This is a genomic window from Pseudoalteromonas sp. CuT4-3 (assembly GCF_035666335.1).
Lineage (GTDB): Bacteria > Pseudomonadota > Gammaproteobacteria > Enterobacterales > Alteromonadaceae > Pseudoalteromonas > Pseudoalteromonas atlantica.
On record NZ_CP142031.1, the window covers coordinates 288,357 to 346,027 of the forward strand.

At 40.0% G+C, this 57,671-nt stretch carries 53 protein-coding genes (1 of these 53 only partly in view); 29 read left to right on the top strand and 24 right to left on the bottom strand.

Going from position 1 to position 57,671, the window contains the following annotated elements; all coding sequences use genetic code 11:
• Nucleotides 1-404: 404 nt before the first annotated feature.
• Together VOI46_RS18215 and VOI46_RS18220 are read right to left on the bottom strand one after the other, a co-directional pair.
• Nucleotides 405-3,485 (bottom strand): efflux RND transporter permease subunit, encoded by a 3,081-nt coding sequence (locus VOI46_RS18215; RefSeq protein ID WP_004586426.1) that lies wholly within the window; start codon nt 3,483-3,485, stop codon nt 405-407.
• Between the two features lie 2 nt (nt 3,486-3,487).
• The gene (locus VOI46_RS18220) at nt 3,488-4,570 is read right to left on the bottom strand and encodes an efflux RND transporter periplasmic adaptor subunit (protein WP_004586425.1); all 1,083 of its coding nucleotides are present in this window, start codon (nt 4,568-4,570) and stop codon (nt 3,488-3,490) included.
• A gap of 123 nt (nt 4,571-4,693) precedes the next feature.
• Between VOI46_RS18220 and VOI46_RS18225 the strand changes: the two genes are divergently transcribed.
• From VOI46_RS18225 to VOI46_RS18235, 3 genes are all read left to right on the top strand, one after another.
• The gene (locus tag VOI46_RS18225; RefSeq protein ID WP_004586424.1) at nt 4,694-5,590 is read left to right on the top strand and encodes a LysR family transcriptional regulator; all 897 of its coding nucleotides are present in this window, start codon (nt 4,694-4,696) and stop codon (nt 5,588-5,590) included.
• Entirely contained in the window at nt 5,580-5,891 is a 312-nt protein-coding gene (locus VOI46_RS18230; protein ID WP_004586423.1) for an MGMT family protein, read from the top strand. Before VOI46_RS18225 ends, VOI46_RS18230 begins: the two co-directional genes overlap by 11 nt.
• A gap of 537 nt (nt 5,892-6,428) precedes the next feature.
• Complete coding sequence (locus tag VOI46_RS18235) at nt 6,429-6,980, top strand: hypothetical protein (protein WP_004586422.1); 552 nt, start codon at nt 6,429-6,431, stop codon at nt 6,978-6,980.
• A 271-nt stretch (nt 6,981-7,251) separates the two neighbouring features.
• Here VOI46_RS18235 and VOI46_RS18240 read toward each other — a convergent pair whose 3' ends face one another.
• Both VOI46_RS18240 and VOI46_RS18245 read right to left on the bottom strand, forming a co-directional pair.
• Nucleotides 7,252-8,151 (bottom strand): SDR family oxidoreductase, encoded by a 900-nt coding sequence (locus VOI46_RS18240; protein WP_039972156.1) that lies wholly within the window; start codon nt 8,149-8,151, stop codon nt 7,252-7,254.
• Between the two features lie 609 nt (nt 8,152-8,760).
• Nucleotides 8,761-9,390, bottom strand: coding sequence for a hemolysin III family protein (locus tag VOI46_RS18245; protein ID WP_004586420.1), 630 nt, complete (start codon nt 9,388-9,390; stop codon nt 8,761-8,763).
• 166 nt (nt 9,391-9,556) lie between these two features.
• On the opposite strand from VOI46_RS18245, the gene VOI46_RS18250 reads away from it, so the two are divergent.
• The 17 genes from VOI46_RS18250 to ltrA all read left to right on the top strand — a co-directional run bounded on the left by VOI46_RS18250 (nt 9,557) and on the right by ltrA (nt 23,481).
• The gene (locus VOI46_RS18250) at nt 9,557-9,916 is read left to right on the top strand and encodes a hypothetical protein (RefSeq protein ID WP_004586419.1); all 360 of its coding nucleotides are present in this window, start codon (nt 9,557-9,559) and stop codon (nt 9,914-9,916) included.
• A 226-nt stretch (nt 9,917-10,142) separates the two neighbouring features.
• Nucleotides 10,143-10,421 (top strand): hypothetical protein, encoded by a 279-nt coding sequence (locus tag VOI46_RS18255; RefSeq protein WP_324738342.1) that lies wholly within the window; start codon nt 10,143-10,145, stop codon nt 10,419-10,421.
• Nucleotides 10,422-10,644: 223 nt separating this feature from the next.
• Nucleotides 10,645-11,226 carry an LON peptidase substrate-binding domain-containing protein gene (locus VOI46_RS18260; protein WP_004586417.1) on the top strand — a complete coding sequence of 194 codons (582 nt, stop codon included), beginning with the start codon at nt 10,645-10,647 and terminating at the stop codon, nt 11,224-11,226.
• Nucleotides 11,227-11,295: 69 nt separating this feature from the next.
• Nucleotides 11,296-11,919 carry a sigma-70 family RNA polymerase sigma factor gene (locus tag VOI46_RS18265; RefSeq protein ID WP_004586416.1) on the top strand — a complete coding sequence of 208 codons (624 nt, stop codon included), beginning with the start codon at nt 11,296-11,298 and terminating at the stop codon, nt 11,917-11,919.
• A complete protein-coding gene (locus VOI46_RS18270) occupies nt 11,912-12,592 on the top strand; it encodes a ChrR family anti-sigma-E factor (RefSeq protein ID WP_004586415.1) in 681 nt (226 codons plus the stop codon). Before VOI46_RS18265 ends, VOI46_RS18270 begins: the two co-directional genes overlap by 8 nt.
• 8 nt (nt 12,593-12,600) lie before the next feature.
• Nucleotides 12,601-13,554 (top strand): DUF523 and DUF1722 domain-containing protein, encoded by a 954-nt coding sequence (locus VOI46_RS18275; RefSeq protein WP_096042971.1) that lies wholly within the window; start codon nt 12,601-12,603, stop codon nt 13,552-13,554.
• A complete protein-coding gene (gene phrB, locus VOI46_RS18280; protein ID WP_004586413.1) occupies nt 13,554-14,945 on the top strand; it encodes a deoxyribodipyrimidine photo-lyase in 1,392 nt (463 codons plus the stop codon). Before VOI46_RS18275 ends, phrB begins: the two co-directional genes overlap by 1 nt.
• A gap of 1 nt (nt 14,946) precedes the next feature.
• Nucleotides 14,947-15,375, top strand: a complete 429-nt coding sequence (locus VOI46_RS18285; RefSeq protein WP_004586412.1) for a nuclear transport factor 2 family protein — start codon at nt 14,947-14,949, stop codon at nt 15,373-15,375.
• A 2-nt stretch (nt 15,376-15,377) separates the two neighbouring features.
• Nucleotides 15,378-16,088 carry an SDR family NAD(P)-dependent oxidoreductase gene (locus VOI46_RS18290; protein ID WP_004586411.1) on the top strand — a complete coding sequence of 237 codons (711 nt, stop codon included), beginning with the start codon at nt 15,378-15,380 and terminating at the stop codon, nt 16,086-16,088.
• Nucleotides 16,085-17,341: an FAD-dependent oxidoreductase gene (locus VOI46_RS18295; protein ID WP_004586410.1), complete on the top strand. Its 1,257-nt coding sequence runs from the start codon at nt 16,085-16,087 to the stop codon at nt 17,339-17,341. Before VOI46_RS18290 ends, VOI46_RS18295 begins: the two co-directional genes overlap by 4 nt.
• Nucleotides 17,334-18,071: a DUF1365 domain-containing protein gene (locus VOI46_RS18300; RefSeq protein WP_004586409.1), complete on the top strand. Its 738-nt coding sequence runs from the start codon at nt 17,334-17,336 to the stop codon at nt 18,069-18,071. Before VOI46_RS18295 ends, VOI46_RS18300 begins: the two co-directional genes overlap by 8 nt.
• Nucleotides 18,072-18,124: 53 nt before the next feature.
• Nucleotides 18,125-19,387 (top strand): cyclopropane-fatty-acyl-phospholipid synthase family protein, encoded by a 1,263-nt coding sequence (locus VOI46_RS18305; RefSeq protein ID WP_004586408.1) that lies wholly within the window; start codon nt 18,125-18,127, stop codon nt 19,385-19,387.
• Nucleotides 19,362-19,874 carry a DUF2878 domain-containing protein gene (locus VOI46_RS18310; RefSeq protein WP_039972144.1) on the top strand — a complete coding sequence of 171 codons (513 nt, stop codon included), beginning with the start codon at nt 19,362-19,364 and terminating at the stop codon, nt 19,872-19,874. Before VOI46_RS18305 ends, VOI46_RS18310 begins: the two co-directional genes overlap by 26 nt.
• A 50-nt stretch (nt 19,875-19,924) precedes the next feature.
• Nucleotides 19,925-20,398 (top strand): chalcone isomerase family protein, encoded by a 474-nt coding sequence (locus tag VOI46_RS18315; protein WP_039972155.1) that lies wholly within the window; start codon nt 19,925-19,927, stop codon nt 20,396-20,398.
• A gap of 1 nt (nt 20,399) precedes the next feature.
• A complete protein-coding gene (locus VOI46_RS18320) occupies nt 20,400-20,939 on the top strand; it encodes a DUF3833 domain-containing protein (RefSeq protein WP_282337402.1) in 540 nt (179 codons plus the stop codon).
• A 206-nt stretch (nt 20,940-21,145) separates the two neighbouring features.
• Entirely contained in the window at nt 21,146-21,421 is a 276-nt protein-coding gene (locus tag VOI46_RS18325) for an HU family DNA-binding protein (RefSeq protein ID WP_004586404.1), read from the top strand.
• Between the two features lie 785 nt (nt 21,422-22,206).
• Entirely contained in the window at nt 22,207-23,481 is a 1,275-nt protein-coding gene (gene ltrA / locus VOI46_RS18330) for a group II intron reverse transcriptase/maturase (protein WP_324737986.1), read from the top strand.
• Nucleotides 23,482-23,727: 246 nt separating this feature from the next.
• Here the strand turns inward: ltrA and ilvN are convergent, their stop codons facing one another.
• Nucleotides 23,728-24,225: an acetolactate synthase small subunit gene (gene ilvN, locus VOI46_RS18335; RefSeq protein WP_004586403.1), complete on the bottom strand. Its 498-nt coding sequence runs from the start codon at nt 24,223-24,225 to the stop codon at nt 23,728-23,730.
• Nucleotides 24,225-25,949, bottom strand: a complete 1,725-nt coding sequence (locus VOI46_RS18340; protein WP_004586402.1) for an acetolactate synthase 3 large subunit — start codon at nt 25,947-25,949, stop codon at nt 24,225-24,227. Before VOI46_RS18340 ends, ilvN begins: the two co-directional genes overlap by 1 nt.
• A 443-nt stretch (nt 25,950-26,392) precedes the next feature.
• On the opposite strand from VOI46_RS18340, the gene VOI46_RS18345 reads away from it, so the two are divergent.
• Complete coding sequence (locus VOI46_RS18345; RefSeq protein ID WP_004586401.1) at nt 26,393-29,392, top strand: immune inhibitor A domain-containing protein; 3,000 nt, start codon at nt 26,393-26,395, stop codon at nt 29,390-29,392.
• 204 nt (nt 29,393-29,596) lie between these two features.
• On the opposite strand, the gene VOI46_RS18350 is transcribed toward VOI46_RS18345, so the two are convergent.
• The 6 genes from VOI46_RS18350 to VOI46_RS18375 form a co-directional block, all read right to left on the bottom strand.
• On the bottom strand, nt 29,597-30,604 hold the full coding sequence (locus tag VOI46_RS18350; protein WP_004586400.1) for an isocitrate dehydrogenase: 1,008 nt from the start codon (nt 30,602-30,604) through the stop codon (nt 29,597-29,599).
• A 189-nt stretch (nt 30,605-30,793) separates the two neighbouring features.
• Entirely contained in the window at nt 30,794-32,482 is a 1,689-nt protein-coding gene (locus tag VOI46_RS18355) for a hypothetical protein (protein ID WP_282337403.1), read from the bottom strand.
• A 6-nt stretch (nt 32,483-32,488) separates the two neighbouring features.
• The gene (locus tag VOI46_RS18360) at nt 32,489-32,875 is read right to left on the bottom strand and encodes a DUF3192 domain-containing protein (protein WP_004586398.1); all 387 of its coding nucleotides are present in this window, start codon (nt 32,873-32,875) and stop codon (nt 32,489-32,491) included.
• 69 nt (nt 32,876-32,944) lie between these two features.
• A complete protein-coding gene (xni, locus tag VOI46_RS18365) occupies nt 32,945-33,718 on the bottom strand; it encodes a flap endonuclease Xni (RefSeq protein WP_004586397.1) in 774 nt (257 codons plus the stop codon).
• 10 nt (nt 33,719-33,728) lie between these two features.
• The gene (ppnN, locus tag VOI46_RS18370; protein WP_004586396.1) at nt 33,729-35,072 is read right to left on the bottom strand and encodes a nucleotide 5'-monophosphate nucleosidase PpnN; all 1,344 of its coding nucleotides are present in this window, start codon (nt 35,070-35,072) and stop codon (nt 33,729-33,731) included.
• 79 nt (nt 35,073-35,151) lie between these two features.
• The gene (locus VOI46_RS18375; RefSeq protein WP_282337405.1) at nt 35,152-36,687 is read right to left on the bottom strand and encodes a GGDEF domain-containing protein; all 1,536 of its coding nucleotides are present in this window, start codon (nt 36,685-36,687) and stop codon (nt 35,152-35,154) included.
• 203 nt (nt 36,688-36,890) lie between these two features.
• On the opposite strand from VOI46_RS18375, the gene VOI46_RS18380 reads away from it, so the two are divergent.
• The 6 genes from VOI46_RS18380 (at nt 36,891) to gntR (ending at nt 45,955) form a co-directional block, all read left to right on the top strand.
• The gene (locus VOI46_RS18380) at nt 36,891-38,681 is read left to right on the top strand and encodes a PDZ domain-containing protein (RefSeq protein ID WP_039972143.1); all 1,791 of its coding nucleotides are present in this window, start codon (nt 36,891-36,893) and stop codon (nt 38,679-38,681) included.
• A gap of 144 nt (nt 38,682-38,825) precedes the next feature.
• Complete coding sequence (locus VOI46_RS18385; protein WP_004586393.1) at nt 38,826-40,898, top strand: bifunctional diguanylate cyclase/phosphodiesterase; 2,073 nt, start codon at nt 38,826-38,828, stop codon at nt 40,896-40,898.
• A 314-nt stretch (nt 40,899-41,212) separates the two neighbouring features.
• Complete coding sequence (locus VOI46_RS18390) at nt 41,213-42,484, top strand: aminotransferase class I/II-fold pyridoxal phosphate-dependent enzyme (protein WP_004586392.1); 1,272 nt, start codon at nt 41,213-41,215, stop codon at nt 42,482-42,484.
• Nucleotides 42,485-42,741: 257 nt separating this feature from the next.
• Nucleotides 42,742-43,122 (top strand): BlaI/MecI/CopY family transcriptional regulator, encoded by a 381-nt coding sequence (locus tag VOI46_RS18395; RefSeq protein ID WP_004586391.1) that lies wholly within the window; start codon nt 42,742-42,744, stop codon nt 43,120-43,122.
• Nucleotides 43,123-43,133: 11 nt separating this feature from the next.
• Nucleotides 43,134-44,750 (top strand): M56 family metallopeptidase, encoded by a 1,617-nt coding sequence (locus VOI46_RS18400; RefSeq protein ID WP_004586390.1) that lies wholly within the window; start codon nt 43,134-43,136, stop codon nt 44,748-44,750.
• Between the two features lie 194 nt (nt 44,751-44,944).
• Nucleotides 44,945-45,955, top strand: a complete 1,011-nt coding sequence (gntR, locus tag VOI46_RS18405; RefSeq protein ID WP_004586389.1) for a gluconate operon transcriptional repressor GntR — start codon at nt 44,945-44,947, stop codon at nt 45,953-45,955.
• A 95-nt stretch (nt 45,956-46,050) separates the two neighbouring features.
• Here the strand turns inward: gntR and gntU are convergent, their stop codons facing one another.
• A complete protein-coding gene (gntU, locus tag VOI46_RS18410; RefSeq protein ID WP_004586388.1) occupies nt 46,051-47,394 on the bottom strand; it encodes a gluconate transporter in 1,344 nt (447 codons plus the stop codon).
• A gap of 150 nt (nt 47,395-47,544) precedes the next feature.
• On the opposite strand from gntU, the gene VOI46_RS18415 reads away from it, so the two are divergent.
• Complete coding sequence (locus tag VOI46_RS18415) at nt 47,545-48,090, top strand: gluconokinase (RefSeq protein WP_004586387.1); 546 nt, start codon at nt 47,545-47,547, stop codon at nt 48,088-48,090.
• Nucleotides 48,091-48,130: 40 nt separating this feature from the next.
• On the opposite strand, the gene VOI46_RS18420 is transcribed toward VOI46_RS18415, so the two are convergent.
• From VOI46_RS18420 to hisG, 10 genes are all read right to left on the bottom strand, one after another.
• The gene (locus VOI46_RS18420; RefSeq protein WP_002960277.1) at nt 48,131-48,319 is read right to left on the bottom strand and encodes a DUF1289 domain-containing protein; all 189 of its coding nucleotides are present in this window, start codon (nt 48,317-48,319) and stop codon (nt 48,131-48,133) included.
• 2 nt (nt 48,320-48,321) lie between these two features.
• Nucleotides 48,322-48,858, bottom strand: a complete 537-nt coding sequence (locus tag VOI46_RS18425) for a hypothetical protein (protein ID WP_004586386.1) — start codon at nt 48,856-48,858, stop codon at nt 48,322-48,324.
• Nucleotides 48,859-48,966: 108 nt separating this feature from the next.
• On the bottom strand, nt 48,967-49,581 hold the full coding sequence (gene hisIE, locus VOI46_RS18430) for a bifunctional phosphoribosyl-AMP cyclohydrolase/phosphoribosyl-ATP diphosphatase HisIE (protein ID WP_004586385.1): 615 nt from the start codon (nt 49,579-49,581) through the stop codon (nt 48,967-48,969).
• The gene (hisF, locus tag VOI46_RS18435; RefSeq protein WP_004586384.1) at nt 49,572-50,351 is read right to left on the bottom strand and encodes an imidazole glycerol phosphate synthase subunit HisF; all 780 of its coding nucleotides are present in this window, start codon (nt 50,349-50,351) and stop codon (nt 49,572-49,574) included. Before hisF ends, hisIE begins: the two co-directional genes overlap by 10 nt.
• The gene (locus VOI46_RS18440; protein WP_004586383.1) at nt 50,333-51,067 is read right to left on the bottom strand and encodes a 1-(5-phosphoribosyl)-5-[(5-phosphoribosylamino)methylideneamino] imidazole-4-carboxamide isomerase; all 735 of its coding nucleotides are present in this window, start codon (nt 51,065-51,067) and stop codon (nt 50,333-50,335) included. Before VOI46_RS18440 ends, hisF begins: the two co-directional genes overlap by 19 nt.
• A gap of 33 nt (nt 51,068-51,100) precedes the next feature.
• Nucleotides 51,101-51,691 (bottom strand): imidazole glycerol phosphate synthase subunit HisH, encoded by a 591-nt coding sequence (gene hisH / locus VOI46_RS18445; RefSeq protein WP_004586382.1) that lies wholly within the window; start codon nt 51,689-51,691, stop codon nt 51,101-51,103.
• Nucleotides 51,688-52,749 (bottom strand): bifunctional histidinol-phosphatase/imidazoleglycerol-phosphate dehydratase HisB, encoded by a 1,062-nt coding sequence (gene hisB / locus VOI46_RS18450; protein WP_004586381.1) that lies wholly within the window; start codon nt 52,747-52,749, stop codon nt 51,688-51,690. Before hisB ends, hisH begins: the two co-directional genes overlap by 4 nt.
• Nucleotides 52,746-53,855: a histidinol-phosphate transaminase gene (hisC, locus tag VOI46_RS18455; RefSeq protein WP_004586380.1), complete on the bottom strand. Its 1,110-nt coding sequence runs from the start codon at nt 53,853-53,855 to the stop codon at nt 52,746-52,748. Before hisC ends, hisB begins: the two co-directional genes overlap by 4 nt.
• Nucleotides 53,845-55,146 carry a histidinol dehydrogenase gene (hisD, locus tag VOI46_RS18460; protein WP_004586379.1) on the bottom strand — a complete coding sequence of 434 codons (1,302 nt, stop codon included), beginning with the start codon at nt 55,144-55,146 and terminating at the stop codon, nt 53,845-53,847. Before hisD ends, hisC begins: the two co-directional genes overlap by 11 nt.
• Nucleotides 55,147-55,151: 5 nt before the next feature.
• Nucleotides 55,152-56,051: an ATP phosphoribosyltransferase gene (gene hisG / locus VOI46_RS18465; protein WP_004586378.1), complete on the bottom strand. Its 900-nt coding sequence runs from the start codon at nt 56,049-56,051 to the stop codon at nt 55,152-55,154.
• Between the two features lie 434 nt (nt 56,052-56,485).
• Between hisG and VOI46_RS18470 the strand changes: the two genes are divergently transcribed.
• Nucleotides 56,486-56,734, top strand: a complete 249-nt coding sequence (locus VOI46_RS18470) for a hypothetical protein (protein ID WP_004586377.1) — start codon at nt 56,486-56,488, stop codon at nt 56,732-56,734.
• A gap of 57 nt (nt 56,735-56,791) precedes the next feature.
• On the opposite strand, the gene VOI46_RS18475 is transcribed toward VOI46_RS18470, so the two are convergent.
• Nucleotides 56,792-57,671 carry the end of a cytochrome c/FTR1 family iron permease gene (locus VOI46_RS18475; protein ID WP_324738353.1) on the bottom strand. Its footprint extends 1,058 nt past the window's final position, so only the last 880 of its 1,938 coding nucleotides appear in the window; its start codon lies beyond the right edge, outside the window — the gene reads right to left on this strand; it ends in the stop codon at nt 56,792-56,794.

Here is a 57,671-nt window from a genome sequence, read left to right on the forward strand (position 1 = left end):
GCAATAAAAAATAGGGGTGGGAATAGTAAACTAGTGGTAATTATTATTCTAAAAAGTTGTTTTGCTGTCATTTGAGGGGTTATTTATAAAACACAACGCCAATATAAAGTAAAAAAAGTCCTAAATAAACGGCTAATGCAGATACGCTGTTTTTAGAGCGCAGCCGTGTAATTAAATCGTAAGTACCGTCAAACATGCCTGTTATTACCAATGTAATACCGCCCGTGAAACGGTAGTTGTTTAAATCTACATTGCCATTTTCGTCGGTTATAAAGCGAAAATAGCCAAAGAGAATACAAATACAACCTAGTTTATTAAGTCCATCTTTAACCTCGGTTTAAATAATAAAAAACGCAGCTACTGTGAGGTAAGCTGCGTTTTAAATGTCCTTTAAGGCTTTTAAATTACTTTCTAGGCTCGTAGTCTATTCTAAATACAACAGTATAAAGCACAGGTACTACGATAAGCGTGAGTATGGTTGCAAAACCTAAACCAAACATAATAGTTACCGCCATTGACTGGAAGAACACGTCAAACAACAGCGGGATCATACCTAAAATGGTGGTAATAGCCGCCATGGCTACAGGGCGTACACGGCTAACGCCAGATTCAAACACAGCTTGATAAGGCGATTTACCATCGCGAAGCTCAAGATTTATTTGATCGACCAACACAATGCCGTTTTTAATTAGCATCCCGCTTAAACTTAGTAATCCAAGTAGTGCCATAAAGCTAAATGGCGCATTCATTATTAACATGCCCGCACTCACACCAATAATGGCAAGTGGCACTGTAGCCCAAATAACTAAAGGCTGTTTAAGTGAATTGAACAGCAGTACGGTTACCGCAAACATCGCTAAATAACCCAGCGGTAATGAGCCAAATATAGCGGCTTGCGCATCCGATGACGACTCATACTCGCCGCCCCATTCTAATTTGTAGCCACGCGGTAGCTCTATTGCCTCTACGGGCCCGCGCACGCGTGCAAATAACTTAGCGGCAGTTTCATCGCCTAATACGTTGTGATCGGCCATTACCGTTATTGTGCGCTTTCTGTCGCGGCGCATAATTAGGCTGTCTTCCCATTCAACCACAAATTCGTCAACCACTTGCGTTACTGGCACAAATACACCCAATACAGGGCTGTATATTTGTAAATCGTGAACGCTTTCTACATTTAGGCGCTCATTTGCCGGTGAGCGAGCAATAATTGGCAAAAGTTGCGTACCATCACGATATACACCCACTTGCTTGCCCGAAAGGCTAGTAAGCAGTACATCATCAAGGTCAGATTTGCTAATACCTAAGCGGCGCGCTTTTTGTTCGTTAAATTGAGGGCGAATCATTTTAGTGCGTGCGCGCCAATCATCACGAATATTATAAGCGCCGTCGTCCTGTGCGATAACTTCTTCAGCCTGGGCGGCTAATTGTCTAAGTATTACCGGATCGGGGCCTGTAAAGCGTGCTTCAATTTTAGCATCGGATGATGGGCCAATTTCCATAGGCTTAATTTTAAGCTCAGCTGAAAGCGGTGTATTTTGCGAGTATTCACGCACTTTTTGCATCACTACAGCCACCGCCTCGCGGTTTTTTACTCTAATAATGAGCTGCCCGTATGACGAGTACGACTTTTGCGGTGCATAAGTAAGCATAAAGCGTGGAGCACCTTGGCCTGTAGTACTGGTTATTTCTTCAACTAGCTCTTCTTTTTGAAGGTAGTTTTCAAGCTTTTTAATTCCCTCTAGCGTTGCTCTTATGTCGGAGCCTTGTTGCTGCCAGTAATCTACATAAAACATAGGCGTGTTAGAGGCTGGGAAAAACGATTGTTTAACCGCACCAAAACCAACCACAGCCGAGCAAAGGAGCACGACCATAAGCACAAGCGTGGTTTTACGATAATGCATAGACACATCCAAAAGTGCTTTATAGCCGGTAAAAATAAAGCCTTGGTATGGGTCGTCATCTTCCTCTTCGCCCTCAGCATTTTTAGCTTTTTTAAACTCATCTTGTTTAAACATTAAATTTGCAAAAAATGGCGTAAGCGTAATGGCGGTGATCCAGCTTAGTAAAAGCGATATAAACAATACCCAAAATAAGCTACCCGCAAATTCACCGGTCGCATCAGAGCTTAGGCCAATAGGGGCAAACGCAGTAATACCAATAACTGTAGCGCCTAGTAGCGGCCATTTAGTTTGTTCTACAATATTAACCGCAGCTTTTAACTTAGTTTGGCCACGCTTTAAATTTATTAATATGCCTTCGGTTACTACTATGGCGTTATCTACCAGCATACCAAGGGCAATAATAAGCGCACCCAGAGAAATACGTTGCAGGTCTATGGCGAACAACTTCATAAATATAAAGGTGCCTAAAACGGTGAGTAATAAAATACCGCCAATTAAAATACCGCTTTTAAACCCCATGAATATAAGCAGTACTACGATTACAATGGCAATCGCCTCTACTAGGCTGACAATAAAGCCATCTACCGATTTTTCTACTTCTTTAGGTTGGTTATACACCGATTCTACATGTATGCCATGTGGGCGCTGGTACTCAAGCTCTGCTAAGTGCTCGTCAATACGTTTACCTACATCTACTACGTTCACGCTATTCATAAACGAAACGCCAATTAAAAGCGCTTGTTCTGAGTTGTAGCGAATAACATTGCTGGGTACTTCTGCGTATTCTCTAAATACTTTGGCTACATCACCTAAGTAAATAAGCTCGCTAGCACCGGGTTTAGATATAAGTAGGGTTTCGAGCTCTTTAACATCTTTAAATTCGCCGGTTGGGTGAAAGCGTATAGACTCATCGCCCACTCTAATTTTACCTGCGTTAGAGACTGTATTTTGCGATTGCAGTAAACCAAAAATATGGCTTGGGGCAATACCGAGCTGCGCTAATTTACGGGTAGACACTTCAACCATTACTTGAGGCTGTTGCTCACCAGCAATGGTCACTTTACTCACACCTTTAACCAGTACGAGTTCACGCTTTAAGTAATCGGTGTAATCTTTAAGTTCATCATAAGAGTAGCCATCGCCGGTAACCGCATACATAACGCCGTATACATCACCAAAGTCATCTAAAATGGTGCTTGGGTAAACGCCACTCGGGAGTGAAGGCGCTAAATCGTTAATTTTACGGCGCATTTCATCCCAAATTTGGCGCAGCTGCTCTTTTTGGTAGGTGCTTTTCATTTCTACCGATATTTGCGACTTACCATTTGAGGAAATAGAGGTCACATAATCTACGTAGGGGAGTTGCTGAATCGCGTTTTCGATAGGAAAGGTGACTTCTTCCTCTACTTGTTGTGGCGATGCACCCGGATACATAGTAATAACCATGGCGGTTTTAAGCGTAAACTCTGGGTCTTCTAGTTGGCCTAAATCAAAGTACGACACACTTCCGCCAATTAACAGCAGTAGTGCAAACATCCAGCTAATTACTTTTTTCTCTATGGAGAGTTGCGCAAAGCTCATAATTATAAGCCTCGCTCTTTATTCCATGGACTTACTTTCATGCCTTCATCTAATGAGTGTACGCCAGCAGAGACGACAATTTGGCCTTCTTTAATACCGCTTAACACTTCAATGCCGTCGCGGTGTACTTGGCCCACTTTAACGGCTTGTTTATTAACAACACCAGTTTCTGGGTTATATATCCACACATAGGCGTTATCTGACACGCTTTCTTTAGCTTCAGAAAAAACCGACTCAACCGGCAAAATAGTGTAAGCCACTTGCGAGCTGGTTACTTTTGATAAATCGATAAATACACGGCCCGTCATCCCTGCAAGTAGGTTAAAGTCTTTAGGCACTGGTAGCGAAAAAACAACTTTGTAGGTAAGCGTAGTAGGATCGGCCTGCGTGTCCCACTCTTTTAAATCAAGGGTGTACTCTTTATTATCATAACCGTCAAACACAACGGTAGGGTGGTAGTCACTGCCTTTTTTAATGCGCGCTATTATTTTTTCAGGAACTTGGATTTCTACATCCATTAAATCGCGGGTCTCTAGGCGTAAAATGTTTTGCTTGGCTTGAATGTTTTCAAAGTTTTTAACAAATACTTTGGCTACAGTTCCTGCAAATGGGGCGCGCAGCTCGCTGTATTCTAGGTTGGTTTCGGCAATTTTAAAGGCAGACTCTGCCACTTGCATATTGGCCAATGCTTCATCGTACTCTGATTGACTTGCGACTCTTTTTTCAAGTAATTGTTCAATGCGGCTAAGTTGTGATTTAGCAAGCTCATAACGGGCTTTTCTATCATCGTACTGTAATTGAAAGTCCTCTGGGTCAAGCTTTGCTAAAAGTTGTCCTTTTTCAACTTCTTCACCTGCTAATACCGGAAACTCAACTAGTTCACCATTGACTCTAAATGCTAAGTACGAGCCTTGGTTAGCAACCACTTCAGCAGGAAAGCTGCGCACATTTGTTTGCGAATCATGTCCTATATTGAATAACTTTACAGGCCTAATGGGCTCTTCTTTTACTTGCTTTTCTGGCTCAGAACAGGCCATTAAGGTAAGTAAAGTCGTAGTAAGTATACATAGACGAAAGAGTTTCATGTCTTCTCCGTGGCAATGATGGGCAAAATAATTAAGTGCAGGATACGCCGCAACCATATAAAATAAAATTCATTAAATTTTAGAAACATAATAAGTTTTATTTATGATCATGTTGAGCGCAGTATGAAGCTGAATCAATTACAAATTTTAGATGCCATTGTACAAAGTGCAAGTTTAAGTGGCGCGGCGCTTAAATTACATAAAACTCAGCCTGCGCTTACCTTAGCAATTAAAAACCTAGAAGCAAAAATTGGCTTTGAACTACTCGATAGAAGCAAGTACCGATTACAGTTAACTGAAAAAGGGCGTGTTTTTCATCGCGAAGCTCAACAATTATTGCATGCAAATGATGAGCTGGCACAGCTTGCTAAAGAGCTTGCGCTGGGTAACGAGCCACAATATCGAATTTGCTACGAGCAAATTTGTCAAAAAGACAGTTATAACGAGATCATAAGTAATACTTTTAGACTATTTAAGCGTACGGAGTTTAATTTAACCAGTGGTAAACGCTTTGTCTCTTTAGAACAAGTAAATAGTGGGCAAGTGGAGTTAGGCATAGGCCCCTGGTTTGACTTATTTCATGCAACAGGGCACTTAGAGAGCCTACCTATTGGTAAATTAAACATTGGTATTATTGCAGCTACTAATGCGTTTCCTAAGTACATGACCTTTAATGAGCTACAAAATTACCCGTGTTTGGCCATGTTTGAAAGTGACTTAAGCATAGACACCGACAAGCTTTCTTACTCAAAAGGTTCTGCCTTAATGAAGATTGACGATGTTACCAATTTAAAGTCGTTTTTGCTTGCTGGTGCCGGCTGGGCAATGATGAACATAGACTATTGCGCCCCTGAAATAGAAGCAGGGCTGTTGCAGCAAATACAGATAAACGACAGAGAAGATGAGTTTGGTATAGAAGTACGTGCATTTAGGCGTGATGCAATACACCATGGCCCTATTGCGCGCTCTATTTGGGAGCAATTTAAAGTACTCAGTGAGGCGTACGTCAATGACCGATAATATTGATAAAGAAACCCTCATCTACACCATTATTGCAAATATACCTGCAGGTTTTGTTGCAAGCTACGGGCAAGTAGCAACGCTTGCCGGTTATCCGCAAAATTCACGCTTAGTAGGGCGCCTTTTAAAGCAAATGCCAGATGATTCTGTTATACCGTGGCACAGAGTAGTAAACAGCCAGGGTAAAATATCATTTCCTGCAGGCAGTGATAAATACCAAGAGCAGCGCCAAAAGCTATTATTAGAAGGGGTTAGCTTTAAAAACGGCAAAGTAAATATGCGCGAGTATAGATGGCAGTAGTGAACGTATTGTCGTAAAAGAGCTTTTAAAGGCTGATTTATTACAAGTGTGCGGCTAACTTTTTTTGTTATTAGCTAGCGTAAATCTACAAAAAATAGGGTTATTCAGCCTTTAACACAACCTCCTTATCTAGCTTTGTGAATGAAAAACTTACAATGAAAAGCGATATATTTTCTATTTTTTACACAATAAAAATATATACGGCAAAGTAAAAACACCTCCACACCTACCTATAGCTAAAATGGCATTAAATCAATTAAGCGTCGAGATTTGGCATAACACTTGAACTACTTATTAGTTGTAAATAGATATTGAGCATACCAAATGCTGGCTCAAGGGCATGTTTAAAAATGGTATCTCATTTACAAAAAGGTAAAAGCGTAAGTAATCCTCAAGCCATCTTAAAAGTGACTGATAAATTATTTGAAAAATATGTTTTTTCACATCGCTAGTGATAAATGATCAAGGTGATGAAGTGTAAATGTTTAGTTTTAAGCATGAGGGTTATTAAAACCAAATATTAAGGACTAACAAACTATGACTGACCCAACTTTATTGATTTTAATGTACTTTGTGATCCCTGTTTGGCTTGCTGCTGGCATTGCTGATTGGTTTTGTCATCGACGTAGTAATATTTCTACAACCAGCGGTGCTAAAGAGTCATTTATTCATTTATTAATGTTTGCCGAAGTGGGCATCCCGTTAATCCTAGTTTTAATTTTTGAAGTTAATAGTTTGATTATTGCCCTTTGTATTGTGTTGTTTTTTCTGCATGAGCTTACAGCAATGTGGGATGTAACTTATGCAGTAAGTAAGCGAAGGGTAGGGCCTATAGAGCAACATATACACAGTTTTTTAGAAATGATACCCCTGTTAGCTTTGGTATTAATTATTGCGCGCCATTGGGAGCAATTTACCGCTTTATTTACACCTGGCGGCTTTCCTCCTGACTTTACGCTGCAATTAAAAGCCTCTCCTTTACCGATAACTTACTTGGCAACGGTGCTATTTATAGCACTTGCGTTAGAATTTACGCCTTATTTAGAAGAGTTCATTCGCGGTATACGTGCTAAAAAAGATAACACTTAATCTGCTTGAGTTATTTAAGCAGTTAATTTATGCGTGTCTAAATAGGCACGCTCTTGCTCACACTGAGCTAAATAGTGCTGCGTGAGCACAGGTTTTAGTACCAAGCTAAGGTGCTGTCTAAGGTATTGTTAACCAGAGCCTCACCAATACTTAGTGGGGCTTATTTAGGTATAATTGAAAAAAGGCTAGGTAATAGTAGCGGCGTATATACGCCGCCATTATTTTATAAAATCAATAAGCTGAGATTAACTAATATAAGTAACTATCATGATTAAGGTAGATGCTGCCCACCTGTCACGCCCATTATTTCAGCGGTAATGTAACTTGACTCTTGCGATGCTAAGTATACATAGGTGGGTGCTAGTTCAGCAGGCTGGCCTGGTCTACCTAATGGTACGTTATCACCAAATTCAGGTAGTTTTTTAGCCGGCTGGCCGCCACTTTGTTGAAGTGGGGTCCAAATTGGCCCAGGAGCAACCCCATTAACCCGAATGCCTTTATCAATCACCATTTTTGCTAAGCTTTTAGTAAAGCTTGTAATTGCGCCCTTAGTCGATGCGTAATCAAGAAGCCCAGCAGAGGGTTGATAACATTGGATAGAGGTTGTATTAATAATACTAGCGCCCGGTGGCATATGTTTTACCGCCGCTTTTGTTATCCAAAACATAGCAAATACATTTGTTGCATATGTTTGGCAAAATTGCTCGGTAGATAAATCGTCTAACTCGGCAACAAACTGTTGTTTACCCGCATTATTCACTAATATGTCGATTGAGCCTAAGTTCTCAACGCTTTGCGCCACAAGGTCGTTACAAAAATTCTCATCAGAGATATCGCCTGCAATTCCCCAAGCTTTGTTACCGCTAGCTTTTAATATATCGAGTGTTTCTTTCGCATCGGCTTCTTCGCTGGCTAAGTAATTAATAACCACATCGGCACCTTCTCTTGCAAATGCAATGGCAACCGCTCTGCCAATGCCCGAGTCGCCCCCGGTGATCAACGCCTTGCGGCCTTTTAATCTGTCGCTACCTACATAGGTATCTTCGCCGTGATCTGCTTTAGGTTTTAAAATTTCATCTAGGCCTGGGTCTGGTTGATCACTGTCTTTTTCGGTCCGTCCCATTTGATATTGGCTTCTAGGGTCTTGCATCGTAAATTGGTTAGTTGGCATATCAACGTCTCCTTTAACGTAAAGTTTAAGTTGGATTAACTGCATGTAATCACAAAGAGCCTAATGGCATATAACGCAGCAATGCGTGTTACCTACCTCTTTGCTTGGCGGGAATAGACGTAAAAGTGGGTGTGGTTGTAAAATATTGAGTATAAGTAGCAACTTACTAATGTAGCACTTGCCTCAATTGTAGAGTCAGCTTGGAATGCGCCCACTTTGTATCTCCTTTAACGTATTTGCTTGGCCAAGGTTTTACTGACCATTTATATTGAAGGAGCAATAGATATGCCATAGCGTTACATTTAAAATATGAAGCTATATTACTCATTTTAAAGCATTAATTTTAAAACTAAGAAAAGAGTAAGTGAATAAAATGGGTAAAAAATGGATAAGAGTACCGAAAATGTTACACGCTGTTTATCGAGCTAGTTAATTAGGCGAGTAAGGATAGTGATAGGCTTATAGTCAAAGCCGTAAATAACAGCGTTTTTAATTAAGGCTTAGGTGATATCGCCTAAGCTACAACGCGCTTTTATCGCGCTTTTATATAGAAGGGTAGCCAAATTATTGCGGTTTATGTACGTAGCATAAAATTACTAATTACATGCATTAATACACGTAATTAGTAATTGAAATGTAGTGGCACACACACCCAGCTATTACAAAGAGGTGCCAAATTGCGTGGCTAAATTGAGTGCTTTTAGCGCTATAAAATAATGTTCCTAAGCTATAAAAAATGCCACCGGCCAGTAACCAGTACAGTGCTTTTACATCAATATTTAAATAAAGTGGGTATACAATCGCAAGGGCAAACCAGCCCATAAGTAAGTAGGTAGCCAGCGAGACTTTTTTATTACCATTTTTAACCAGCACTTTATAAGCAACGCCACCAAGCGCGACTGCCCAAATAAAACTCAGTGTGCCCCAAGACCACCATCCATTAAGAGATAGCAACAAAAATGGGGTGTACGTACCTGCTATTAATACGTAAATAGCGCAGTGATCGCACTTTTTATAAAAAGCGCGTAATTTTGGCTGTACACTGGCGTGATAAAGTGTGGATGATAAAAACAATACAAATAAACTAGCCCCATATACAGCGGTGCTAATATAAGCTTTTACGCTGGTGGCTTGTTTAAATAAATCCCACATTACAAACACAGCAAAAAATATTCCCAGTGCATGGCTTAATACATTGAGTTTTTCTTCTTTGCGAGAATAGGGTGCCTCTATAGTCATACTAGTCCTACCACTTATTAATTAAACTTGAGTGTACAGGTGTACGCTCAATGTTTCAATGTCAGCATTTTTACTGTAAATTTGTCACCGTACTTTTATTGATTTTAAAAGGAATTAATCGGGTATAGTGTGGTCGTATAGTCTCAATTAATTAGGCACGTTTATCATGAAAAAAGAGCTCAAAGCCGTTTTACTTACTGCCATTGTTTATCCAGGGGCAGGGCATTTTTCGCTTAAAAAGCATTTAATAGGCTGTATTTTTGCAGGTGTATTTACGCTACTTTTGTTTATGACATTAGGTGATATTTTGGCTATAGCGCAATGTAGCGCAAATGAAATTTTAGCAGGTAAAATTCCGATGACGGCTTCAGGCATTTTACAAGCCGCTCGTAATCCATCAGGTGAATGTGCTCAGCTTGGGGAATATAAATATCTTCCTTTAATGGTGGTCATTTGGTTACTAAGTATGGCTGATGCTTATCGGTTAGGTAAAAAAGTTAAACCCGATACGCAAAACAAAAAGTAATGGTAGTCGTTGTTTTAAACTGCAAATAGTGAGCTAAAAAATATTTACTAATAGTTAGTCAAAAAATTAAAAAGGTTAGTTAAATTAACCAAGACTGAATACTGCGTTGCTGTATGGTTTTTAATATAGTCTTTATATATCAATGATTTAATTTTTATTTTTCTGTTGGCACAACCCTTGATTATGTTATTGCGTCTAAACAATATACACAACAAGGAATACCATTATGAAACATTCAATTAAAATCGCTATGGCAAGTTTATTAGTATTAGGTTCTTCGCAAGTACATGCGAGTGAAGTGGACTTAGATGTAACTGATATTATAACGCAAAACGTAACAAGCTATATTAATCAAGCAACGGCAGAACTTGAACAATCAATTTTGCAGAGCCTTAGTTTTGATGCCCAGGCAGTACTTGAGCAATTTGTAAATCAAGCGCAAGAACAAGCTGACGTTACCACGCAGTCTACAATGCCGGTAACTACGCAAGTTAAAGCTAAATAAGTGTAAAAGGATAAGACGATGAGTAACGAATTAGGATTATTTGCACTTATGTTGGCGCCTGTTGTAAGCATGATTAGTGTTTACTATATGGTTCAAGTAATAAAAAGTATGGGAAGTTGGATCAACTTTTAATTTATAGGTAAATAATTCGATTTGAGTAAGCTGATCGACTTAGTAAAAGCGCACGTAAATAAAGGCAGTGTAATTTAAAGAAGTAGACTTTATGAAACGTGCGATTTTCCCATTACCAATATTTGTGTTACCAGAAGGCTATACGCGTTTGCGTATATTTGAGCCTAGGTATTTAAACATGGTAAAAACCGCACTACAAAATAATGTCGGTTTTGTGCTATGCACCTACCAGCACGACACGCCATTTAATATTAGCGCTCAGGGCTGTTTGGTCGATATTATCGACTTTGATCAAGACCCTAGCAATATGCTACTTATTGATGTGTACGCTGCTAAAAGCGTGCAAATAAATGACGTTTACCAAGATGAAAGTGAATTGCGCCATGGCTTATTAAGCGATTGCAATACGCCGTATTGGTACAATGACTCACACAGTGAAATTTCGGCTGATAATCAACGTTTGTCTGATTCTTTGCAGGACATATTTTTAAACAATAAAGAGCTTTCTAGTTTATATAGGCAAACCAAGTTTGATAATTTAGCCTGGGTAGCTGCCCGCTGGCTTGAACTATTACCTATATCTATCGATAAAAAACAGCAACTTGCGTTCGAAAGTAACTTTGCTAACTTACTAAACTTCCTCCATACTGTGATCAACAATGAATTTGCCTAAAATAATGTGATCTGCGTTTAACTGCTTGGCGTATAGATATGTACAAAAGCATACACGGGATTAATTATTATGGTAAGTCAACAACCCTCACCACGTTGTGAACCTAATACAGGTAAATATACTGCCATGCCAGAAACGCCAAGTGCAGAGCTTATGCAAGCTCTGCTTGATGTAGCTACTTCGCGAGACAAAAGAGCGTTTGCTTACTTATTTGAATACTTTTCGCCAAAAATTAAACGCTTTGGAATTAAGCAATTTGGCTCTGAGGCACAAGCAATGGAGCTTGTACAAGAAACACTAACCTCAGTGTGGCGTAAAGCGCATTTGTATCACAGCGATAAAGGGGCTGCGACGACTTGGGTATATACCGTAATGCGTAATGCCTCATTTGATATGCTCCGTAAAATGAAAAGTAATAAAGAAGAAAATATAAGCGAAGATATTTGGCCACTTATTAACGAATCTCAAGATACAACACTTGAATTTAGCGACCACTTGGAAGATCAACAAATTAAACGTTACCTAGACAAACTACCAACCGCACAGCGAGAGGTAGTCAGAGGTGTTTATTTCCAAGATATGTCGCAAGAGCAACTTGCTCAACAATTAAATATTCCTGTAGGCACGGTAAAATCACGATTACGTTTAGCCTTGCAAAAATTACGTAATGAAATGGGAGATCAGCATGATTAAACATCACCCTAGTGAATCTTTACTAGCACAATATTGTTCAGCGCAGTTACCTGCATCGTTAAGTGTTGCGGTATCTATACACGTTGATATGTGCCCAGTTTGCCAAGCAAAAGTGGCAAAACTTGAAGCCGCTAATGCAAAGGATGTATTTAGCGAGCCGCCATACGCCCCTGATGCATTAAATTTAAGTAACGACTTACAAGCACCAGATTTTGACGCTGACCTGCTAGATTTGATAACCGCCGATGCTAGCATTGATGAAGTTTACGAAGTTGAGCCGGTAACCGTACAAGTTAACGAGCATAACTACGAATTACCACGCGCCTTAACACGCATTTCGCATGGGCGTTTTACGCAAGTGGGTAAGCTTGCTCGCTCTCGCGTTGCTATTGATGATGGCCCATTGCGCTCAAGCCTTTTACATATTGGCGCAGGGGGCGAAATCCCCGAGCATACTCATACTGGTTTTGAAGTAACCTTGCTACTTGATGGTGAGTTTAGTGATGAAGAGGGCAGTTACGTGCCAGGGGATTTTATTTGGCAAGATGGCTCTCATCAGCACACCCCACTTACAAAAGATGGCTGTTTATGCTTTACAGTAGTCAGTAGTGCGCTACATTTTAATAAAGGGCTCAGTAAGTTACTTAATCCTATAGGTAACTTGATTTATTAAGAGAATTTATGCAAACAGACACAATAAAAATAGGTATTAGCGCCTGCTTAGCAGGCGAAAAAGTACGTTTTGATACAGGCCATAAAAAGTCTAACTTTTGTATGGATGAACTTGGAAAACATGTAGAGTACACGCGTTTTTGCCCAGAGGTAGCCGTAGGGTTACCTATTCCTAGGCCAACCATACGCCAAGTACGCGTAGGCGATACAATAAAAGTATGTCGCCCAGATGGCACTGGCGATGTTGGGCCTAAGCTAACTGAATACGGTAAAAAAGTAGCCACAGAGCAAGCTAAAAACCTAAGTGGTTTTGTTTTTTGTGCGAAAAGCCCTAGCTGCGGTATGGAAAGAATTAAAATTTATAACGAAGCGGGCACCGGCAATACCTCCGAAGGCGTTGGTTTTTTTGCTGAGCAAATAATGAAGCACAATCCATTACTGCCATGTGAAGAAAACGGCCGCTTAAACGACATGCATTTACGCGAAAACTTTGTAATGCGCGTGTACGCGTACAAACAGTGGCAGTTATTAGCTTCTGAGCCGCTCACAGTGCATAAGCTTACCCAGTTTCATTCGCAATATAAGTACTTATTAATGGCTCATAATTATCAAGCTTACCGCGACTTAGGTAATTTACTTGGTACTTATAAAGGTGATGATATTAACGCTTTAGCAGATGAGTACATTCTTGGGTTAATGAACGGCCTTAAAAAGCCTGCATCACGCAGGAATAACTGCAACACGTTAATGCACTTGCAGGGCTACTTTAAAAAAGACTTATCTAAGGTTGAAAAGCAAGAGCTACGCGATGCCATCGACGAATACCGTCAAGGTTTAGTGCCTTTGTACGTACCGCTTACCTTGTTAAAACATCACTTAAAAGTACACCCTAATGAATACCTAGAAAAGCAGGTGTTTTTTAATCCTTACCCTAATGAACTAAAATTACGTTACGGCATATAATGAATACACTTTTTTGGTTTAGGCGCGATTTGCGCCTTTTTTCTAACGAAGCGCTTATTGAAGCGCTAAATAATGGCGCTAAACAGGCCATTTTTTTTATCTGCGAAAAGCAATGGCAACAACACAACGCCGCTTCCATTCAAATAGATTTACTAAAAAGACGTCTCAATTATATACGCGAGCAGCTAGCGCAGTACGCAATAGAGCTGCATATTTTTGACGCTCCTTACTTTGACGATTGTGAAAGTGCGCTTTTATCATTTTGCGATAAACATCAGGTAAAACATGTAATTGCTAATAAAGAGTATGAGTTAAATGAAGTAAATCGTGATGCGCAAATACTTGCAAAGTGTGATGATAAAAATATTACGTTTACCCTCTATGAGGGAGATGTAATAGCGCCTGTAGGCAGTGTTAAAAACCAAAGTAACGAAATGTACAAAGTGTTTACGCCATTTAAAAAACAGTGGCTTAAACAACACCAAGATAATCACTTTAGCTTATTACCGTGGCCTTTAAAAAAACAGCCGATAAATAACAACGCACAGGCAATTAAAAGTGATGGCAGTTCAGAAAAATGGCCAGTTGACGATGAAAGCTTAGCAACCATTGTTGATAATTTTATTTGCGACAAATTAAGTAGCTACGACGAACAGCGTGATATACCCAGCATTAAAGGCACATCGGGTTTAAGCCCTTATCTAGCTCTGGGTATTATAAGCCCTAAGCAGTTACTGGTTAATATTCAAAACCGCTACCCAGATATTTTAACAACATCTAAAAGTAAAACTTTTACTTGGGTAAACGAGCTTATTTGGCGCGAATTTTATCGTCATTTAATTGCGCAATTTCCTAAGCTTCCTCGTGGTGATAACTTTAACGAAAAGTACAATGGCGTTAAATGGCGTAAAAACGAGGCTGAGTTTAAAGCCTGGTGCGAGGGGAAAACAGGTTACCCACTCGTTGATGCAGCGATGAGACAGTTAGTTCAAACCGGCTGGATGCATAACCGTTTAAGAATGGTAGTTGCCAGCTTTTTGACCAAACATTTATTAATTGATTGGCGTGAAGGCGAGCAGTTTTTTATGCAGCACCTTATTGATGGCGATTTAGCCTCTAATAATGGCGGCTGGCAGTGGGCTGCAAGCACTGGCTGTGACGCGCAGCCTTATTTTCGCGTATTTAATCCTATCACTCAAAGTGAGCGCTTTGATCCTAATGGTAAATTTATACGTAAATATTTACCAGAGCTTGAAAAAGTGCCAGATAAACATATTCATTTTCCTCATGCTTATTTAGCGTCAATAGGGGCTGATAAGCAATGTTACTGGCCGGCAATCGTAGATCATAAAGCAGCTCGCGAGCGTGCAATAGCTGCATTTAAGGGGTGATATGGAAACAGCATTACCGGTAGCAAAATTTGTAGGAATATATCAACAACTCGATAAATCAAACCTGCATTTGCTTAATGATATTTACAGCGAGCAAATTAAATTTAAAGACCCAATGCACGAAATACACGGGCTAAGCGAGCTTACCCGATATTTTTCTAATCTATATAGTAATGTTAAGCATTGTCAGTTTGATATTAGTGACACCTACGAGCGTGATGATAAAGCATTTTTGTATTGGACTATGCATTACGCCCACCCAAAACTGGCTTCTGGCAAAACTATATCGGTAGAAGGGCACAGTAAGCTGGTATTTAAAGAAGGTAAAATTATTAACCACCGCGACTATTTTAATGTAGCTGAAATGCTATACAAGCATATTCCTATTTTGGGTGGCGTTATAAATTACATAGATAAACGAGCAGGGTAGCGATGAATATTTTAATTACAGGTGCAACCTCAGGTATTGGCGAGCAGCTTGCAATAAAGTACGCTCAGCAAGGCAACACGGTAATTGCTTGCGGTAGGAACCTTGAAAAGTTAGCTGAACTTGAAAAACACACCAATATTAAAGCGTGTCAGTTTGATGCCACAGACCTTAAAGACATAAAGCAAGCAACCCTTGGGTTTAGTGCTTTTGATAAGGTTATTCTTAACGCTGGTAACTGTGAGTATGTAGATGATGCCCGTAACTTTGACAGCGCTTTGTTTGAGCGAGTTATTTCAGTAAACCTGCTGGCAATGGGCTACTGCCTAGAGGCACTATTACCAAAAATTAGTGCGGGCGGACAACTTGTGCTTGTTAGCTCAAGCGTTACGTATTTACCTCTGCCACGCTCTGAGGCTTATGGCGCATCTAAAGCTGGGGTAAGCTATTTAGCGAAAAGCTTAGCAATCGACTTAAACGATGTTGATGTTACGTTGGTGCACCCTGGTTTTGTTAAAACCCCCCTTACTGATAAAAACGATTTCCCAATGCCTATGGCCGTTACTGCTACAGAGGCCGCCGATTATATGATTAAGGGGATCAATAAACGCCGTAAAGAAGTTCATTTTCCTTATCGGTTTACGCTTATTTTAAAAGCATTACGTATTTTACCGTTACCACTTTGGTTACGTTTAGCAAAAGGATTAGCCCGTTGAAAAAAATAGCAATAATAGGTTCTGGCGTATCGGGTTTAACCTGTGCTCATTTACTGCATAAGCATTACGATATTACTGTATTTGAAAAAAACGATTACATTGGTGGTCATACCGCGACAGTAGAGATATCTGATGCTGGGGTTAAACGCGCAATAGACACGGGCTTTATCGTATTTAATGACCGCACTTACCCGTACTTTGAAAAACTACTCGCGCGCATTGGCGTAGACAGACAAGAAACACAAATGAGCTTTAGTGTTCATAATCAAGCAAGTGGTTTTGAGTACAACGGACACACCTTTGCCAGCTTATTCGCTCAAAAAAGAAATATATTTAGGCCTAAGTTTTGGCGCTTGTTAAGCGATATAGTTAAGTTTAATAAATTATGTAAAGCAATGCACAGCGAGCAAAACTACCCTAAAGATCAAACGCTGGGTCAGTTATTAGATACGCACGGCTTTAATGACTTTTTTAAATACCATTACATTTTACCTATGGGGGCGGCTATTTGGTCAACCAGCATCAAAGAGATGCAAAATGTAGGGGTTGAGTTTTTTGTAAACTTTTTTTACAACCATGGCTTACTTGATGTTACAAACAGGCCGCAGTGGTATGTAATCCCTGGTGGGTCTAAGCAATACATTAAGCCGCTTATTAAAGGTTTTGCAGAGCGGATAAAATTAAATACCGACATTGAGACGGTTACGCGTGTTGATAATAAAGTAATTATTACTTTTGAAAATGGCGAACAAGCTGAATTTGATAAAGTGGTATTTGCGTGTCACTCAGATCAAGCCCTTGCATTACTTGGTGATGCGACTGAGCAAGAACACGCTGTATTAGGTGCAATTCCTTATACCGAAAACTCGGTAGTATTGCATACAGATACCAGTTTACTGCCAGATAGAAAAGCCGCCTGGGCTAGCTGGAATTACTTACTAAACGAAAATACCGACAAAGCAGCGGTTGTTACATACCAAATGAATATACTGCAAGGTATTGACTCAGATACACAATTTTGTGTAACCCTTAATCACTTAGAAGGGATTAACAAAGCAAATATATTACGTGAGTTTACTTATCATCACCCTGTTTTTAACGAATCATCCATTGCCGCACAAAAACTCAAGCACACTGTTGATGGCCAAAATAATAGCTATTTTTGTGGTGCTTATTGGTATAACGGTTTTCATGAAGATGGTGTTCGCAGTGGGGTAGATGTGGCTAAGCAATTAGGTGTTGAATTTGAATAGCGCTGTATACTTAGGCGATGTAAGGCACAGGCGCTTTGCGGTAAAAAACCATCAGTTTAAATACCCGCTTTATATGATGTGGGTAGATTTAAAAAATCCGTTATTGCTTAATAACATTCACCCTATGTTAGGTACTTTTGGGTTTAAAGCACTGCGTTTTAATCAAGCCGATTATTTAAACACACTGCCAAACTCAGAGCCATTAAGTATTATTGAACGTGCACAGTGCCAAATAGAAAAACTAGGTGTTAAAGAGACGTTTTCGCATATTTATATGCTTGGCCAACTTAGGTGTATGGGCATTTATTTCAGCCCTGTAAATTTTTACTTTTACGGTAATAGCACCGATAACTTTAAATATATGGTGGCTGAGGTAAGCAATACGCCGTGGAATGAGCGCCATTATTATTTGGTGCCCTTACAAAAAAAAGTGAACTTTAAGAAGGCTTTCTCCGTATCACCCTTTATGAATTTAGATATGGACTACCATTGGCAGGTACAACATTCAGCCGATAACACATTAATTCATATAGAAAATAAACGTGGGGATGAGTTGTTATTCGACGCGTCTTTACGATTAAAGCGAAGTCAGTTAACGAAGCAAGAAGTTAATAAATTATTAAAAAAATTTCCTGCGATGACTTTGTCTATTTTCAAAGGTATTTATGTGCAAGCACTTAAGCTGTTTATTAAAAGGGTTCCTTTTTTAGGTCATTCAGGAAAACCTTAGTATATTTAAACAAGCTTAGTTGCAGGTAGCGATAAAATTATAAAGGGTTTAAGATGGAAAAAGTCTCAAGTATAAACTGCCAAGAGCAAACTGGTTGGTTTACAAACTTATATAAAAAGCTAGTCACCAAAGCCTTTGCAAGTATTGAAACAGGCCAAATAGTGTTAGTTGAGAACAGTCGCTCAACAGTATTTGGTCAACAACATTCAGACTTAAAAACCACGATTACCGTTAACGATACTGCCATGTACAAAGCATTTGCGCTATCTGGCAGTGTGGGTGCTGGTGAGTCTTATATTCTTGGGCAATGGTCGTGTGATAACTTGACCAAACTCATCGAAATTTTTGCCATAAACCAAAAACAACTAGATGCTTTTGAAAAAAAATTCTCGTTTTTTAGTGGCCTAGCCCACCGTTTTAACCATCTTAAAAACAGCAACTCAGAATCTGGGTCGAAAAAGAATATCGTTGCACATTACGATTTGGGCAACGATTTATACGAGTCATTTTTAAGCGAGGAAATGCTCTACTCCTGCGCTGTTTATCCATCAAAAGACGCTTCTCTTGAGGATGCTCAACAAAACAAGCTTAAACAAATTTGTGAGCAGGTAGAGATAAACGAAGGCGATTCAGTTATTGAAATTGGCACAGGCTGGGGGGCGTTTGCGATTTACGCAGCCACACATTACAACTGCCATGTGACCACAACAACGATTTCTGATGAGCAATATGCCTATGTTGAAAACAAGGTTAAACAGTTAGGACTTGAAAATAATATAACTTTGCTCAAGCTTGATTATCGTTTATTAGAAGGTCAATACGACAAGCTTGTATCAATAGAGATGATAGAAGCAGTAGGGCATGAATACCTACCAAGCTTTTTTAAGCAATGTAATAGCTTGCTTAAAGAAGACGGTGCAATGCTTATCCAAGCGATCACTATTGGCGATCAACGTTATCAACATTATTTAAAAAACTCTGACTTTATTCAGCAGTATATTTTCCCCGGTGGTTGTTTGCCTTCAATTAATGAGATGAGCGAGCAAATCAAGAACAATACCGATATGGTTATTCATACTGTAAGCGACATAGGCGCGCATTATGCTAGAACACTAGCCGATTGGCGCACACGCTTTATTGATAACTGGCACACCCTAGACAGTGACAAGTTTGATGAGCGTTTTTACAGATTATGGTTATTTTACTTTGCTTATTGCGAAGGCGCTTTTAGAACGCGAGCAACCAGTACCGTTCATTTAACGGCGCGTAAACCACGTTTTACTAGTCAAAATGACGAAATTGCCCTTAATTATTAATTTTGTGCTTTTTCAAACAGTGTGGTTTTTATCACTGTTTTTAGAAGCTCAATCTGTTTTATACACCTCTGGTATTGTTGTGCTTATGTTTGTTTTATCAAAGCAGCATAAGCTCGACGCGTTGCTTTTAGTAAAAGCTATACCAATTGCGCTGTTATGTGAATACCTTGCTGTGCAGCTAAACCTTTTGGAATTTAAAGTATCCCCTTTTCCGCTTTGGTTAGCCTTGCTATGGGCAGCATTATTGCTTTGCTTAAACACATCAATGGCGTTTATTACTAATCTAAAACTTTGGCAAGCCTATTTAGTGTGCTTAGCCTTTGCGCCAATTAGTTATTATTCAGGCGCTCAATTTGGCGTGCTTAGTATTTATTCACCTGTATGGGCATTTTGGCTTCTGTACGGCGCACTTTGGGCTGCAGCCTTTACATTAATTCTTATTATTAACCAAAAAATTAAAGCGATTATAAATTTTAGCAAGCAATAACAGGAGCTTGTATGAATATCACCGCAAAAATATGTGCAATAACGGCCGCAATGATTATGGCTACTTTTTTTACCCCATTGAGCTTTAGCGAAGAGCAAACTGACTTTAAAAAAGTGGGCGAGGCGCGCATGGAATATTTATTTTGGGATGTTTACGATGCAACGTTATATACCCGCTCAGGGAGTTACAAACAGGGGGCGCACCCAGTTAAATTTACGCTCACCTATTTGCGAGACTTTGCAGCAAAAGACATTGTTAAAGCCACTAAAGAGCAATGGCAGCATTTAGGTAAAAGTGACTTATCTGCTAAGTATGCTGATAAATTGCTCACTCTTTGGCCAGACATTAAAAAAGGCGAGTCGTTAAGTTTACAAACATCACCAAGCGGTGAGGCTACTTTTTATCATAATGATAAAAAGTTAGGTGAAATTACAGACTCGCAATTTGCCAATCAGTTTTTAGCTATTTGGCTAAGCCCAAACACCTCAGAGCCAGCACTTAGAAAACAATTATTAGGGATTTAACATGCGCAATATTAATAAATTTAAACAGCTATGTATTTTAATGGCCGCATTATTTTTAGTGAGCTGCTCCGCGCCAAAAGTAGAGCACTACAATAGCAGCAACCCAGAATTTGATTTTAAAGCGTTTTTTAGTGGCGATTTGAAAGCATACGGCGTTGTGCAAGATTATAAAGGCGAACTCACACGTAAACTTGTTGTCTCTATGAATGCGCGCTGGGAAGGTAACGAGGGCGTTATAGAGGAAGACTTTGTGTATGACGATGGTGAAACACAAAAGCGTATTTGGTATGTCACCCTTAATGACGATAATAGCTTAGTGGGACGTGCTGATGATGTGCTTGGCATTGCAACCGGTAAAAGCGCAGGCAGTGTGTTTCATTGGAACTACAATGTGGCCTTACCCTATGACGGCAGTACGCTTGAGGTAAATTTTGATGATTGGATGTACCTGGTTACACAATCGCGCTTGATAAACCGAACGTCTATTGTTAAGTTTGGTGTCGAGGTTGGGGAAGTGACCTTAGTTATCGAAAAAATATAGAGCAGTGTGTTATTTAAAGTGTGCCTTTTGTGTACTTAAATTAAGTTTTAGTTAACCCAACACGCTGTATTTTACCGAGAATTATTAAAATTTTACGCATTTTCGAAGTATTTAAGCAAAAAATGCAATTTGCTGTTGCTAACTCCTTAAAAATGCATAAAGATAGGTTTTGCGAAGGCAAAATAATAACGAATAGGAATCTAACAATGAATAAAGCTCAATTAGTTGAAAAAATCGCTACTGATGCAGAGATCTCTAAAGCTGCTGCTACACGTGCCCTTGACGCGTTTACTGGCGCTGTAACTTCTTCTTTAAAAGAAGGTAATTCAGTTGCATTAGTAGGTTTTGGTACTTTCTCAGTTAAAGAACGTGCAGCACGTACTGGCCGTAACCCACAAACGGGTGCTGAGATCCAAATCGCAGCGGCAACTATCCCAAGCTTTAAAGCAGGTAAAGGTCTTAAAGACCAAGTAAACCCTTAATTGGCGCTTTACAGAATTTTTAAAAAAGAGCTATTTAGCTCTTTTTTTTTGTTTGCCCAGCGAAGCTGGCAAACCCGATAGGCTGAAAGATGCCTTATCACCCCGACTAAGGGGAAGATAATCTGAATGGCAAGGGCGTCACTGGCCAACGGTGGGGTCTGAAGGAAGCCATAAGAAGTTAGAGGTACACAACTAACCGTAACCTGTTTCGGCAGTATTGGTGGGTCAGCGTGCAAAATAGCGCAACGCCCTATACTTAGTCAGACCAATGCTGTGCTTGAGGGTGGAATTTCTAACAGGGAGCCAGTGCAGTAACTGGGGAAGCCTGGCATCTAAACTTAGTGTAAATAAGTGGCCTAAACTCAAGGGGAAACCCAAGGTTTAACGTCGGTGTGAGGTGGCAGATGAACCCGTAGTAGTGAATAAGGCTAGGCCGATGAAAGCCAGTAATGGTGTGGAGGACAAAACCAAGCCGACTATCAGCAGAATGTTTGATAGGGTCAATTTCAACCAAAAGTTTTAATTGATTGCGAAGGGGGGAAGTATTCTTTAAGTGTATGAAAATCAGGAATATCGGCGTATAGGCTCACATGTATTTCGACGGAAATAGGCAAAAGATGACGGCTAAGCAGGAATGTGGACGCTGAGAATTGAAGGCCGAGCACGGGAGTAATGACTGACCACTTAGGCAGATTGCCATTCGGCTAGCACACCTAATGTCATCATGAAGAACCCGACTATACATCAATGTGAAACGACAGACATACCGCAAGCAAAGGCAATTGATGACAGTTTACTACAGCTTGTATGGGCAATTATTAGATATTAATAACCTGTACAAGGGATTCAAAAAAGTGAAAGCAGCGAAAGGAGCAGCCGGAATAGATGGGCAGTCCATAGCCACGTTCGCCTTGAATTTAGAAGAAAACTTGAAACAACTGCAACGTGAACTGCACACCAAGCAGTATCGGGCGCAGCCAGTCAAACGGATAGAAATACCGAAAGGCGATGGCGGCGTGAGATTGCTGGGTATACCAACAGTTCGCGACCGCATAGTACAACAGACACTATTGAACATTCTCCAGCCGATCTTCGACATCGACTTTCATCCATCAAGTTATGGGTACAGGCCGACACGAAGCTGCCATGATGCCATCAGTAAAGCGACGGTATTTATTCGTAAATATCACCGTGAGTGGGTGGTTGATATGGATCTGTCGAAGTGCTTTGACCTACTTGATCACGATTTGATTATTAGCAGCGTCAAACGCAAAGTGACAGACGGTAGCCTTTTAAAGCTGCTCGATCAGTTCTTAAAAAGTGGGGTAATGATAGGTAATCACTGGGAAGCGAGTGAGCAAGGAAGTCCACAAGGTGGGGTTATCAGTCCATTGTTGGCGAATATCTACCTAGATGCGTTTGATCAAGAAATGAAAAAGCGACATCACAGAATAGTGAGGTACGCCGACGACATTTTGATCTTATGCTGCACAGAAACAGCAGCCAAGAATGCACTCACTGTAGCAACCCATCTACTTGAAAAAGACTTGAAGTTAACAGTCAACCAAAAGAAAACCCATATAGCGCATAGCAGTGAAGGGGTAAAGTTTTTGGGAGTGGAGATAGGCAGTAATTGGACACGGATCCAAGCCTCAAAACTCAAAGGCTTCAAACAAAAAGTTAAACGATTAACAAAACGAAATAGCGGCATGAACTTAGTTGAAGTAATAAAAAGACTAAACCCAGTGGTGCGTGGTTTTGTAAATTATTTCAGTATAGCCAATTGTAAACGGGTGCTAGAGGTGTTGGCGAGGTGGGTGAGACGACGATTAAGGGCAATTCAGTTAAGGTTGTGGAAAAATCCAGCGAGGTTGCATAAACGACTAAAACAGTTAGGGAAAAAGCCGCCATTTAAGTTCATCAAAATGAACTCATGGCGAAACTCTCTAAGTCCATTATCGAGTGTAGCGATGCCAAACCAATGGTTTGAAGAGCAAGGTTTATATTCAATGGAAAAAGTAAGTACAGGGTGGCTTGCTCAATCGGCGTTTAGAAAATAAGCCGAAGGAATAAAAGAATACAGGAGCCGTATACGAGGCCCGTACGTACGGTTCTGTGAGAGGGATGAGGCAAAAGCCTCACCCTACTCGATGCCTGTATTAAAGTAGCGAGCTTACCTAAGTTAAGCTTATTCCCACATGCCTAATTAGGTATTAATGCAGAGCGTTGTAATGCAAGGCTTAACATAAAAAATCCCTGCTAATTGCTTAGCAGGGATTTAATAAAAACGCTTAAGCTCTAATTAATTACGCTTTTAATGCTTTATCACCACGGCCGATCCCTACAGCACCAGAGCGCACCACTTCAATAATGTCGGTTTCATGGCGTAGGGTGTCTAAAAACGATTCTATTTTGTCTGTGCTGCTTACCAGTTGTAAGCTGTAGCTTTGGCGGCCCATATCTAAAATAGCACCTTGAAACACATCTACCACGCGTGTAACCGCTGCACGGGTGGTTTCGTCTTGGGCAAATACTTTAACAAGTAATAATTCACGTTCGATGTGACTCATTTCCGTTAAATCAATAATTTTAAGTACATCAACTAATTTATTAACTTGTTTAGTAATTTGCTCAACGATTCTATCATCACCCATAGTGGTAATGGTGATACGTGACAGTGACTCATCATCAGTAGTGCCCACTGTTAAGCTATCTATGTTGTAGGCGCGCTGTGAAAAAAGCCCAACAATGCGAGATAAGGCTCCCGGTTCGTTTTCTAATAAAATAGATAATATACGACGCATTATGCTTTTACTCCTTTACGTAACCACATCTCATCAATGCCACCTAGTTTAATTTGCATTGGGTATACATGTTCTTTTTCATCAACGTTAATATCTAAAAATACCAAACGGTCGTTAATGCTCATGGCTTTATCTATAGCAGGTTGTAGCTCATCTAAAGTATCTACCTTTATGCCTACATGGCCATAGCTTTCAACAAGTTTTACAAAGTCAGGTAATGAATCCATATATGAAGATGAATGGCGACCGCCGTAAATCATATCTTGCCATTGGCGTACCATGCCTAATGAGCGGTTATTTAGCGAAACCACTTTTACAGCCAAGTTGTACTGTAAGCATGTTGATAGCTCTTGAATATTCATTTGGATTGAGCCATCGCCGGTTACACACACTGATTCTTTATCAGGAAAGGCAAGCTTAACACCCATAGCTGCTGGTAAGCCAAAGCCCATGGTGCCTAAGCCCCCTGAATTGATCCATTGGCGAGGGTTTTTAAATGGATAATATTGCGCTGCAAACATTTGGTGCTGTCCCACATCAGAGCTTACATATGCGTCACCATTAGTGGCTTTATACACTGCTTCTATAACAGCTTGAGGCTTTATTTTATCGCCATCGGTGTTGTAGCTTAAGCACTTTTGCTCGCGCCAGCTAATAATTTGTCGCCACCAATCCTCTTGTGCACTGCGATCAATTTGAATACTACTTTTATCTATGCCGGTTTGCAGTTGCTCCATCACAGTGGCTAAACAGCCCACCACCGGAATGTGTGCTTTAATCGTTTTAGAAATAGAGGTCGGGTCTACATCTACATGAACGATGGTTGCATTAGGGCAAAACTTTTTAACATTATTGGTTACACGATCATCAAAACGTGCTCCGAGTGCTAAAATTACATCGGCATTTGCCATGGCTTTATTGGCTTCAAGCGTACCGTGCATACCCAGCATTCCCACGTAATTTGGGTGAATACCCGAAATACCGCCTAAGCCCATTAATGTATTAGTGATAGGTGCATTTAGCGATTCAACTAAGCGGGTTAATTGCTCAGAGGTGTTAGATAAAATAATACCGCCGCCTGAGTATATAACCAGTTTTTTAGCTTCTAAAATTGCGGTAACTGCTTTGCGAATTTGTTTAGAGTGGCCCTTTGTATTTGGGCTGTAGGTTCTAAGCTCTGTTGTTTTAGGGAAGTTGTACTCAAACTTAATAGCAGGGTTAAGCATATCTTTTGGTAGCTCAACAACAACGGGTCCTGGGCGGCCAGTACTTGCAATATAAAACGCTTTTGCCAAAATAGCCGGAATTTCTTCAGCACTTCTGCAGTTAAAACTATGTTTTACAACTGGGCGAGAACAGCCAACTATGTCAGTTTCTTGGAATGCATCGTCACCAATTAAGCTAGTAGGTACTTGCCCCGATAATACCACCATCGGAATTGAGTCCATATAAGCGGTGGCAATACCTGTAATACAGTTAGTTGCGCCAGGGCCTGAGGTAGCAAGTACAACACCAACTTCGCCAGTAGCACGGGCATAACCGTCAGCCATATGGGTTGCGGCTTGTTCGTGACGTACTAAAATATGTTCAATATCTTCTTGTTGAAAAAGTGCATCGTATAAATCTAAAACCGACCCACCTGGGTAGCCAAATATATACTTAACCTTCAACTCTTTTAATGCCTGAACAACTAGTTCAGAACCATTATATTCTTGTTTGCTCATCCTCATTCCTCTGTGCGCTGTTTATGCATAAAAAAACCCCCGCGTAGTGCGAGGGTTTTTAAAAAGCAATTTCACTTTTTAATACATCCCCGCTGGGCTTATCACTAAGACCACTACGAGTACGATTAAAAGGTGAAGTTGTTTTTTCATAATTGTCACTTTATAAAAAGCAAAATGCTGCTTTAGATTAAAAATTCTATATGGGGTTATTTTTAAGGGTTTTACGTGCTTATGTCAACCTTGAAAGAGCTGTTTTGGATTAAAATTTCAAATTAATTTGTCTTCATACTAAAAAGTTGCACGCTATTTGTAGTTATATAAAAAATATGAAGAAATTATGCTAATTTCACCGAGTAACATAATGGGTAAATAGGTGATTTGAGCGCTGTGCTTAATGCATATATTAGGTATGATAGAGCGATAATTTATCTGGGGAAGATACAGTGAAAAAAATAATATGGCTTGGCTTATTCCTTTGCAGCCTAAATCTTAACGCAGCAAATACCAGTGTGCATGACCCAGGTATTATTAACAAACAAAGAATAGAGTATTGGTTAAATAAACGCGCTGATACCCAACAAACCACTAACAAGCCAACGGTTGAAAGCTACTTAGCGAATACTGCACGGCTTAACCCTTCGCAGTTAAAACCTGTTTCTACCATGAAAGCCCGCTTAAGCGCTAAGCAAGCCAATAAGCAGCTGCAATATGCAAGTGCGGCTAGTCCTAGCAACGCGCTAAATGAGGTTAAAGTACTGGCTATTTTAATTGATTTTCCTGATTTAAAGCACGATGACAATCAACTAGTTGATGATGATACCGATATGTATTACGAAAATTATACAAAGGAGCATTACCAACAATTGCTTTTTAATGAGGGTGGGTTTGTTGGCCCTAATAATGAAACGCTTAGCAGCGTATACGATTATTATTACGACGCATCAGGTGCTAGCTTAACTTTTAGCGGGCAAGTATATGGGTGGGTTAGGGCAGATAGTAATGCAAAAACCTATGGTGAGCGCGTAGGTATCACGCGCGATATAAATGCCCCCGCACTGATAAAAGAAGCGGTCGAAAAAGCCACTGCACAATTTGATATTGATTTAACGCAATATGATTTAACAGATTTAGATGATATTGACGGCGATGGCATTATTAACGAGCCAAACGGCATTATCGACCATGTTATGGTTTTTCATTCCAGTATTGGTGAAGAATCCGGTGGAGGCTATTTAGGCGTTGATGCAATTTGGTCTCACCGCTACTACGTATTTGATGAAAACAGTGAACCTGTCAGTATTGCGGGTAGTAGCGTTAAGTTATCGGGTTATACGATAAACCCAATAGATGCCAGCATAGGTGTCGTTGCGCATGAATTTGGTCACGACTTAGGTTTAGCAGATGAGTACGATTTACAGTCAAATACCGTGGGTGAGCCTGTATCGTCTTGGTCAATAATGTCTACTGGTAGCTGGGCTGGTGGGCCTCGGGGCTCACAGCCCGTTATGTTTAGTGCACAGGCGCTTGAGTATTTACAAAACAGATACCAAGGCAATTGGGTGAACCAGCTTAATTTAACCATGGAGGAAGTGAACAGCCAGCCTCAGCAGTCGCTAGTTTATACTAGCTCACTTTCTCAGCAGCAAAGCCAAATTAAAGTGACACTTGCGCAGCAGCTAGAAAAATTTAAAACCCCGGTTGAAGGTGATTTTCAATTTTACTCTGGTACAGGTAACAATCTAACACACACGCTCTCACAAACCGTAACCTTACCTGAGACTGCTACACCACTGACACTTAGCTTTTTAGCTTACTACAGTATTGAGCGCGATTATGACCTTGTACAAGTAAAGGTAAATCAAATTCCTTTAGCTGGTAATTATACAATCGAGACAAATCCTTATTATGGCGATATAGGCCCGTATATAACTGGTGATTCGTTTTTACATGCAGATGCGCAGCAACCTAATGGTTTTTTAATGCATGAGTTTGATTTAACACAATATGCAGGACAAACCATTACATTGAGTATTGAGTATATTACCGATACAAACACACAGTATTATGGTTTTGTAGCCGATGATTTAAAAATAACACACAACAATACTGTGATTTGGCAAAATAACGCAGAGCAGTCAGAGTCGACCTTAGCGTTAAATGGTTTTAGCCGCGTGAGTAGTTATATTTATGCTAAACCAGCCCACTACTATATACAGCTACGTGCGCACAGAGGTGTGGATGCCGGCTTACAAGCAGAGCAATATTCACCGGGAGTTTTATTGTGGTATAGCAATAGTGCATTTGATAACAACAACACAACTGATCACCCAGGGGGTGGTTTTAATTTAGTGGTTGATGCGGATCAAAAGCCAATTTATCGCGGTAAAGGTAGCACCACACTTGCAGATACACCTATACAAGTACGCGATGCTGCATTTAGTTTATATCAGCAAAGTGCAGGCTTAGGCGATCAAGACTTAGCTGCCATGAATGAGTTTAATGATCATTTTGATTACAGCTTTACGCAGCAGGTTGAATCAGGTGTGGTGCTTACTCCCCAAGGGTTTAACTTTGAAATAGTCAGCCAACACCCTGAAAGTGAAACAGCAGAGCTTTTGCTTAGCTATGATGCGCTACAACAAATAACCACAACAGTAAACGAGGCAACCGTTAGCTTTAATGTAGCCGGTTTAAAGTTAACCCCCACAGATACATTTTTATGGGATTTTGGTGATGGGCAATCGAGTACTGAGCTAAGTCCTACACATACCTATGCCGATTACGGCACCTACAGCGTTACCTTTTCGGCAATGGGTGAGACGACTACGCAAACACAAACTAAACAAATTAGTATCACAAAGCCGCTAGAAATTGAAAATTTAACGTATCAGTTAAATGGTGCGACTTTATCTGCTCAAGCAATCGTAACTGGCGGTGAAGCACCTTACAGCATGAGTTGGCTTATAGATGGTGAACCCGTATCGCAAACTGAAAACCTAGATTACCAATTTAGCTACTCTGGAGATTACACCCTCGCGTTAATAGTAACTGATGCGCAAGGGGTAAGTGTTAGCCAACAGCATGCTTTGAGTGTTAACGCACCGCTGCAATTAAGTACACGCCATACGGCAAACAACTTAGCGGTACAATTTAATAGCTCACCATTAGGTGGTTCTGGTAATTATACGTATAGCTGGGATTATGGCGATAGCAGCCCACTAGGTACAACGCAAAACCCAAGTCATAATTACCAAGGTGCAGGTAGTTATATGGTAAAACTTGTGCTCACAGACAGTCAAACCAATGAAGTTATAAGTAGTGAGCTAACAGTCTCGGTACAAGAAGCGCAAAGTGAATCTTCATCAAGTGGTGGGGCAATAGGTTATTTCATTGCGCTATTAGTGATAAGTGGGTTTTACCGGCGTACCAGCAATAAAGTTTAATGATTTTGTGATGTAATACCAATCGACTTAAATGTCTAATAACTTAACACCAGTGGTATAAAAAATGATGCTCGCTGCATTGAAAACTCTATTTAAAATAAATAGCGTAATTATGCCAAGTGATGTTATCAGTAAAGGTTAAAATACAAAAAAGCCAGCAATATGCTGGCTTTTTAGGCTTAAAACAAGATTAACCTTGTTAAATTATAAACGGTCGATTACTGATTGAGTGAAATCAGTTGTACCGTGGCTGCCGCCTAAGTCACGTGTTGTGCGATCGCCAGATTTAATTACATCAGCTACTGCGCTGCGAATACGCTCAGCTGTGTCGCCCATATCTAAGTGCTCAAGCATTTGGATAGACGCTAAAATTACTGAAGTAGGGTTTGCTAGGTTTTTGCCAGCAATATCTGGTGCACTACCGTGAACGGCTTCAAAAATAGCAGCATCTTCACCAATGTTTGCACCTGGTGCCATACCTAAACCGCCAACTAAACCAGCACAAAGGTCAGATAAAATGTCGCCAAATAAGTTAGTTGTTACTACAACGTCAAACTCTTCTGGTGTCATTACTAGCTTCATACATGTTGCGTCAACAATCATTTCAGTTGATTCAATTTGCGGGTAACGCTCAGCAACTTCACGTGCAACTTTTAAAAATAAGCCAGAGGTAGATTTTAAGATATTTGCTTTGTGTACTGCGGTTACTTTTTTACGGCCTTCACGTACTGCTAACTCGTAGGCAAAAGTGATGATTTTCTCAGCGCCTTCGCGAGTAATTACAGATTTAGCTTCTGCTTCGTTACCGTCTTCGCTTACTACTTGGCCTAAACCTGAGTACATACCTTGGGTATTTTCACGAATAGTAATGATATCGATATCATCGTAACGTGCTTTAGTACCAACAAATGATTTAACAGGGCGTACGTTTGCGTATAAACCAAACTGCTTACGCAATGTTACGTTAATAGACGTAAAACCTTCACCTACCGGCGTCGTTAAAGGACCTTTAAGAGTGATTTTGTTTTTAGCGATTGTATCAATTGTTTCTTGAGGAAGTAGCTCGCCAGTTTTTTCTAGTGCAGCAAGGCCTGCATCAACAAATTCATAATCAAAATCGCAACCTGCGGCTTTTAATATTTCAAGTGCTGAGTCGATAATGCTCGGACCGATGCCGTCGCCTTTGATCACTGTGATGGTTTGTTTGGCCATTGACTTTTCCTTTAAAAGAATAAAAAACGCACATAAATTATTACTAATAATAGTAACTGCTTGTTAGGTCATTTATGTGACGTATGTGGATATATTTTGAGGGCGCATTTATACCAACTTATCGCCCATTTTGCCAGTTTATACTATAAATACAGGGTATAACCTGTGTTTATAGTCAGCATAAGTGACTTAAATGCTGTTATATAGCGATAAGCCTTGCAGTTGCGCAAAAAAATCATCCTCAGATTTAAAGCCTTGTGCTTTTAGCTGCGCATTTAAAGTTTGTTTTTGCCAAGAAGTTAAAGGCAGAGCGGGTTTAAAAATAGTTTGCGCCACGACCTTTAAACTAATCCATAATTTATGCTGCTCGTTTAGCTCTTTTTTAGGTTGTTGTTCAGCATCGAGTAGGGGCTTGGTCCATGGATTATCACTCAGTAGTTGTGTTAATTCTGTATTTAAATGTTCATTATTAGTCGTTTCCACCCCAAAAAAGGCTGCTAATGGGGCACTATAGGTTTGGTTAGGCACGCTACTTATGGTTACTTTTGCACAGAGCTGTGCACTGCAATGGGTTAATAAATAATGCACGTAACCATAGATGGGCAAGGCTATATGTTCGAATTGCTGTTTTGGGTTATTACTTACCATTAAAGCTAAAATACTAATAAAGCTATTAAGTTTATTCAGTACGATGTGTTTGTGCGGATGATGTGATGTATCCACTAATTGCTCAAATATAACCCGTTGAATAATCGCCGGTGCATTATCGTAGCCGACCATCGACAAGCTATGGCGTAAGTCTTTGGCGGCTTGGTGCTGATTGTTATAGGGCCTGACTGCTTGGCAGAGCTTTTGTGTTATTTCACTAAAAGGGGCCAGTAATTTATCTAAGCCTTTAAAACTATATTCATGCGCTACTTTTATATGACTCACTAACGCTATTAATTCGGCCTTAGAACTTATCTGCGCCGGGGCTTTACGTACCAGGTGCTCATTGTTCCAGGTTAAAAATAATACCCGTTTATCAGTACATAGCCATTGCATTGGTTGATCTTTAAGTGAGGTTTTAACCTTGTACCACGCCAGTTTTTTCTCATTATTGGCATTAATAAGTATATGCTTATTAGTCTCATCACTTGCTAGATAAACCATTGCTTGGTCGCTGTAAACAATTTTACTGCCTGGCAGGTGTGGGCCTATATGCGCTATTAAATCCTTAATTAACCTTTGCGCAAATGGGTTAGCTGTTTTGACATACAATTCACCCAAAGCTTTGTAAAAATTTAATGGGTTTTTTTTCGATGTATAGGTGATGTTCATCGCGATAATATTACTTAATGCACACAAGGTTATGGCATTGTCATATAGCATTATGTCGCTAGTACTAAGTAACGCTTGCTTATACTTATTTAGTTTAGCCAACATACGCACGCTATTTTGAGTAGGGTGCTGTGCACTGAGCAACACTTTTGCTGCTAGCTGGTGGCGAAAACGCCATATTTTTTTATCGCTGAGTGTAAGCATTTGCTGCTGCGCAATTTTATTATGTTGCGCTACAACGCAGCAATGCTCTACCAATGCAACACCAATATAAAGCTCGGTTAGTTCGTCATCAAATTGCTGGCTAGCGCACAGCGCGGTGCAAATAACACATTGGTTAATAACGAGGTTTGTAGCAAAGTCGTAGTGGCTGGTGTACAAGCTTAAACGCGCTTGTAAAGCGTGCGGGTGTTGCTGATACAAAACGCGATAATGCTGGGCTGTTTGTACAACAAGCGGATAAAGATGTTGCCACTGCGTTTTGTCACTATAAATTGTTAGTATTTGATGTGTGTTGTGTAGTAACCGCACTAACTGTTTTGAAATAGGCTCATCCATTGGCCATCACCTGATCTTTTCCTGATAAGTTGTATAGGCGCTGGGGCCCCATAAAAATAACTCACCATTTTTAAATAATAAGCCGGTGCATTCATCCATCGTGGTTATGCCATCTGAAGTTTGGTGCTGAGTACGGTAAAAAACAATCTGCCATACTTGGTCTTTATTACGTTTGGCATAGGTTAAATCGGGGCTTCCTAAATAATCGAGTACACTGTTTAAAGTAACCGCCTCATCAATTGACAGCTTTCTTATGTAGCGCTCGTTAAAGGCCTCACGGTCTTGCCAAATCATTGCTTGCGGGTCATCTTTATAAAAGGTGATCACTAAAGTCGCAATGAGTGCATACAAGCCTAACCCTAATATTAAGTATCTTATAAACTTTTTAATCATTTTTAACTCACACTCGCAACAATACAGTGAGTATATGTTGTGCGCTTAAACAGTGCTATCAACATGCGACTAATGCAACCTTAACTGCTTTAAACTAAAACCTAGCTGTATATCGGTACGCAAAGTGACTAATTGTTTAGAAATAACATACATGTCTTTTTGCCCAACTAGCTTTTTTTGAATACTGCTTGATAGGGCATCATCTTCTATGGCGCTATCTATGCTTTCGTAGGTATTTACAATAAGCTGAGCCGATTTAGTCCCTATGCCTTTAACGCCGGGTACATCGTTAGTTTTATCGCCCGCTAAGGCCCAAAAATCAATAAGTTTACTTTGTTCAATACCAAAACGCTGCTCAATGCTGTCGCAATCTAGGTAGGTCTTTTTAAAATAATCGTACACACAAATATAGTCGTTCAAAAAAGGTAAAAAACCCTTATCGGTAGAAACAATGGTACTGTTTATCTTATTTTTTGCAGCTTTGTCGGCTAAGGTGGCTATGATATCGTCGGCTTCATCGTTGAGCGGTTCAAATACAACGATGCCCGTTTGCTCTATAGCTTCTTTAAAGTAGTGCAGCGCATTTTTAAGCGTGTCGGGCATGGGGGCCCTAGAGTGTTTATATTGCTTATAAAAGTGGTAGCGCCAGCTTTTGTCGCCATCAAAAACAGCTATAGCGTGAGTGGCATTTGTTGACTGTAAAAGCTTTTTGCAAGCATGTGCTACGCGCGCGCAACTGGCCTTTAGCATCTGCTCTTCACTATGGTGTGTTTGGTTAGCGTCAACTGCGTAAATGCGCCTAATTAAATTAAGCGCATCAATTAAAAGTAAATGGGGTTTCAAATAGTCAAACTCATGCTTTTATTTCATAACAAGGGATATACTTACTACCGGGTAACTTCATACGACCTTGGTCTACAAAGGCTTGTAATAGTTTATCCATATCTTTCATTAAATCAGGCTCACCACTTAACACATAAGGTCCATGTGCTTTTATAGCGCGTAGGCCTTCATCTTTGACATTGCCAGCAACAATCCCCGAAAACGCTCTACGTAGATTAGCCGCTAATTGCTGCTTGGGCTGTTCTAGGTGCAAATCTAAACTTGCCATGTTTTCGTGCGTAGGTGCAAAAGGTTGCTGAAAATCGTTATCGATTTTAAGTGTCCAGTTAAAGTAGTAGGCATCGCCTTGGCTTTTACGATAATTACGTACATTTGCCATAGCTGATTTTAATTTTTGCCCTACTAGGGCTGGATCATCAATGATTACTTCAAACTTATCAAGGGCTTCTTTGCCTAATGTCAGCTCTACAAACTTACATAACTCGCTAAAGTACGCTTCGCTTTCTTTAGGGCCGGTTAAAATAACAGGCAAACACTGTTTTTCGTTATCTGGATGCAGCAAAATACCTAATAAATAAAGTAATTCTTCTGCAGTACCGGCACCACCTGGAAATATAATAATTGCATGCGCCGTTCTAATAAATGCTTCAAGGCGCTTTTCAATGTCGGGCAAAATTACCAACTCATTTACAATAGGGTTTGGTGGCTCTGCGGCAATTATACTAGGCTCGGTTAAACCAAGGTAACGGTTTTCGCTAATACGCTGTTTAGCATGGCCAATAGTGGCACCTTTCATCGGGCCTTTCATCGCCCCTGGGCCGCAGCCAGTGCATATATTTAAACCACGTAAGCCAAGCTCGTAACCTACTTGTTTTGTGTATTTATATTCTATTTCGTTAATTGAATGTCCACCCCAACACACAATCATGTTTGGTTCGCTGTTAACGCGCAGCGCCCCGGCGTTTCTGAGCATATCAAATACCATGTGGGTAATGGCTTTTTGTTCTTTAAGATCTTTTTCGTACTTTTGGCAAATAAATAAAATATCGCGGATCACCGAAAAAATATGCTCGTGAATACCGGTAATTATTTCGCCATCAACAAAGGCGGTTTCGGGAGGGTTTTCTAATTCAATTTTTATGCCGCGCTCGCGACTGACTAAACGAATATCAAAGTCTTGGTATTTGTCGTAAATTTCATTACTTGCGTCTGTGTGGCTGCCTACGTTAAGGACGGCTAAGGCACAGTTTCTAAAAAGTCGATAACGTTCACTGGCTGAAGATTGCTCTAATAAATCAACTTCCAATTGTGACAGTAAATCTAAAACCCCAGTCGGGTTTAACTGTATTAACATCGGCATTCTCCTTGCTGCTTAAAATGTAAAAACTGCATGTCATCTACTTTAGCACTCAAACTAATTGAGAATTATGACATTATTTACTCATACAAAGGCGATCCCGACCCGTTTTCTTTGCTTCATAAAGGGCGTCATCTGCTCTGTCGAATGCTTTGAGCGGTGTATCGCCTTTTTTAAATTGTGTAGCGCCTAACGAAATGGTGATTTCTATTTCTTTTTCTCTAAATTTAAAAGGAATATTTTTAATCACTTTTCTAAGTTTTTCAAGCGGCTGCGCTGCGTTTAACAACGAAAGCCCAGGCATAAGTAGTACAAATTCTTCTCCGCCGTAGCGGGCTATAAAATCAGACTGCCTTACTGATTTTTGCAGCGCCTTTGCAATAACTTGTAAGGTTATATCGCCTGCAGTATGACCAAATCTATCATTAATTGACTTAAAGTGATCCACATCAATAACCACTAGGGTAACATCCGAGGCTTGGACATTAAATATGTGAAGCTCGTGATTGTAACGTTCATCAAAAGCCGCTCTATTAGGAAGTTTTGTAAGGCTGTCGAGTAAACTTTTAAAGCGTTGCTCGTTTAGGCGTTTTTTATATTTGGTTAGTTTGCCTTCTAAGCTGCCAATTCGCTGGTTAATTTCATCAAAACTGGCAATCAGTGTTTCGCGGTCTTTTCTTTCTAGCTGCTCTTTAGCAATAAAGTCTTGGCTGAGAGATTTTAGCTCGTTATCAACTAATTCTTTTAAAGAGGAAATAGATGTAGCAGATTGGGTTTGCTCGTTTAAATGCTTTATTTTTCCTTCAATACGTTTATTTAGTATATCGAACTCTTCTCCCATTGATTTAGAGCGCTGGCTGGTAGATACAATTGATGAGTGCAACTCTTCTAATGTTTGGTTAAGCGAGACTAAAAAGCTTTGTGCCGATTGACGCTCTTTACTGATATTTTTGACCACGACGCTTATTATATTTAAAGCGGCTTGCAGCAGGGCTTCTACATTATCGTTTTCGGTAATTGCATTTTTTATTTGTTTAATTTGTTCTGTCGATTCATCCTCTAATACTAGCTCATTTGCAAGCTCTAACAGCTTTTTAGCCATACGAGGAGAAGCATTGGTACTTGTTTCATCCGTGGTTGAAAGCTTGCTATGCAAAGCATGGTGATAAAAGTTAATAAGCTGATTTAATATCGGGATGTAGTCGTGCGTAGACTGTACATTATTAATTTCGTGGTCGAGTAAATGTCTTAAGGTGCGGCGGGTATCGTCTGGTAACCCTTTGGTTTTTTGTAAAAGCTTACCGGCTGTTTGTACGCTCGAAAACAGCTCTCGCTGATGGGCTGTTTGTAACGCCTCTTGGTTTTGCAGTAATAATAAAATGTCATCTATTAAAGGGGATAATATTTCAAACCCGACACCTTTATTTAGCGAACTTCTAAATTTGGCGAGTTTATTATCAAGCTCAATATCAAGCCCTTTACAGCTTAAAGACAATTTTGCAGTTAGATTTGATAAAGTATCAACTTGGAGCTTACGCGCATTTTCAATGGCTATCCTTGCTTCAATTGCTTGCTTTAACTTTTTATCTACAGCGTTAGAGTTTTCAGACACCTAAGCATACCGCCATCGTATTAATTACATTACCTTCAGTTTACAACAAAATCATATTAAGTGTAGTTATCTAATTAAAAACTTAGCATTTTTACTTAGACCCTGCATGTAAACTGAGCTATTAGGTTGTTTGTCGTTTTTAATTCACTTTTAATTTATGCCTTGTTAGGCTTATTTCAAATAATAAGTAACCTTGAGTCATTATGAAAAAGCGTTTAGTCCTGTCAATGTTAGCGGCCTGTTGTGCAGCCCCTGCGTTAGCCGATGTAAATTATTCTTTAAGTATTACACAGCCACAACATCATTTAGGTAATGTAAGTGTAGAGTTTCCAAAGTCGGCGCAATCGCATATCGATGTTAAATTGCCTGCATGGCGTACTGGTCGCTACGAAATATTAAATTTAGCCAATGGGGTACGTTACTTTGCGGCCACAGACGACAATGGCAATGCATTAAAATGGGAAAAAATTAATCACAGTACATGGCGAGTGCATTTAGCTGAGCCAACACACGTGAATATTGATTACCAAGTCTATGCAAACGAGTTAGGAAAACGTGCACGCCACATAGACGATAGCCATGCTTTTATTGATGCATCTGGCTTTTTTATGTTTAGTGAATCATTTCGCCAAGAACCAGTTACCGTAGATTTAAAGGTGCCTAAAGCGTGGCGCTCTGTATCAGGCATGGAAAATGCGAGTAATAAACACAGTTTTAAAGCCGCAGATTACGATGTACTGGTAGACTCACCAATAGAAACAGGAATTAACAAACTTCATAAATTTGAAGTAGATGGCCGCCAATACGAGTTAGTCATATGGGGCGAAGGCAACTACGATGAGCAACTAATGCTTACTGATTTAAAAAAATTAGTGACCACAGGTAATGTTATTTGGAATAGCTACCCGTATGAGCGTTATGTATTTATGGTGCATGCTACATCGGGTGCTGGCGGGGCAACTGAGCATTTAAACTCAACCATTATACAGCGCCCACGGAATCGTTTTGGTAGCCGCGAAGACTACTTAGGCTTTATAAGTACCGCTGCGCATGAATTTATTCATACCTGGAATGTAAAAGCTTACCGCCCTAAAGGGCTGGCGCCTTATGATTACACCAACATGAACTACTCAAATTTATTATGGATTTCGGAAGGTTCTACTAGCTACTTTGAAGATCATCTATTAGTGCGCTCAGGCATAGAAACCACCGATGAGTTTTTTAAAGTGATGAGTAAAACGATTAATCGTCACTTACAAACACCAGGTCGAGAAGTACAAAGTGCCAGCGAAACAAGCTTTGATAAATGGATAAACCAAGGCGGCGACCACGCGCGTAATTACAGCACCAATATATATTTAGAAGGCTCATTGCTTTCTATGTTGTTAGATATACATTTATTAGAAACAACCCAGGCAAAAGTTAATTACCGCCAAGTACACAACGCTTTATACAACAAGCACACGTTACCACAAGGGTTTACTGAGCAAGATGTACTGGCAATATTAAAAGACCTAACAGGTGAAGACTACACAACGTGGTGGCACGATAACGTGAGCACCCCAGCTAATATAGATTTTGATGCTTTATTAGGTAAAGTTGGCTTAAAGCTTACTCGTCCTGAGAGCGCTAAGCCACTAGCAAGCATTGATGCGACTGCAAAAAATAGCGGTGAGTTATTAACACTTACCCACGTTCGCAGAGGCGGAGCAGCATGGCAGGCTGGCCTCACAACAGACGATAAAATTGTGGCGGTTAACAAGCAGCATGTTGGAAAAGATCTAAAATCGAGCTTAGAAGTATTTAAAGCGGGTGAAAAAGTCACTATCGATTTTATTCGTCGCGATGCACTTCAATCGACAACCCTCATTTTATCGCAAGATTATGATAAACCTAAAAAGGTGGTTGCTGATAAAAATGCAACTTTATCTCAACGCGCTTTATTTAAAGCATGGGTGGGGGTAGAGCACCCGATTAATGTGCAAGCTGATTAATCATAATAGCGTTTAAAAAAAGGAGCTTTGGCTCCTTTTTTTATATCTTATGCAAAGGTATATCACTTAAAAACCAACCTAAAAGTGCTAATTTTAAGAGTACGTCCTATTATTGTGTTAATAACGACTCTAGGTTGCGTATAAATGAAGTCATTAAAAACCACTCAAATCCTCTCACATCAATTTGTGCTTAACGATCCGCTGCATCAGTTATTTGATGCGATACACAGTATTTCTGTGCAAGGATACGATGAGCAGCGCCGCGTTATTTATTGGAATAAAGGCAGTGAACTGCTTTATGGCTATACAAAGGAATACGCAACCGGAAAAAAACTAGAAGATTTAATTATTCCGCCCCCAATGCAAGATGCGGTTATAGATGCTCATCGTGAGTGGCTCATAAACGATATCGAAATACCCGCGGCTGAGCTTACATTACAGCATCAAAATGGCAGCAATGTTACTGTGTTTTCAAGCCATGTTATGTTTACAAATCAGCATGGGGTAAAACAGATGTACTGCATCGACATAGACTTGAGCGATGTAAAACAAGCACAAGCGCAAGCTATGGATAAACAGCAGATGCTCGAAAAAGTATTTGAAGCCATTCCTGATTTGTACTTTTTACTCAAACCGGATGGCACCATAGTTGATTACCACGCAAATGATTTGAGCAACTTACATTTACAGCCTGAGCAATTTTTAAATAAATCGATGTTTAGCGTATTGCCCTATACTGTAGCCAAAATGTTTAAAGACAATATTAAAGAGCTGTTAATTCACAAAGGTAATGTATGCTTTGAATACGAACTTTTAGTACCCAAAGGCGTTTTGTATTTCGAAGCGCGAGTGAGTTATTTACATCATTCAGACCAAGTAATGGTGATAATTCGCGACATAACAGAGCAGCATGAGTCAAACAAACTTATACGTAAACAAGCCTATTACGATAGCTTAACGCTACTTCCTAATCGTTTTTATTCTTTAAAACGACTTACTCAGCTAATTAACACTGCGAGCGAACGAAACACTTTAGCCGCTGTTATTTTTATCGACTTAGATGACTTTAAAAAAGTAAACGACACACTCGGGCATGAAATTGGCGACTCATTACTTATCAGCGCCGCTAATAAACTGAGCCAAATAGTTAATGAAAACGCGACCGTAGGCAGGTTAGTGGGCGATGAATTTATTATTCTACAATCAGAGCTTCGCAGTAAAAAACAGTTAGAAGCGATTGTTACACGCTTACTTAAAAGCTTTAGAACTCCCTTTGAAATAGATGGTCGCGAATTGTTATTAACGTTAAGTATTGGCGTGGCTTTGTACCCTGATAATGGGGTAACAGCCTCTGATTTATTACGCCATGCAGACACAGCAATGTACCAAGCAAAAGCGCTTGGCAGAAACACCTACGCCTGCTTTACCAGCGAAATGAATACCGCCATAAAAAGGCGGTTAGCAATTGAAGAGCAAATGCATGTTGCTCTTGAAAAAAACGAATTTGAATTGTATTTCCAACCTAAATGCGATGCTAAAACACTTAAAATAATTGAGGCAGAGGCGCTATTACGCTGGAACAATAGTGTGCTTGGTAAGGTTATGCCCGATGAATTTATTCCGTTAGCAGAGCAAACAGGTTTAATTATTCCTATTGGAAAGTTTGTTATTGAGCAGGCATTAGCATTTTTAACGCAGTGGCAGGCAAGCACTCAACAAAACTACAGCATGGCAATTAATTTATCACCAAGCCAATTTAGAGATTCAGAGCTGCTAAGTTTTATAGCAAGCACGTTAGAAAAAACCGGAGTAAGTGCTAAAAATGTCGAGCTTGAAATAACCGAAGGCGTGTTAATGAGCGTACAAACCAATATAACAGAGTCATTGTATGCACTTAATAAGCTCGGTATTAAACTATCCATGGATGACTTTGGCACAGGCTACTCATCGCTTAGCTATTTAAGGCAATATCCGTTTGAGGTATTAAAAATAGATCGCAGCTTTATTTGTGGTATTACCGAAAACCAAGAAGACTACAGCTTAGTTAAAGCCACAATTGCAATGTCGCATAGCTTAGGCTTAAGTGTGGTAGCTGAAGGCGTAGAAACATCAGCACAACAAAAATTACTAGCCGAACTAAATTGCGATCTGATTCAAGGTTACTACTTTAGTAAACCGCTGCCTGCGTTACAGTTACTTGATTTTAAAGCGTTATAAGTACATTTATTATAAGTGTTAACCTAAAACCCATTGAGCTTTAAATAGCGTATATTGAGCCGCCCACCGCATTTAGTATTTAAACCCTTTAGCCAAATAACGCTACACATTAATATGATAGGCTTTACTGCTTCTGCTTTGGTATTTTGATAAAACAAAACCTATGCAGTGAAATAAAACACCCTCTAGATTGAGCAAAACTCATGCCGCAAACTTTAATACCCCTGACACTCATAATTCACTAATTTAATTCATGTGCATTTTATAAGCTAATAATGCTAGGTTTAATCATCACAATATTGAAGGAAATAATTATGAAATTAGAGTCATTAGCACTGCACCATGGTTACGAGACTGAAGAAACCACTAAATCAGCAGCAGTGCCTATTTATAATACCTCATCTTACACGTTTGATAACACGCAACACGGCGCTGATTTATTCGACTTAAAAGTACCAGGCAATATTTATACTCGTATTATGAACCCAACCAATGCGGTGCTTGAACAGCGTATTGCTGCAATGGAAGGGGGCATTGGCGCGCTAGCGGTAGCCTCGGGTATGGCAGCTATTACCTATGCTATTCAATGCTTGTGTGAAGTAGGCACTAATATTGTGAGCACCAGCCAAGTATATGGCGGTACATATAACTTATTTGCTCATACGTTACCGCGCCAAGGTATTGAAGCACGCATGATTAAAGCTGATGATTTTAGCGCCTTTGAAGACGCGATTGATGATAATACCCGCGCAGTATTTTGTGAGTCCATTGGTAACCCCGCAGGTAATATTGTCGATATTGAGCGTTTAGCTAACATTGCTCATAGTAAAGGGGTGCCACTTATTGTTGATAATACTGTAGCTACACCGTATTTATGCCGCCCATTTGAGTTAGGTGCAGATATAGTGGTTCATTCACTGACAAAGTATATAAACGGGCACGGTACTGCTATTGGCGGCATGATTGTCGACTCAGGTAAATTTGATTGGAAAGCGAATGCCACGCGCTTTGCAATGATGAACGAGCCCGATCCGTCGTATCACAATGTGGTTTATACCGAAGCTTTTGCTGAAGCTGCATTTATTGGACGTTGTAGAGTAGTGCCACTTAGAAATACTGGCGCAGCGCTTGCGCCTAAAAACGCATCTGACATTTTAATTGGCCTTGAAACCTTAGGCTTAAGAATGGATCGCCACTGCGAGAATGCACAGCAGCTAGCTGAATACTTAGAAAATCACCCTAAAGTGCTTTGGGTTAATTACGCAGGGCTTAAATCAAGCCCGTATAACGAAATGAGCCAAAAAAATACCAGTGGTAAAGCATCGGGTATTTTAAGCTTTGGTATTGCTGGTGGCCTAGAAGCGGGTACTCGTTTTATTGATGCGCTAAACATGATTTTACGCTTAGTTAATATTGGCGATGCCAAGTCGCTTGCGTGCCATCCTGCGTCAACTACACACCGCCAATTAAATGATGAAGAGCTTGCTAATGCGGGTGTAAGTCGCGATTTAATCCGCTTGTCAGTCGGTATTGAAAACATTGCTGACATAATTGCCGATGTAAGCCAAGCGCTCGATAAAGCATAGTTACCTCACTACCTTTCATAAAAACTTTAAAGCATAAAAAGCGTTAGTTGAAAATAAACTATCGTTTTTTATGTTTTTCTAAAACCAATTAACAAGTATACACCCTTATTTTATATACCTTTTTTATAAAACCTCCCTAAGACTTTTAAATTTCTATCGTTTGTTTTTCATTCACATGTCAATTTTGTATTGACACTAAGATTAGTTACTACTACATTTGTAATAGTACCACTACAAGTGTAGTAATAGGAGCGACAATGAAACTTAGTGATTTTGAAATGGATATTATGCAGCTGCTCTGGCAGGAAGAACCCTGTACCGCGAGTCAACTACATAAAGTGCTTTTAGCTGATAAGCAAAAAGATAAAAAAGTAGCCTATACAACAGTTAAAACTATCGTAGATAGGTTAGAACACAAAGGGGCGATTGAGCGCTGTGGACATGAAGGTCGAGCTATTGTTTTTAGAACAATCGTGACTCAAGACACATTATCGGGGCAAGCTATGCCTAGTTTTATGCAACGATTTTTTAAAGGTAATTCTCGTAGTTTAATTGCCCACTTTATTAAAGAAGAAAAGCTAAATGATGAAGATATAGAATATTTACAAACGCTTTTAAAAAATAAGAAGTTAGATTAAAGGAGAGGGTAATGACGGATTATTTACTAACTTGCACACTTATTAGCTTATGTATTTTGCTTACAGTAAAAGGGCTAAAAAATGCCCCAGCACGATTAAACTTTTACATTTTAATGACTGCCTTGGTATGTTGGTTTGTCCCTTGGCAATATTTTTCCCAGTTATCCTTATTTGAAGGGGCAAATCGTTACACATTCAACGTGGCGCAATTGATTCCCAATGTTAAAGCATTAATACCAAATGCTGAACAAGTAGCAACTAAGGACGAATTACAAAGCGATATGAGTATATGGGACTTATTGCCATCACTTAGTAATGTTTTTATGGTTTTAGTTTTAGCTGGTTTTGGATTGTTTTCATTACGCATGAGCCTTTATGTAAAGCTTATAAAAAACTTATACATTAACTCAAAGCCAAGTCCTGAACTTAAACACATTAACAATCAGTATTCAATTAGACTAACAACCCATACAGAGCCTGCTTTTGCTACCGGGTTAATAAAGCCTGTTATTTGGCTAGAGTCGACGATGGTAAATCGTGAAGAATTAGATTCAGTCATTCAACACGAGGTAACTCATTTACAACAAGGTGATATTTATTGGACGTGGCTTATTTGTTTTATAGAAAGCGTTTTTTGGTGGAATCCTATTTGCTTAAAGTTAACTGGTTTAGCAAAAGAGCAACTCGAACTTAGCTGTGATGAGTTGTGTATGCAAAAGCTAAAAGGTAAATACCAATTGGATTTAGCCAGTTTATTGCTACAAGAGCAAAGTGCTAAAAGCTCGCCTAACTTTTTTACCCCCCCACTTTTGAATATTGCTCATTCTAAGAGTTTTAATATTCAGAGGATCAAAATGTTAAACAAGGAAAAAACAATGAAAAGTAAATATTTGGTTATGGTTGCGGCGGCAATGTCTTTTAGTGCTTTAGCTGCAGCGCAAATTGTAGATGGTAGTTCAGATAACAAGCGGCCAAGTAATAATACGTCTCAGGCTCCTGTTAAAAGTGAAGAATATAAACAACAACTTGCACAGCTTCTAAAAAGTGCTGCTGGGGCAAAAAGTGATACCCCTGAACTGTTAAACCAAGCTGCGCAAGGCATACAACAATGGCACTTAAATAGAGATAAACTTGCTGGTTTTGAAGAAGCTGAAATTAAACTACAAAGCTTTAGGCTGCTAGATCACGTTTACTCTAAACTTGAGCAATATGAAGATATACTGAGTGCTTACGAAAAATGGTATGAGGCTGGTAGTAACCCGCCTTACTTTTTAAAAAATTCACTAGCAACCGCGTATATACAACTAGGGCGTTATGAGCTTGCTGTTGCAGAGCTTGAAGATTTATCAAAACAGCTTGAAGGGAAACTACATGTTGGCTCTGCTGATAACTTAGCACTGGCATACATTTACCTTGATGATTACGATAAAGCGTTAAAAACCCTAGAGAAGGTTGATGCAAAAGACGATGTATACGGAAATATCCTTAAATATTATGTTTATGATAAACAAAATAACCGTAAAAAGATGGATGAAATCAAAAGTAAAATCCCAGAAGCATTTGCAGTTACCCCCGCGTTATTACCACAAAGCGGCCTACCTGGTTCGCAATTGTTGAGATTGCTATAAGTTTTCAATTACGATGAGGCTCGGAGTATCTGAGCCTCTGTTTAATGTTATTGGTACAAATACAGAAAATAGGTCTAGATTATTTAAATCTCTTGGGTAATCGCTTAGCGATAACCTAAATAAAAATGGCTAAAAGTAGTGATTTTTCACAATAGTTGGTATGTTACAAGTAACATTTTATTTAATTGTGTGTGATGAAAAAAAACAAGCGTTCTTCTCTTCAAGATATTGCCGATGCGGTTGGTGTAACCAAAATGACGGTGAGTCGTTATTTACGTAATCCCGAAAAAGTATCAGAGTCTACTCGCACTAAAATTAGTGCAGCTATTGATACGCTAGGTTACATTGCAAATAAAGCCCCTGATTTACTCTCTAATGCTAAAAGCTACTCTATTGGTGTACTAGTCCCATCGTTAACGAACCACGTATTTGCTCAAGTTATAAAAGGAATTGAAGATGTAACAGGGCCTGCAGGATACCAAACAATGTTAGCTCATTATGGTTACAACCCTGAAATTGAAGAAAAACGGGTTGAGTATCTATTGTCGTACCACGTTGATGGTTTAATTTTATCAGAAACCACACACACAGACAGAACGCTAAAAATGATTAAAACGTCAGGCGTACCTGCGATTGAAATAATGGATACTCATCACCCTCCTATGCAGCAAGCGATTGGTTTTGATAACGTTAAAGCCGCTTTTGATATGACGACGGCACTTTTAAATAAAGGCTATCGCAATATTGTTTATATAGGTGCAAGGCTCGATGTACGAACACGCCTAAAATTTCAAGGTTATTCAGATGCTATGTTAGCTAAAGGTTTTACGCCTAAAAGTGTGATGACTGATCAAGCTTCATCTTATAGTTTAGGTGCTGAACTTTTACAAAAAGCGCGTACTGACTACCCAAATACTGACTGTTTGTTTTGTACTAATGATGATTTAGCAATTGGGGCTATTTTTGAATGCCAGCGAAACAACATTTTAGTGCCTAGCCAAATGGGGGTTGTGGGTTTTCATGGCCATGATATTGGCCAAGCAATGGTGCCTCAATTAGCAAGTGTGATCACCCCTCGTTATCAGATAGGTAATGTTGCGGGAAGAGAGTTGTTGAGTCGGATAAATTCAGATTTGGATGCTAGCATTAATTATAAGCAAGTAATTGATACTGGTTATATAGTTCATCTAGGTGAAAGTGTTTAAATACTCTAATTATATGAGCCTAATTACCTGAGCCTGAATAACAAAAGGCTCAGATAATTTTTATATGTGTGATGATAACTATACATACTGTAATTTTACAAAAACAGAGAAATAATCATAGCGACAAGTGCGCCAACAGTACCAATAATGGTTTCCATTACTGTCCATGTTTTAAGAGTTTGCATTTCGCTCAAACCGAGATAGCGACTCGCTAACCAAAATCCTGAGTCGTTTACATGGGAGAGCACAATAGAGCCCCCACCAATAGCGATGGTGACAGCGGCAAGCTGCGCTCCATCAAGGCCTAAAGGCTGAAGCATTGGAATAATTAAGCCGCACGCTGTAAGCATAGCTACTGTCGCAGAGCCTTGAATAACCCGCACAGCGGCTGATAATACAAAAGCGAGTATTACAATTGGTAATCCTGAGCCAGCTAAGTAATTACCTAATGCAGTACCTACTCCTGAATCAACTAATACTTGTTTAAATACCCCACCAGCACCAGTGACAAGAATAATAATTCCCGCAGGTTGTAAGGCACTACCACAAATTTCCATGATTCTAGCATTCGGGACACCGCGCCTTGCGCCGAGCAAATAAAATGCCATTAGGCAGGCAACTAAAATTGCTGTAAATGGATGACCTATAAAGGCTAACCAATTATATAAATCAGAGTCTTTTTCAACAAAGCGGCTACCAATAGTATTTAAACTAATCATAATTAACGGCAAAGCAATCAAACCTAATGCTAATCCAAAACTAGGCGTCCCTTTACCAACTCTTTGGTTATCGTCAATTTGTTCGTGCTGTGGGAGTTCTACATGAATAGATTTAGAAATAATAGAGCCCCAAATTGGACCTCCTATAATCATTGCCGGTATGGCAGCAATAAGGCCAAATAAAATCATATAACCATAGTCAGCGCCTAATTGAGACGCAACCAAAATCGGCCCTGGCGCAGGAATAAGAAACGCCTGACAAGACGCTATCCCAGCAAGTAGCCCAATACCAATTTTAACAACGCTGCCACCGCCTTTTCGTACCACAGCAAAAACAATACCGATTAAAAGTACAACGGCTACATCAAAAAAGAGGGGGAGGGCACAAATAAAGCCCGTAAAGGTAAGCGCCCAATTAGCGTTTTTTTCTCCAAAACGGTGTAAAAGTGTGTGGGCAATGCGATCCAGCGCGCCGGTTTCTTCCATTACTTTGCCAAACATGGCGCCTAAAGCGACCACCACCGCTACAAAGCCTAGTGTTCCGGCCATTCCTTTTTGAATTGTAGCGGCAATTATTTCAGGGCTCATTCCTGAGAATAATCCTGCAATCATAGAAACAAGGATCAAAGAGACGACAGCATGTAGTCGTACTTTCATTACTAAAAAAAGCAATAAAAATATGGAGCCTACCGCTGTTAGTATTAATGATAAATCTGACATTTTTTCCTACTTATATTCAGTGTGAATTATGATGTTTAGTGTGTGTTTAACTTCACTTTCGCATTTGTTACGCGTAACATGTTACCCGTAACTCAATATAATATATACATCGAAAATAATTAATCATTAAATTAAAGCGAGGATAAATACATGAGTAACACAAATGTAGGTCGTATTTATATTGTAATGGGGGTTTCAAGCACAGGAAAGTCAAGTGTGGGTGATGCATTAGCAAAGCGCATTGGCGCTAAATTTATCGACGGAGACGACTTACATCCCAAGGCTAATATATTAAAAATGTCATCTGGGCAGCCTTTAAATGATGCTGATCGTGTGCCTTGGCTCGAAAGAATACGTGATGCTGCATTTAGCATTGAAAAGAAAAATGAAGTCGCGGTAATAGTCTGCTCAGCATTAAAAAAGAAATACCGAAAACAAATATGTGATGGAAATACAGGAATTACCTTTTTACATCTTTATGGTGATTTTGAGCTGGTTAAAAGCCGTATGCAGGACAGAAAAGGGCATTTTATGCCTGTTGATTTACTCAAAAGCCAATTTGAAGCGCTAGAAGTTCCAAAAGAAGATGAGCCCAATGTTATAAATATAGATATTAAGAACTCATTTGAGCAAGTAGTCGAAAGCTGTATTAGCGCAACTAAAATGAATAGCAACAAGCAAAAAGTTTTTAGTTAATCAGTTAACTGTTACTTTTAACATTTAGGGGCTTTATTTGTTATGAGTTAGCGTCTGCTCGTGGTGTTTCTAAAATCGCTTTTTTTTCATCTTCAGATAATATTATCCAATCAAAAATTTCTTCGTTGGTACGCCCACACCCGGTGCAGTAACCGCTGCGCCTTTCGCATATTCCTAGGCAATCAGTTTTAAATTTAGATGGTTTTTTGTTTTGATTTAATTGGCGCATTATTAAAGTCCTAACGGTGGAGCAATTTCAAAGCGAGTAGAAAACCCATTACCTTCTTGATTGGTAGCAAGTGTAATGACAGGGGTTTTAGTATCAAGTACAAAGGTGCTGTAAATTGAACTTGCTGTTTCTTTTTGGCTTTCCAACCAACCTGTTTTGGTTAAGCATTGGCGCAATTGCTTAGCCAGTTTTTGATGAGACTTTATTGTTTGCGTTTGTGTTTTAACAGGTGTTTGGCATTGGTAGCTTGCTTGCTCTGACTTATTTAAAGTAACTGTACACTTTGCTTCAATTATATGAGTATTAGTACGCCATTGATTAGTAAACTGGTTATTTACTTTATCTGTTTTGATTGTATTAAAACCAGTCTCATAACCATTTATTAGGTTATTTATGGTGCTGCATTCATCGGGTGTTACTGTGGTTTTTACAGACTGATTCGTTGTAGTAGTGGTTGTTGTAGTTGTAGTCTGATCAGTTTTGCTGGTACAGCCTGCTAAAATAAACGCGACAATAGAAGGAATAATATAGTTTTTCATAGTTCACAGTAACCGATTAATTTAGCCACGCACTATATCACACGTGATTTACTGTAAAAATAAAAAGGCCCATATAAATATGAGCCTCTTTGTTAGTTACAACTAATGCTATTTATGGCGACCTTGCAAGCATTTAACTACATCTTCAAGGGCTAAGCCTTGGCGTTGTATCAATACTGTAAGGTGATAAATTAAATCAGCAGATTCGTTTGTTAGCTCATCGTTATCGTGTTTCATAGCGGCAAGGGCAACTTCTACGCCTTCTTCACCTACTTTTTGACAACTACGGCTTAAGTCTTTTGCAAATAATGACGCTGTGTAGCTTTTTTCAGGGTCATCATTTTTACGCGCAACAATCACATCTTCTAACTGTGCTAAAAAGCTTAAACTTGGTTTTGCTTCATCACCAAAACAGCTTTGTGTGCCTAAGTGACACGTTGGGCCCTCAGGGCTTGCCAGTACTAAAATTGAATCGTAGTCACAATCTGTATGCACAGATACTACGTTTAAGTAGTTTTCTGATGACTCGCCTTTAGTCCATAAACGCGATTTTGAACGCGAGTAAAACGTTACCTTATTGGTATCAAGCGTAACAGCGAGTGCTTCGCTGTTCATAAAGCCTTGCATTAAAATAACACCAGAGCGAGCATCTTGAATAATCGCAGGGATCATGTCACTTTTAGCGAAATCGACCTGAGCTTGGTTTTGTTGTGTTACTTGCATAATCTTGCTGCCACTTGGTTATCTGTTAAAAATTGTTTTAGTTCGCCAATGTTAATCACATTTTTATGAAAAACGCTGGCAGCTAATGCACCATCTACTTTGCTTTGTTTAAATACATCAACAAAATCTTGCATACTACCCGCACCGCCAGAGGCGATTAAAGGAATGTCACACAGATCGCGAATTTTACTTAGTTGCTCGTTGTCGTAACCGTTACGAACGCCATCTTGGTTCATACAGTTTAATACAATTTCGCCTGCGCCTAGGTCTTGTACGCGTTTAACCCATTCTTGTGTTTTATAGCGCGTACGGCTTGATGCATTAGGATCGCCGGTTAATTGGTAAACTAAATACTCGCCGGTAATTTCATCAAAAAAGCTGTCAATGCCGACTACAACACATTGCTTACCAAACTCATCGTGTAATTCTTTAATAAGTTCAGGACGCGCAATAGCAGGGCTGTTAATGCTTATTTTGTCTGCGCCGCGCTCAAGTACCCGCGCTGCATCAGCCACTGATTTAATACCGCCCGCTACACAAAATGGAATATCGATATTACGTGCAATGCTCTCTACCCAGTTTACATCAAGTAGGCGTTTTTCAACGCTTGCACTGATTTCGTAAAAAACCAGTTCATCGGCGCCAGCTTCGCTGTAGGCTTTAGCCATTGTTAAAATATCGCCAACTATTTCATGGCCTTTAAACTTTACGCCTTTAACTACTTGGCCGTCTTTAACGTCTAAACACGGGATTATGCGTTTTGATAACATGCCAACGCCTCCTCAACACTAAATGCGCCATCAAGTAGTGATTTACCTAAAATAACGCCACCTACGCCCAGCTCTTTAAGCTTTTTAATGTCATCAAGTGAGCTTACGCCACCCGAAGCTTGTACTTTTATGCTGCTGTTATGGCGAGTTAAATCTTCATATAGCTCAAACGATGGGCCCGTCATGGTGCCATCTTTACTGATGTCCGTACATAAAAAGTCAATAACGCCCAAGCTTACATAAAAATCTACAAGCTCAAGTAAACCAAACTCAGATTCACTTAACCAACCATGGGTTGCAGGAGCCCAGCCCGTGGCTGTTTTATTTACATCAAGGGCAATAACAAAGTGCTCTGCGCCAAATTGCTCAATCCAGGCTTTTACTTGCTCGCGTTTTTCTACCGCCATAGAACCAATAACAACTTGGTTAGCACCGGCTTTTAGCCAATCGCTTACATCTTGCTCTGAGCGAATACCGCCGCCCACTTGATACGGTACGTTAAGCGCTTTCGTTGCAGCTTGAATATGTTGCCACTGTTTTTTACTTGGATCGCGTGCGCCTTCTAAATCTACAAGGTGCAATTTACCTGCGCCGCTGTCGGCGTATTCTTTTAAACGTGCGCCAAGCTCAAAAGGGTAAAACTGAGCGGTGTCGTACTTACCTTGGTATAAACGAACAATTTGATTTTGTAATACGTCTAATGCTGGAATAATCACAAATAATCTCTTTATTGTTGGTTAATGGGCCGTTTATAACTGCCAATCAACAAAATTTTGTAATAAACGTGTGCCTACTTTTGCACTGCGCTCTGGGTGAAATTGCATGCCAGCGTAGTTGTCTTTTGCAACAATGGCTGAAAAGGTTTGGCCGTATTCGCCGCTTACAAGTGTTGCATCGTTTACGGTGTGCGCAAAGCTATGTACAAAGTACACTTGCTCGTCTTGTGTTAACCCTTTAGTAAGTGCATGCTCTTTATTTACGCTTAAGTTATTCCAACCCATATGCGGCGATGTTAAATTGCCAACATCAAGGGCTTTTACTTGCCCTGGTATTTTACCTAAGCATTGTACGTTACCTTCTTCGGTGCTTTCGCACAGTAACTGCATACCTAAGCAAATTCCCATAAGTGGGCGCTGGTATTCGTTTATAGCTTGTTGCCAGCCGTTATCTACAAGGCGTTTCATGGCAACAGATGCATGTCCCACGCCTGGTAATATTGCACGCTCAAAACCCGCTAATTGCTCTGGTGAGGTAATGACTGTTGGCGTTTGACCTAAACGTTCAAAGGCAAAACGAACTGAATTTATATTGGCACACCCGGTATTAATTATGGCAATCATAAACATCCCTTAGAGCTGGCTGTTTGTTGGGTCGTGTCTTGTGCTACTGCCATACGAAGGGCACGTGAAAACGCTTTAAATAAGCCTTCTACTTGGTGATGACAGTTACCGTCGCTTACCGATAAAATAAGGCTAATAGCGGCATTATCGCTTAAGCTTTTGAAAAAGTGCTCAACCATTTGTACGTCTAAATCGCCGGCTTTTTCACGGCTAAAGTTAGCGTTTAATACAAATGAAGCGCGGCCCGATAAATCGATTTGTGCCTCTGCTTTACACTCATCCATTGGCAATGCAAAACCATAGCGCGCTATTTGCGATTTAGTACCCAGCGCTTGTTTAAGCGCAAGACCTAGGGCAATACCAATGTCTTCAACAAGGTGGTGCTCATCTATGTGTAAATCACCTTTCGCTTTAATATTTAAACCAATGTTGGCGTGGGTGCGAATTTGGTCAAGCATATGATCAAAAAAGCCAAGGCCTGTTTCAATGCTACCGTTTTTAGTTTGATCTAGGTTTATGGCTACATCAATTTGGGTTTCTTTGGTGTTACGCGTAACACGGCCTTCACGGTTGGCAGTTGTAAGCTTTGTAACAATGGCAGGCCAGCTGCCATCATACAAAATGCCTTCACAACATAAGTTTTGAGCAAGGCCAATATCGGTTTGGCGATCGCCAATCACGTATGAGCGAGCTAAATCAACCTTGCCTGAGCGCATAAGCTCAGTTAATAAGCCTGTTTTAGGTTTACGGCAATCACAGTTTTGCTCGTCAAAGTGTGGACAAATTAATACCTCGTCAAAGCTAATGCCTTGGCTTTGCAGTATGTCCATCATTTTATCTTGTGCTATATCAAAGTCAGCAGTCGGGAAGCTGTCTGTGCCTAAGCCATCTTGGTTAGATACCATTACTAAGCGGTACCCTGCGGCTTGTAATTGTAATAAAGCCAGGATAACACCAGGTAAAAACGCTAATTTTTCTAGGCTGTCTACCTGTTTGTCGGTGATTGGCTCTTCAATTATGGTGCCGTCACGGTCAATAAATAAATAGGGGTTACTCATGATACTTCTTGTCCTGATAAAAGAGGTGAGGTTGCTGGCTTATCAAGGCCATCTAACCAAATTTTTACTTGCTCAAGTTCTTGCTCATTACCAATGGAGATACGTAGCCAATCGTCTTCACCGTATAGGGTAAACGCGCGCATCACTAAACCTTGTTCAAGTGCTACTTTAAAGTAGTTTTTGTCGGCTAATTTTAAGGTAACAAAGTTACCTTCACCAGTGAGAATTTTTAATGCAGCTGGGGATGCGTTTAACCACTGTACAAGTTTAGCTTTTAAACTATTTAAAATAGTCACTTGGCGGCGCATTGATGTAATTGCATCAGGCGCTATGGCTTGTGCTGCAATACTTGCTACCACACCCGATACCGGATACGGCGCAATCACTTTACGAATAGGTGCAAGTACACTTTCTTGTGCAAGTGTAAAACCGGTTCTTAACCCTGCAAGTGCAAACGCTTTAGATAAAGTGCGCAGGACCACTACATTATTATATTCGTTAATCAGCGCTGTAGCACTTTGCTCAGGGCAAAACTCAATGTAGGCTTCATCAACAATAACTAAAGCTTTATCGGCAAGCGCTGTTGCCAGTGCTTTTACTTTTTCAAGGGGGGTTATGCTACCGGTTGGGTTATTTGGATTACAAATAAACACCAGTTTTGAGCTGCCCACGGCCTCAACTATTTCATCAACACTGCCATTAAGTAATAGCGCTTGGGTTAGTCCATTGATTGCAACGTTGTGCGTATCAGCGGTTACTTTGTACATACCGTAGGTTGGCAAAAATAACGCAATGCTGTCTTTAGCTGGTTCGCAGTAGGTACGTACTAAAAGCTCAATGCCTTCATCGGCGCCGCGCGTCATTAATACGTTTTCGCTTTCAAGCTCTGTATAAGCAGCGTAGCGGTCAATAACCAGTTGCGGTTGTGGATCTGGGTAGCGATTTAAATCTTCAATACTCAGTTCAAGGTTTTTAGCATAAGGGCTTTCGTTGGCGTTTAACCACGTTGACCCTGTTAGTTTTTCACTTTTAGCAGAGCTATAGGCAGCAAGAGCTGCAATATTTTGTGGTAATAAGCTTGCCGCTTGTGCGCTCTCATTGCTCATTTTTAATTGCCTCTAAACGAATTGAAACCGCATTTGCGTGTGCATCAAGGCCTTCTGCATCTGCTAGTGGCAAAATAGCTTTTGACAGCTGTGTTAGGCCACTTTTACTTATAGTTTGTACTGTGTAAGTGCGGAAAAAATCAAGTAAGTTTAAGCTTGAATAGGTTGCACTGTAACCGTAGGTAGGTAACACGTGGTTAGTACCCGATGCGTAATCGCCCGCTGATTCTGGCGTGTAGTCGCCAACAAATACTGAGCCTGCATTTTTTACTTTATCTAAGTAAGGTGTTGAATCTGCTAATTGCAAAATTAAGTGCTCAGGGCCATATTGCGCTGATACGTCAAATGCTTGCTCAACAGAGTCGACTAAAATAAGTGATGAATTAGCTAAAGCTTGCTCGGCTGTATCTTTGCGGCTTAACTTAGCAAGTTGGCGTGTAAGTGCCTGCTGCGTTTGCTCAATGATACTTTCGCTGTTACACAATAAAATAACTTGCGAGTCTGCGCCGTGCTCAGCTTGCGAGAGTAAATCTGCCGCTATAAATTCTGGGTTTGCACGCTCATCTGCAATAACTAGTACTTCAGAGGGGCCTGCTGGCATATCGATTGCCATACCTGGAATTGTTTGCGCAACAAGCTGTTTAGCCATCGTTACAAAGCTATTACCTGGGCCAAAAATTTTGTTCACTTTAGGCACTGATTCAGTTCCGTAGGCCATTGCGGCAATTGCACCTGCGCCACCACTTTCAATTAAAGTTGTAATGCCACATAACTTAGCTGCATATAATATCGCAGGGTTAATGCTTTCATCACCTTGCACAGGGGTTGCAAGTACGACGGTTTTAGCACCACTTAATTGTGCAAGTACACCTTGCATAATAACCGATGATGGCAGTGGAGCACTGCCACCAGGTACATAAATACCCACAGCTTCGATGGCCTGATATTTCAGTTCACATTCAACGCCAGGTTGGGTTGATAACTTAATATCTTTAGGCAATTGCGCTTCGTGAAAACGTTTAACGTTTGCATAAGCGGTGTCAATTGCGTATTTAAGCTCTGCGCTTAGTGCTTGCTCTGATGCGTTTATATCATCAAGCGGTACACGTAAACGAGGGTTAGCTCTATTATCAAACTTTTTAGCCATATCAAGTAAGGCTTTATCACCTTGCTCTTTAACATCGCTCATAATTGTTTGGCATATAGCTTCAACCTTGGCGCTGGCAGAAACCGCAGGGCGCATTAGCGCCGCTGCTTGTACTTGTGAAGATTCCTCATTCCAACGAAGCATGGTACTTACTCCATCATTTTTTCAATTGGCATTACTAAAATAGAGTTAGCGCCTAGGGCTTTAAGCTGCTCCATTGTTTCCCAAAATAATGTTTCGCTGCTTACCATGTGAAGCGCTACGTACTCTTCGTTACCAGCAAGTGCAAGTAGAGTAGGTTGGCCAGAGCCTGGTAAAATTTCGCAAATTTCATCAAGTTTAGTTTTTGGCGCGTGTAGCATAATGTATTTGCTTTCTTTAGCCTGTTTAACACCACGAAGGCGCGGCATAAGCTTATTGATTAGTGCTAGTTTGTCTTCATCTTGCAGGTCTTTATTTTGAATTAAACACGCGTTTGATTCTAAAATTGTATCACCTTGAATCAAGCCGTTCGCTTCAAGCGTTGCACCGGTAGAAACTAAATCACAAATTGCATCTGAAAGACCGGCACGGGGTGCTACTTCTACTGAGCCTGTAAGCATTACAGTGCTTGCATTAATGCCTTCGCGTTTTAACCACTGCGTTAAAATTTCTGGGTAGGTTGTTGCAATACGTTTGCCTTCAAACCAGCTTTTATCACGTGGGCCAAGCTCTTGTGGCCATGCAAGTGCAAGGCGGCAGTAACCAAAGTCTAGTTTTGCTAGTTTGCTAACTTCGCTTGGTACACCTTGGCGTTCACGTTCGGCTTGTACTTCTACTAGTACGTTTTCGCCAACAATACCTAAATCACAAACACCGTCCATTACTAAGCCCGGAATATCGTCATCGCGCACACGAAGTACGTCAATTGGCATATTGGTTGAGTGTGCAATTAAGCGTTGCTCACGTAGGTTTAATTTAACACCTAGTTGCTTTAGTAAATCTTGACAATCTTTAGACAGGCGACCGCCTTTTTGGATGGCGATACGTAGACGATTTGTGTTACTCATTATTCATTTTCCTTTAATTTAAAAACTAAAAACCCCGAGGGGGAACCTCAGGGCAAAATGAATCAATGTGTTTTGAATCGCCAGAGGTTCCTTTTAGGAATAACCTCTCAGCGAAAGACCTGACAGGTTATTCCGGTGAATGGTGGTGATGATGTACTGTTGTCAGGTTTAAGCGCATTTTTGTATCCTATTTTGCTTACCGCTATTTAGTGAGCGTTAAGCTTTAATCTGTTTCAATAAATTTCGCATTCATAAAAACATAAACCGCCTAGCTAAGGCAAGTTTTTTTTACCAAATTAAAGCATATCTTATAACTGCCGATAATATTGAGAGCTAAACAGTATTTTTAGTTGTTTTAATGTTTAAATTGTAGGCAAGTTGGGCTTTGTTGGTCAATTTATCTAATTTTTAATAAACAGGTTTAGGAGGGGAGTATGGATATAATGATCCCTTTTTTAGGGAAAATTTCACGGTTAGAGCTTGAGCCTAAAAGTACATTTCATATTGCAGGTGTGCAAAATATGCCACAAGCGCAAAAAATTAAGCTTGAAAATGAAAAAAAGCAGACGCTCAACAAAAAAAGATTAGCGCAGGCGCAGGGCAAAAAAAGTGCAAGTGCAGCTAATGAAAAAGCGATTACTGTAGATGACGAAGGGAATAAACATTTAGATACATGGGCATGATCTAAACCCTTAATAGTAAAAGCCACGTACAACTTTTTACTATTAAGGGTGTGTTTGCTAGCGTTTTTTAGCTTTAATAATGTAAAAGCTAAATATAACAGCTACGGTAAGTTGGGCTATAAAGCCTTGCCACGTAGATTTTAAACCCAGTAGTGTAATATCAAAGCTTATCGGCATTACACTAATCGCGACTAAATCAGCCTCTTGTAATGCAATGACAGCTTTACCCATTAATACAAAGGCAAGTGCAAATAATAAATAAGTTGTATAGGCAAAAAACTTAGCAATAGGTAACTTAATCGAATATTTAACTAACACCCATGCTATAAGCGCTAATAAACCCACACCCAGTGCAAAGCCCATCGCAACCGATGAATACTGTGCTTGCGAGCTTTGCGTTAATAACGACTGATAAAATAATACCGTTTCGAACACTTCACGATATACCGCTATAAACGAGAGGCCCGCGAGCCCCCATAGTGTGCCAGACTCTAATCGCGTATTAATATTTTGCTGAATATATGCCTGCCACTGCTGAGCACTGGTTTTACTGTGCATCCATACCCCAACATATAGCAAAATAATAGCTGCAAATAGGGCGCCTATCCCTTCCATTACTTCGCGGCTGGCACCACTTATTTGTATTAATGTTTGCGCTGCTGCCCATGTTAAGCCACCTGCTATGAGGGCCATTACCCAGCCAATATGAACGTATTTAAGCGCATCTTGGCGTTTGGTTTTTATAAGTACGGTCATGAGCGCAATAACAACTAATAGTGCCTCTAGGCCTTCGCGTAGCAAAATAACTAAACTGGCTGATAGCAAGGCGCCATCACTGAGTGTGGTGTCATTAAGTAGGTTGTTTGCTTTTGTTAATTGTGCAAGTACAGCATTAACTTGTGCGCTGACAAGCTCGGTGTTTTTTTCATTTTTGAAT

Coding starts and splice junctions, on each gene's coding strand:
- VOI46_RS18290 (WP_004586411.1), top strand. CDS start 15,378: ATGAATATTTTAATTACAGGTGCAACCTCAGGTATTGGCGAGCAGCTT.
- hisB (WP_004586381.1), bottom strand. CDS start 52,749: ATGAGTAACCCCTATTTATTTATTGACCGTGACGGCACCATAATTGAA.
- VOI46_RS18340 (WP_004586402.1), bottom strand. CDS start 25,949: ATGAGCAAACAAGAATATAATGGTTCTGAACTAGTTGTTCAGGCATTA.
- VOI46_RS18380 (WP_039972143.1), top strand. CDS start 36,891: ATGAAAAAGCGTTTAGTCCTGTCAATGTTAGCGGCCTGTTGTGCAGCC.
- hisF (WP_004586384.1), bottom strand. CDS start 50,351: ATGTTATCAAAACGCATAATCCCGTGTTTAGACGTTAAAGACGGCCAA.
- phrB (WP_004586413.1), top strand. CDS start 13,554: ATGAATACACTTTTTTGGTTTAGGCGCGATTTGCGCCTTTTTTCTAAC.
- VOI46_RS18270 (WP_004586415.1), top strand. CDS start 11,912: ATGATTAAACATCACCCTAGTGAATCTTTACTAGCACAATATTGTTCA.
- gntR (WP_004586389.1), top strand. CDS start 44,945: ATGAAAAAAAACAAGCGTTCTTCTCTTCAAGATATTGCCGATGCGGTT.
- VOI46_RS18325 (WP_004586404.1), top strand. CDS start 21,146: ATGAATAAAGCTCAATTAGTTGAAAAAATCGCTACTGATGCAGAGATC.
- VOI46_RS18385 (WP_004586393.1), top strand. CDS start 38,826: ATGAAGTCATTAAAAACCACTCAAATCCTCTCACATCAATTTGTGCTT.
- hisG (WP_004586378.1), bottom strand. CDS start 56,051: ATGAGTAACACAAATCGTCTACGTATCGCCATCCAAAAAGGCGGTCGC.
- VOI46_RS18355 (WP_282337403.1), bottom strand. CDS start 32,482: ATGGATGAGCCTATTTCAAAACAGTTAGTGCGGTTACTACACAACACA.
- VOI46_RS18275 (WP_096042971.1), top strand. CDS start 12,601: ATGCAAACAGACACAATAAAAATAGGTATTAGCGCCTGCTTAGCAGGC.
- VOI46_RS18235 (WP_004586422.1), top strand. CDS start 6,429: ATGACTGACCCAACTTTATTGATTTTAATGTACTTTGTGATCCCTGTT.
- hisD (WP_004586379.1), bottom strand. CDS start 55,146: ATGCTTCGTTGGAATGAGGAATCTTCACAAGTACAAGCAGCGGCGCTA.
- gntU (WP_004586388.1), bottom strand. CDS start 47,394: ATGTCAGATTTATCATTAATACTAACAGCGGTAGGCTCCATATTTTTA.
- hisC (WP_004586380.1), bottom strand. CDS start 53,855: ATGAGCAATGAGAGCGCACAAGCGGCAAGCTTATTACCACAAAATATT.
- VOI46_RS18260 (WP_004586417.1), top strand. CDS start 10,645: ATGAAACGTGCGATTTTCCCATTACCAATATTTGTGTTACCAGAAGGC.
- VOI46_RS18240 (WP_039972156.1), bottom strand. CDS start 8,151: ATGCCAACTAACCAATTTACGATGCAAGACCCTAGAAGCCAATATCAA.
- VOI46_RS18415 (WP_004586387.1), top strand. CDS start 47,545: ATGAGTAACACAAATGTAGGTCGTATTTATATTGTAATGGGGGTTTCA.
- VOI46_RS18390 (WP_004586392.1), top strand. CDS start 41,213: ATGAAATTAGAGTCATTAGCACTGCACCATGGTTACGAGACTGAAGAA.
- VOI46_RS18315 (WP_039972155.1), top strand. CDS start 19,925: ATGATTATGGCTACTTTTTTTACCCCATTGAGCTTTAGCGAAGAGCAA.
- hisIE (WP_004586385.1), bottom strand. CDS start 49,581: ATGCAAGTAACACAACAAAACCAAGCTCAGGTCGATTTCGCTAAAAGT.
- VOI46_RS18220 (WP_004586425.1), bottom strand. CDS start 4,570: ATGAAACTCTTTCGTCTATGTATACTTACTACGACTTTACTTACCTTA.
- VOI46_RS18310 (WP_039972144.1), top strand. CDS start 19,362: ATGACGAAATTGCCCTTAATTATTAATTTTGTGCTTTTTCAAACAGTG.
- VOI46_RS18265 (WP_004586416.1), top strand. CDS start 11,296: ATGGTAAGTCAACAACCCTCACCACGTTGTGAACCTAATACAGGTAAA.
- VOI46_RS18420 (WP_002960277.1), bottom strand. CDS start 48,319: ATGCGCCAATTAAATCAAAACAAAAAACCATCTAAATTTAAAACTGAT.
- VOI46_RS18225 (WP_004586424.1), top strand. CDS start 4,694: ATGAAGCTGAATCAATTACAAATTTTAGATGCCATTGTACAAAGTGCA.
- VOI46_RS18400 (WP_004586390.1), top strand. CDS start 43,134: ATGACGGATTATTTACTAACTTGCACACTTATTAGCTTATGTATTTTG.
- VOI46_RS18255 (WP_324738342.1), top strand. CDS start 10,143: ATGAAACATTCAATTAAAATCGCTATGGCAAGTTTATTAGTATTAGGT.
- VOI46_RS18360 (WP_004586398.1), bottom strand. CDS start 32,875: ATGATTAAAAAGTTTATAAGATACTTAATATTAGGGTTAGGCTTGTAT.
- ppnN (WP_004586396.1), bottom strand. CDS start 35,072: ATGTTAATACAGTTAAACCCGACTGGGGTTTTAGATTTACTGTCACAA.
- hisH (WP_004586382.1), bottom strand. CDS start 51,691: ATGATTGCCATAATTAATACCGGGTGTGCCAATATAAATTCAGTTCGT.
- VOI46_RS18230 (WP_004586423.1), top strand. CDS start 5,580: ATGACCGATAATATTGATAAAGAAACCCTCATCTACACCATTATTGCA.
- ilvN (WP_004586403.1), bottom strand. CDS start 24,225: ATGCGTCGTATATTATCTATTTTATTAGAAAACGAACCGGGAGCCTTA.
- VOI46_RS18305 (WP_004586408.1), top strand. CDS start 18,125: ATGGAAAAAGTCTCAAGTATAAACTGCCAAGAGCAAACTGGTTGGTTT.
- VOI46_RS18250 (WP_004586419.1), top strand. CDS start 9,557: ATGAAAAAAGAGCTCAAAGCCGTTTTACTTACTGCCATTGTTTATCCA.
- VOI46_RS18215 (WP_004586426.1), bottom strand. CDS start 3,485: ATGAGCTTTGCGCAACTCTCCATAGAGAAAAAAGTAATTAGCTGGATG.
- VOI46_RS18470 (WP_004586377.1), top strand. CDS start 56,486: ATGGATATAATGATCCCTTTTTTAGGGAAAATTTCACGGTTAGAGCTT.
- VOI46_RS18245 (WP_004586420.1), bottom strand. CDS start 9,390: ATGACTATAGAGGCACCCTATTCTCGCAAAGAAGAAAAACTCAATGTA.
- ltrA (WP_324737986.1), top strand. CDS start 22,207: ATGACAGTTTACTACAGCTTGTATGGGCAATTATTAGATATTAATAAC.
- VOI46_RS18425 (WP_004586386.1), bottom strand. CDS start 48,858: ATGAAAAACTATATTATTCCTTCTATTGTCGCGTTTATTTTAGCAGGC.
- VOI46_RS18350 (WP_004586400.1), bottom strand. CDS start 30,604: ATGGCCAAACAAACCATCACAGTGATCAAAGGCGACGGCATCGGTCCG.
- VOI46_RS18395 (WP_004586391.1), top strand. CDS start 42,742: ATGAAACTTAGTGATTTTGAAATGGATATTATGCAGCTGCTCTGGCAG.
- VOI46_RS18320 (WP_282337402.1), top strand. CDS start 20,400: ATGCGCAATATTAATAAATTTAAACAGCTATGTATTTTAATGGCCGCA.
- VOI46_RS18285 (WP_004586412.1), top strand. CDS start 14,947: ATGGAAACAGCATTACCGGTAGCAAAATTTGTAGGAATATATCAACAA.